We start from the raw sequence: 50,389 nt of genomic DNA on the forward strand, positions 1-50,389 counted from the left end.
AACGAATTTATTTTTAGTGAACCTTTTATGAAGCTTCATTGGGCCTATATTGCAACGAACAAAAATGTAGACACTAAACGAACAGCGATTCTTGATAGAACCGGGTACTTTATACAGAAAGAGTCATTAAAATTAGATTTCAGTGACGCCGTCATGTACCAAGATATAAAAACTCTTGCTAAAGACATGAGTAATGGAAAGATCACCCACGCTTACATTCCACAAAGTATAGCGAATCTATACGTTTACAACGGGTATTCCGACATATTTCACATTGAAGCTCGAGATAATGCAGCTTCATTGTTCAAAAATATAGGTGTGATATTACATCAGGACTCAACGTTTCTTCAAAGCGTCATCAACTCAGCGATTTCTTTAACAACACAAAACGAAATCGATCTTCTAACTCTCAAGCACCACAATATAACAGCACAATACGGCTATAGCGAAGAACGTATTGTTCTTTATACGTTAGCCGTTTCTAGCTTTATTTTCGTTCTAGTGACTTATGGATTAGTCAAAACTAGGCGTCTTTCCATTTCACTAAACAAAGCAAAACAATCAGAACAACGAAGTTACAAACAAATCCAATGGCTAACGACATTACTGGATAGCTTACCAACCTTGATATCGATTCATGATCAAACAAATAAGCTAGTCTTATCCAATAGCGCATTTAACAAACAAAGAGATTTATGTTTAACGGCAGGTAACGATCAAAAATCTTGCTGGCTTAAACAGGCCGAAAGCCAAGCTCAAAACACATTAGCTCTTGGTATCTGGAAAACAATAAAGTGTCACTGTAGTGGACACGAAAAACACTTCAGAGTAATTCGACAACGTGTAATGAATAGCTCAGACGAGAGCTATTACACAGTCACTGTGTTAGATGATTTAACGAGATGGGAAGCTCAACAACGCGAACTAGAAATTTCGAACACAAAAGCCCAAGAAGCTATCAAAGCTCGTGATTTATTCCTAGCGATTGTCAGTCATGAACTACGCACACCAATTGCCGCAATGATCGGATTAATGGAGTTACTAAGTACCAAAATTGAATGCAAAGACAATATGGAACTGTTATCGAATGCCCAGATATCTGCAGAACGATTGAAATTGCTCGTCAGTGATATTCTCGACATTTCAAAGATGGAGGCAAATCAGCTTCATTTAGAATCTAGAAACAGCAATATTTATCAAGAACTGTGCCCTATTTTTAGGACATTTGAAACACACGCAAGATTAAACAACCTCAACTTTAAAGTGGATTGGAAAACAGGCTCAATCAATACAGCTAGCTTAGATTGGCTGAGAGTAACACAGATACTCAACAACCTACTTAACAACGCGATTAAGTTTACAGAAAGCGGCTTTGTTCTCATTAACGTCGATGTAACTGAGCACCAGTTAAGCCTGTCTATAACAGATACTGGTTGTGGTATGTCTGAGCAGCAAATTACTCGTGCATTCCAACCGTTTGCTCAAGGTGACCATAGTATTAGCCGTCGTTATGGAGGTACTGGGCTAGGTATTACCGTTGTTCAGCGTTTGGTCAACATGATGAATGGTGAGTTAAAGATTGAGAGTAAACAAGGGTTAGGAACAAAGATCTCCGTCACTATCCCCGTGGAAGCAAAATCTTCAATACTAAATACACCTCAGGAAATCAGCACCGAAGATCGAGAAATACTAAGGTGGCTCAAAGCTTGGGGAGTACCTCATCAGAGCTCAAAAGACCAAAATACCTTTAATCTCGTTCGATCTAACCAATGGCAAAATCTATACCCAGATCATTTATTGTCAGCCTTAACCACATCCAGAGATCCGTTGACTTACGATACTGGAAATAGATATCAATTCGAAGGCAACGTATTAATAGCCGATGACGACCCAATCAATCGGTTATTGTTTACTAAACAATTAAAGCAGTTCGGACTTAACGCCATCATAGTCAAAGATGGGCAAGAGGCATTGGATATTTTGAAGCAGAGTGATCAAGTAATTGACTTAGTCATCACCGATTGTCACATGCCAAATATGGATGGGTACGAATTAACTGAAATAATCAAATCATCGCCCGAATTATCTCATTACCCTGTGATTGGTTGTACCGCGGAAGATTCCAAACTGGTAGTAGAAAAAGCTGAACGTGTTGGGATGAACCAAGTGATTTATAAACCTTATTCTTTTAATGAGTTGGCAGTCGCCCTAGAGCAGTTGCTCCCAGCAACTTGCATCAAACAACACCCTGACCAGCCATGGGCAAGCAATTACTCTGAAGACGAACAATTACAGATGGCAAGCGTGATCTTCGAATCGTTCACTGCTGATAAATCAATGTTACAAGACGAAAAAGAGAATATAAAAGAAGTCTCCCATCGAATCAAAGGATCCGCGGGGTTACTTGGTTTAACGACACTTTACCGAGCAGCAAAAGACTGTGAAAAGGACCCGAACAACGCTCAAAAATTAAAACAGCTCACCGATGAGCTAAATAAGTCGATTGAATCGGCGTCTATCATATTAAAAAGGCTAAACCTCCAGTGAAAGTATTGATCGTCGAAGACTCATTGCTCCAAGCAACATCGATAAAAATTTTGCTTAAGAGATACGAAATTAGCAACGTTTATACCGCTTCGAATGGCGAAGAAGCGATCAAAATATGTCAGAATCATAACTTTGACCTCGCTTTCTGTGACTTGCAAATGCCACAAATTGATGGCGTATCTTTGCTAGCATCACCACAAGCGATGAGATCGATTAAACGAGTCGTTATATTAAGTGCCATGGCTAGCTCAGCATTAGAGTCGACCCAAAACATGTGTGTATTAATTGGCTATCAACACGTTGAGGTTATTCGTAAGCCAGTTAAAGACTCACATATCCAACGCTTATTATCTTCTCACTCTTTATCCAATACAGTGAATGCGATTCAGAGCTTACCTGTTGTGTTAAACGATAAACAAGTTCAGTTAGCATTCGAAAAGAATTGGTTCGTTAACGCATATCAAAGTCAGCACGACGTAAACAAAACTCAAGCCGTTGGTGTAGAGCTACTTGCGCGCCTCATGCACCCTGAATTGGGTTTACTCACTCCACTCCACTTCATGGAATCTGTTCGACGCCTTAATTTATTGGATAAGCTGTTTTACAACGTTCTGGAACAAGGGCTAAAAGATATCTCAAAGCTGCGCGAGCCATTAGCTTTTTCCATCAACATCGAGCAATCAACGCTTAGGATCGATGTCGCAGACAAGATAATAAACTTATGCAATGAATACAATGTATCCCCTTCATTGCTCACATTAGAGATAACTGAACACGAAACTTTTTTGCTTGATACCAATTGTTATAAGAATATCGCAAAATTGAGCATGTCCGGTATTGGTCTTTCTGTTGATGATTTCGGGACAGGTTACGCCTCATTATCACAACTCTCGAACTTACCTTTTACCGAGTTAAAGGTGGATCGAAGCTTCGTACATAATGTTAGTTCCAACAAAAAGCATCAAGTGCTAACCAAAGCCTGCATTAATCTGGCCGAAAATTTAGGGCTGTCTTGTATTATCGAAGGTGTTGAGAAACAACAGGATTTTGATTATCTATCTTCAATTGGTATGACAAGATACCAAGGCTACTTCACATCGAAGCCAGCAAGTTTTTCCGAATTAATCTCTCAGAATGATTTGAAATAATGAGGTTAAATCAACTGCAAGTCCTTATTGTTGACGATGCACCAATAGTCCTCTCCACCATACGCAATATGTTGATTTATATTGGATTTCATGAAAAAAACATCTTTCTTTCCACCTCACCAAAAGTCGCGATATCGCTAGTCAATGAAACATCATTTGATGTCATCATTTGTGATTACAATTTTGGCGAGGGCATGAATGGTAAGCAATTATTTGAAGAATTAAAACAAACACGAATGTTAAAAGATGATGGTGTTTTTATACTAGTTACTGGGGAAAACTCAGCTTTTTTTATTAGACCAATTATTGAATTGCGCCCAGATAACTACTTACTAAAACCTTTTAATCGTGAGACCTTAAAATTACGTATTACAGCATCGATTCGTAAGAAGAAAACACTAGAAGAAATCTATAATGCTGATCGAGCGCATCTCTATCGAGAAGGCCTTGAGCATTGTGAAGCTCTATCGCATTTTCACCCAGAGTACTTCTCTACAATCGAACAATTCAGAGGCCATTTCCTTTCTAAACTTGAGCTGTTTGATGAAGCAAAAATAGTGTATGAGAGTGCTATGGCAGAAGGGAATTTCGACTGGGCACAAGCAGGCTTAGCGAACAGCCTAGCTAACTTAGGACAACAGACCGAAGCCAATCAAATCATATCAACATTGATCAAAAACGCACCAAGCAATACGTTGTATCGTGATGAAGCAGCTCATGTGAGTTTGCTCAGTAATCGAATACCAGCTGCGATAGCACACTTCAAACTAGCTAGTAAGTTAACGCCTGGAAACTCAGATCGTGAACTAGCAATTGCCAACCTATGTTTATCCGTTAACGATTCTGAAACCGCACTTAAGCACTACCAAAATTACATTCATTTCAATAAGGATACGTTTCGCGACAATGTGCTAATGAAGCTCAATCACGTTAGGTTTCTTTTATATTCAGCTTCCGATGATATTAATAAGCAACAGAAACTCGAACAAGTTAACTTCATTCTGAGTAAAGTCTGGGAAGAGCAAATCCCTGAGATCCACTGCGACCTTGCACTTATCGCTGCACATATTTCGTTTGAAAAAAAAGAGTACAAAAAATCGATTAATCTCTTAACTGATCTACACAACGGTAACCAATTCAGAGAATTTTCGACCATTTATCATCATGCGTGGTTACTCGACAAAATGAGTTGTGAGTGCGAATTCAAAATAGCGGTCCAGCGAAGTAAGATTTTAATCATTAAAACAGAAAGTTCGGCGATCATATCAAGTCAAATGACAATGTTAAATGAACTAAACAGTCAAAATCATCGAAAAATACGATGGCTGAAAGAGCAGAATATTACAATAGAAAAGGCACAATCCAACTATAAAGCTTTATTGACAATATACTTGAATATACAGGAGCGCGCGCCAGTCATAAAAAAGGTGTGCATGAATATTATCAAGCTACTTACTCTTGCTTGGCCAAGTTCAATAGGGTCAAAACAAGTGAACACGATTATTAAAGAGTGTGACGAAGTCATCTTACAGCTTTACACCGCACAAGAATTATATGACATGGATTATCTACGTTTCTACAGTAAAGCCATATCGATGTGTCGCAATGTAGAAACTAATCGATTATAGATGTATCGTAGACTTCCTAAGTTTTCTTTCTACACTTTAGGTTCTAAGACTTCAGGTAAAAAAAAGGCTTTGCCATTACAGCAAAGCCTTTTAACTATTCTAATGAGTTAGATTAATCTAAATTCGATTAACCTAAATTGACATTAACCGATGTGCGTTACGCCGCCCATGTATGGTTGAAGTACTGTTGGGATAGCAATACGGCCATCTGCTTCTTGGTTGTTCTCAAGGATAGCAACCATAGTACGACCAACAGCAAGACCAGAACCGTTTAGTGTGTGTACAAGTTCAGGTTTTTTCTCGCCTTTACGACGGAAACGAGCTTGCATACGACGCGCTTGGAAATCCCACATGTTTGAACAAGAAGAAATCTCACGGTAAGTCTCTTGTGCTGGAACCCATACTTCTAAGTCGTAAGTTTTCGCAGAACCGAAGCCCATGTCACCTGTACATAGAATCACTTTACGGTAAGGAAGCTCTAGAAGTTGAAGTACTTTCTCAGCGTGGCCAGTTAGCTCTTCAAGCGCTGCCATTGAGTCTTCTGGCTTAGTGATTTGTACTAATTCAACTTTATCGAATTGGTGCATACGGATAAGACCACGAGTGTCACGACCGTAAGAACCCGCTTCAGAACGGAAACACGGCGTGTGAGCTGTCATCTTAAGTGGCAGTTCAGCTTCATCAGTGATCGTGTCACGAACCATGTTCGTTACCGGTACTTCCGCAGTAGGGATAAGCGATAAAGTCTTAAGAGGTACGTCACTTACTTGCTCAGTTAGCGGGCTTGTGTGGAACAAGTCTTCGCCGAACTTAGGAAGTTGACCAGTACCGTAAAGGCTATCGTGGTTCACTAGATACGGTACGTACATTTCTGTGTAGCCGTGCTCATCAGTGTGAAGGTCCAGCATGAACTGAGCAATAGCACGGTGTAGACGTGCAAATTTGCCTTTCATCACGATGAAACGAGAACCCGAGATTTTAACTGCGCTAGCAAAATCAAGACCGCCAGACATTTCGCCAAGATCGACGTGATCTTTCACTTCAAAGTCGTAAGTCTTAGGTTGACCCCAACGAGAAACTTCTACGTTATCGTCTTCATCTTTACCATCTGGCACTTCTGCATCAGGTAGGTTAGGAATAGACATTGTGATCGTTTCTAGCTCAGATTGAAGATCAGCCAATGCTACTTTAGCTTGGTCTAGTTCTGCGCCTAAGTTGCCTACTTCTGCAAGGATACGCTCAGCTTCTTCATGGTCGCCTTTTGCTTTCGCTTGACCAATGGACTTCGATCGAGAGTTACGTAACGCTTGTAGCTCTTCAGTTTTCATCTGAAGGGACTTACGTTTTTCTTCAAGTTCACGAATTGTCTCTACATCAAGGGTGAAGCCTCGACGTGCTAATTTTGCCGCTGTTTCATCCAGCTCAGCTCGAAGTAATTTAGAATCCAGCATTGCTAATCCTATGCTTTAGTTATTTGAATATTCAGTAGCTTGCTACTGAATCACTGCTAAACCCCTAAAACTGGTGTTATTTCGACCAATTTATAACGATTTAATTGAAATTTTATGACTAGGTAACGATATCCAAAAAAGACTACTTTTCATAGCGTTTTTGTGGGCTTTTTGCGTCCAAATCCGCCAGATAATCTAGCTTCTCGCCAATTTTGGTCTCTAAGCCTCGTTTTGTTGGGAAATAGTATTGCTTCTCTCCCATTTCAGGAGGCAGATACTTTTCACCAGCGGCGTAGGCTCCTGGTTCGTCATGAGCATAACGGTATTCTTGCCCGTAGCCCATGTCCTTCATCAAAGTTGTCGGTGCATTTCGCAAATGATGCGGCACTTCATATTCAGGAAGATTGTGAGCATCTGTTAACGCTTGCTTCCACGCGGTGTAAACGGCGTTACTCTTTGGTGCACATGCGAGATAAACAACCGCCTGCGCAATCGCACGCTCCCCTTCAGCAGGGCCAATGCGCGTGAAGCAATCCCAAGCCGACATCGCTACCTGCATGGCGCGAGGATCAGCGTTACCGATATCTTCAGAAGCAATCGCCAGCAAGCGTCTAACGATATACAAAGGATCACAACCCGCAGCAATCATTCGTGCTGACCAGTACAAGGCCGCATCAGGGTTTGAGCCACGAATTGACTTATGAACCGCGGAGATTAGGTCGTACCAAATATCACCCTTGTTATCGAAACGAGCGACTTTCTCACCAGCCACTTCAGCCAACAACTGCAAGGTTATCGCTTTCTCGCCTTTATCGTTGTCTTCTGCCATGTCATACAGCAGTTCAAGGTAGTTAAGCGACATACGCGCGTCGCCGTTAACCAGTTCTGCAAGGCGATCTAAAACATTATCAGCAAAATCAACAGGCACATCACCTAACCCACGTTGCTTATCTTCAATCGCTTGGCGAATGACAAGAGAAATATCATCTGTGTTCAGGGACGTCAGTTTGTAGACACGCGCACGTGACAACAAAGCGTTGTTCAGTTCAAAAGATGGGTTTTCTGTCGTCGCACCAATAAAGGTCACGGTGCCATCTTCGATATGAGGCAGAAAAGCATCTTGCTGACTTTTGTTAAAGCGATGGACTTCGTCCACAAACAGGATGGTTCTGCGCCCTGCTTGCTTGTTCTCGCGCGCTTTTTCAATTGCAATACGAATGTCTTTTACGCCCGAGGTTACCGCCGATACGCGTTCCACTTCAGCATTCGCATAGTTTGCTGCAACTTCGGCTAACGTCGTTTTACCGGTGCCCGGAGGCCCCCACAAAATCATCGAGTGGATATGGCCCGCTTCCAACGCTCTGCGAAGTGGTTTACCTGGGCCTAATATATGCTGCTGACCGATGTACTGTTCGACAGTTTCCGGTCTCATACGAGCAGCAAGGGGACGAAAATCTTCGTCCCCCGCAAAATCTAAGCTGTAATTACTCAATTGCAATCTCTTGATTCGTTGATGGCATTAATGCCTATCGACGTACTACCAAACGATCTGCTTGTTTAGATCAGTTTCTTTGGTCGTCGACCTCGACACCTTCCGGTGCCACAAAAGTAAAGCGGTCTGCTGCAGGTTTACCCAAATCAACATTGCTAAAGGTAAACTCACCTTTTTGACCGTCTTGTTCAATCACATTAAAGCCCTGAACAATGCCCTTTTCGGTGATATTAATCTGGAAGTCACCCTGATTAGAATCGACAGCAGTTGGCGTTAGCGTGAATTGGTTACCCGTTTGCGCCACATTATAATTATCCCAATCACTTTCTTGGTTACGTGTAAGCAGGACAAAAGGTGTCTGTGATGTCGCTTGCTCTTGCCAATAAATGCTCACTTGCTCAATGAACGGGCTGTAGTACCACAAGCTTTGGCCATCAGATACCAACAAGTTTTCATCAGGGAACGTGGTCTCCCAGCGGAACAGGCTTGGGCGTGCAATCTCTACCGTGCCCTCACCTTCCATAACAACATCACCATCAGGGCTGGTCACGACTTGTTTAAAGTCAGCGCTGAAGCCTGCGTTTAATGCCAAGCGGCTACTCAACTCTTCTTTCGGAGAAGCAAACACTGAGAAGCTCATAAATAAAAGTGCGAATACTTTTTTCATCAATAATCCTGTTAGAACATAAGTCGGTCATATTTTCGATTTGACCGACTGAATAGTTATGAGTTCCTACCGGAACTAATCTTTTGGTGGCGCTGGTGCTAAGACTTCTCGGTTACCGTTATGACCTGGAGCACTTACGATACCTTGAGCTTCAAGTTGCTCGACAATACGTGCAGCACGGTTGTAGCCAATCTTGAATCGACGCTGTACGCCTGAAACTGAGCCACGACGTGAATGAACAACGTGTTCTACCACTTGATCAAACAGAGGATCGACCTCTTCATCACCTTCCATCTTCTCACCCGGAAGCAAGGTTTCTGGGGTTTGTTCGCCGTTGGTGATCTCATCAATATAGTTTGGCTTACCACGCGCTTTCCAGTTATTCACGACTGCGTGTACATCGTCATCAGATGCAAAGGCACCGTGAACACGAGTTGTATGGCTAGAACCAGGAGGCAAGTAAAGCATATCACCCATGCCCAATAGTGATTCCGCACCACCTTGGTCAAGGATAGTTCGTGAATCCGTTTTAGTTGATACCGTAAAGGCCACACGGGTTGGAATGTTCGCTTTAATAAGACCAGTAATAACATCCACTGATGGACGTTGCGTCGCTAGGATCAAGTGAACACCCGCCGCACGTGCTTTTTGTGCCAAACGTGCAATCAGTTCTTCAACCTTCTTACCAACCACCATGATTAGGTCGGCAAATTCATCAACGATAACCACAATGTAAGGCAGTTTCTCAAGCAATGGCGCTTCTGGGTCCATGCTGTCGCCCGGCTTCCACAGTGGATCGTGAATTGGGTGACCCGCTTCCGCTGCCATCTTAAGCTTATCGTTGTAACCTTTAATGTTACGAACGCCTAATGCTGACATCAGCTTATAACGTCGTTCCATCTCGCCAACACACCAACGAAGGGCGTTCGACGCATCTTTCATGTCGGTTACCACTTCAGACAATAGATGAGGAATACCCTCATAAACCGATAGCTCAAGCATTTTCGGGTCGATCATGATGAAGCGAACATCTTCCGGTGATGCTTTGTAAAGCATACTCAGAATCATTACGTTCACACCTACCGACTTACCAGAACCGGTTGTGCCTGCAACCAGAACGTGAGGCATTTTCGATAGATCAGCAATAACGGCTTCACCAGCGATGTCTTGTCCTAGAACCACTGTCGTTGGCGATTTCGCTTCTTGGAACTGAGGGCTAGCAACCACGTCTGAGAAGAATACCGTTTGGCGACTCATATTCGGCAGTTCTAAGCCAACATAAGGTTTACCCGGAATCACTTCTACGACACGTACTGCCAATGCAGAGAGCGAACGCGCTAAGTCCATAGAAAGGCCAGAAATACGGCTTACTTTCACACCTGGAGCCAGATCAAGTTCGAATCGAGTGATTACTGGACCTGGGAAAATGTCGACAACGTCTGCTTTGATCTTGTAGTCCGCTAGCTTAGATTCAACAAGACGAGCAATTGCCTCTAGCGCATCACGGTCAATAAAGGTTTCACGCTTTTCAGGGTGGAATAACAATTCAAGCGTGGGTAATGGCTCAGCAGGCTTAGGTAAATTAACATCTTGTTGAACCAAGAACGGATTCTGCGCCGCTGCCATATTCGCTTGGGCTTCAGAAACAATGCTTTGGAATGCGGCGACATCTTGATCTTGATCTTGATCTTGATGCGCAGGTTCTTCTTCCGTTACTTCTTCCCAAGGAAGATCAACAGTTGGCTCTAGGTTTTGTGCTGTTGGCTGTTCAGGTTCTGAATGTTCTTCTTGATAAGGGAAAGGTTCAAACTGTTCTTCGATTAATGCTGCGTCAGCTAATTCAGCTTCAGCCTGTTCTGATTCAAGCTCTGAGCCCTGTTGGTAGCTTTGCTCTTCCGTAACATCAAACGGTGAAGGTTGTGCAGAGAAATCGTCTTCCACGGTTGCTTCTGGCTCGCCCATAGGTGAAGCGTATAAAGATTCAGGTTGAACATCTTCAGAACCAAATTCGCCATTTACTTGTGGTGAGCTATCTAATTCTGGTTCAGCACTTCTAAGGTCAGCATGAGCAGGGCCAACTTCTGGTTGTTCGTTCTGCATGTATTGTTGGTAAGCAACCTGAGAATCATGCGCGTCAACCTGATCTTGTTCTGCTAGGTCATCTTCATACATGGCCGCATTTTCTAGCTGCTCTATCGTTGCATTCAACTGTTTAGAGCGCTCAATACCTTCTTCTAGCGGTTCTTCTGGCGCTTGGTAAACAGCTGCTGCAGGGATCGTTTGCTCTGACTCAATTACCGCTTGAGGCTGAACCTGAGGTTCTTCATGAACAGGAGCTTCTTGTTTCGCAGGAGCATCGACAGGCATATGAATATTGTAATGACGCTTCGGCGATGCAGCATTGTCTCGCGCATTTGTCGCCACGTCTGCCGACTCATTGGTCGCAGAAAAACTCATCGCAGGATCTAGCGGATCATGCTCTGTTGATTCTTTGTTGCCTTCTATAGCAGGAACATCGCGGTAAGTTGGCGCTTGATGCTGCTGATGACGTTCTTCGATTAAATCGCGGTCTGCTGATTCTCTTAATTGAGGCTCAAGCAGCTCTTGGTCTTGGCCACGAGCCTTATTAACAGTAGACGTGAAAAATTTGATGGCACATTCACCCAACCATTCCACAATGCTTAGCCAAGAGATACCGGTTAATAGAGTGAAACCAGCACCCCATAAGAAAAGAAGAACCAGCGTACTACCAAGAACATTCAACGTTGGAAGTGCAAGGCTTGTTAAAACGTCACCTACCACGCCACCGGATGAAAAGTACCAGATGTCGTCAAAGTTGATATCCGCTAAACCACAACTCGTAAGAATTAGGATAGTCAGGCCAAGTAAGCGAGTGCCCCACAGCATGAAGTCGATCTGCTCGTCTTCATTACGTTTGCGGAATAAAACCCACGCAGCAACCGTCACTAAGATAGGCAGAGGGTAAGCCAAAGAGCCAAATACGAAGAAAAGCGTATCCGCCAACCAAGCACCTAGGTAGCCACCCGCATTTTGAATGTCACCACCCCACGCCGTTTGCGACCATGATGGGTCTGCAGGACTAAAAGTTAATAACGCAACGGCAAGTAGAATAGAGAAGAGAACACCGAGAATCAGACTGCACTCTTTGAGACGTTGAGAACCACTCAAACGAGGAGACTGAGGCTCTTCACTCGTTTTAATGATTGTTTCTACTTTATTACTGCTCTGCTTGAACATAAACCAACTTAATAATTAAACGGGATAAAAACATCTCGAGCGGCCAAAGCCGCTCGTTTCAATGAAACTACTGTTGATTTAACCATATCAAACAGAAAAACCCAATTCCAGAAAGCAAGAAAGCGGAACAAATGTCCGCTTTCTTTCATTTCACCAATTGTGACTAACGAGTTTTAATCACAAGTTGATTGGTTTGTTTCACTTCTTCCATTACTACGTAAGTTCGAGTGTCGTTTACGCCCGGTAGACGAAGTAACGTATCACCCAGTAGCTTACGGTAAGCACCCATATCAGATACACGTGTTTTTAGAAGATAGTCAAAATCACCCGACACTAAATGACACTCTTGGATGTCATCCAGTTTCTGCACAGCGGTGTTGAATTGTTCGAACACATCTGGCGCACCACGGTTCAACGTAATTTCAACAAACACTAAAAGTGAAGCATCAAGGTACTGTGGGTTCAGCAACGCTGTGTACCCAGTAATGTAACCTTGACGTTCTAAACGACGAACACGTTCAAGACATGGAGTTGGAGAAAGTCCTACTCGTTTTGAGAGTTCAACGTTTGAGATACGACCGTCTTTTTGCAACTCATTAAGAATGTTGCGGTCAATACGATCTAGTTCCTTGGACGGCTTCTTATAATTGTCTGCCATTTTTTATTCCACCTTATTACTTCCTTGCAAAAAAATATACTACAACTTTTTAATATTCAGTATCAAATTTTATCTAAACCTATCTATACTAGATATTAATTCGACAGAATTACCCTACACATAGATAAAACAACCAAAATAAAATGAGGAGTCAGGATGATCATTGGCGTACCTAAGGAAATCAAGAACCACGAATACCGCGTTGGTATGACCCCAGCTAGCGTGAGAGAACTAATCTCACACGGCCACCAAGTTTTTGTAGAAACCAATGCCGGTACTGGTATCGGTTTTTCAGACGATGATTACATCGCTGTAGGCGCATCCATTCTTCCTACTGCTGCTGACGTTTTCGCGAAAGCAGAGATGATTGTAAAGGTTAAAGAACCTCAAGCTGTCGAGCGAGCTATGCTTCGCGAAGGGCAAATATTATTTACCTATTTACACCTTGCACCAGATTTTCCACAAACTGAAGAGCTTATCAAGAGCAAAGCTGTCTGCGTAGCCTATGAGACTGTAACAGATAATATGGGTCGGTTGCCACTATTAGCACCAATGTCTGAAGTAGCTGGTCGTATGTCTATTCAAGCAGGTGCACAAACATTAGAGAAATCTAACGGTGGTTGTGGTCTTCTTCTTGGTGGCGTTCCAGGTGTTGAACCAGCAAAAGTTGTTGTTGTTGGTGGCGGTGTTGTAGGTGCTAACGCAGCACGTATGGCTGTAGGCCTTCGCGCTGATGTTACAATTCTTGACCGTAACGTAGATACACTGCGTCGACTTGATGAAGAATTCCAAGGTCGCGCAAAAGTGGTTTATTCTACTGAAGACGCCATTGAGAAGCATGTTCTAGAAGCAGACCTAGTAATTGGTGCAGTACTAATTCCTGGCGCAGCAGCTCCAAAATTGGTTACAAAAGAGCACATCGCTAAGATGAAGCCAGGTTCAGCAGTTGTTGATGTTGCAATCGACCAAGGCGGTTGTTTCGAGACTTCTCACGCAACCACTCACGCAGACCCAACTTACATTGTTGATGACGTAGTTCACTACTGTGTTGCAAACATGCCTGGCGCTGTTGCTCGTACTTCAACTTACGCACTAAACAATGCAACACTTCCTTACATTGTTAAGCTAGCGAACAAAGGCTACCGCGAAGCACTTCTATCTGATGAAGGCTTCCTAGAAGGTCTAAACGTTATTCACGGTAAAGTAACTTGTAAAGAAGTTGCAGAAAGCTTTGACCTTGAATACGTAGACCCAGCAGAAGCAATCGCAATGTTTAACTAATGATGTAATGACTAACTGAACGCAATAATCTTCTCGTTGAAGCGTTCAGTTAACTCATACACATTAAACAAAAAGCCAGTACGACATTATGTCGCGCTGGCTTTTTTGCATTAATGGATTTAGTTCGTAAAAACACGTAACAGTACGGTTTACCACTAGCGCTCGATTTTAACCCCATGAATCAATAGATTTCTTGGCGTAATACTGCGTTCACAGAACTCTTCAATCGTAGCTTCATAACCTTGCTCTTGCAGATAGATAGCGCGATCTAAAGCCAGCCATATCTCTAATGGTCGTCTAAAGACTTGTTGAACCAAACTCAGCTTTTCCATTTCCCAGAAAAGCGCTTCGCCTTGAATCAAATAAGAGTCAAAATCAATATCTGAGCCCAGCGATAGCTCTTTCACTTCAGATGCCCAACGGCAGAAAGATTCAAAACCCTCAGCTAACTCTGATTTTTTGATGCTCGGTACAGGAATGTATTCGTCAATGTTAAGTTCAGCCTTAAGCAACTGGCTGAAGCCTAGACGATAGCTCATCTCTAGTTGACGATGTCTTTTTACTCTTTCACCACCAGTAACGGTTTCTTGAAGCGGGATTCTCAAGTCGCTCTTACTTAACGTTAATGCTGAGCTTTTCGCGATAGAAGACATCGCTTGATAGTTTTCGTCTCGAATAAGATGATAACAACAAGGAGAAATAGTGACCGCTGGTAGCCCATGTGACACTGACTTTTTAACTAGCTCAACATGAAGATCACCACAAGCATGAAGGGCCACGGCATGTTGGTACGAATTAAACACGTCATCGGCCTTGTCTGAAAACGCATCTCCTTGAACAAAATCCATCGCTAACTTCTGGTCATCCGCAATCTTTTGTCCGCTTTCGCATAACGATTGCTGCCATTCAAAGCTAGTGACTTTTTGATCCGATTGCTGAGATAGGATTCGACCAAGAAAGCCTTTACCAGAACACCACTCGAGCCACTCTTTGCCATGGTGATGGCATAATGCAGCCTCGCCCATTGTGACAATTTGATGTAGCTTTCGGCCAGGAATACCATCAGCAGTACCACGTGGGAGGTCTAAACCAACCAAAGCAGTGTTATCGAACTGGATGTTTTGGGTAGCAGTTTCTAATTCAGGTAGGAAACGAGTCAGTTCCTCAATCAAAAGCTGAGGCTGCTCTTTTAAGGTTTGAATGCTTTCATTATCTAAGCTTTCTAACCAATCAACGAGTGGACGATTGACCTCTTTCCACGGCTGCTGTTGAGTTTGGCATAGGTGAAAAGGCTCTGAACGCCAGTAAATCTGGTGCTCTAGCAAAAATGAATCGAGTATTTTAAATCGTGAATGCATGCTTCCCCCTATGATGCGTGGATTGTAGGGGTAAGAGGTCGAAATGGAAAGGCCCGATAAAGAAAACGAAAACTAAAAGCCCAAAAGAAAAACGGCCTGCAAATACAGGCCGAATAAGAATCAAAATTTACACGATGAGATTAACGAACTGGCAGTTCGATATCTTTAAACATCTCTTCGATCTCTTCGTTCGATTTCAAAGAAATAGCTTGCTCAACCACAGGGCGAGTTAAGTGCGGTGCAAAACGCTCCATGAAATCAAACATGTAAGAACGCAAGAAGGTGCCTTTTCTAAAACCAATGCTGGTTGTGCTCGCACCAAATAGATGGCTCGCATCAATCGCAACCAAATCAGTATCTTGCTCGTGGTCAATAGCCATACTTGCAATTACACCAACACCAATGCCCATACGAACGTAGGTTTTGATTACGTCTGCATCGGTCGCAGTAAACACAACACGCGGTGTTAAACCTACTTTGTTAAACGCGGTATCAAGCTCAGAACGGCCAGTGAAACCAAATACATAAGTCACGAGAGAGTAAGCCGCAAGATCTTCGATCGTGATATTACGCTTCTGTGCCAGGGGATGATCTTTGGTCACGACGATCGAACGGTTCCAGTGGTAACAAGGCAGCATAATCGCATCTTGGTAAAGGTGTAGCGCTTCCGTTGCAATCGCAAAATTCGCTGTACCTTTAGCGACGGCTTCTGACATTTGGCTTGGCGTACCTTGGTGCATGTGAAGCGATACTTTTGGATAGCGCGCCGTGAAACCTTTAATCACATCAGGCAGTGCATAACGAGCTTGAGTATGAGTCGTTGAAATATTCAATGTACCCATCTCTGGATGTGTGTGTTCACCCGCTACCGCTTTAATGCTTTCAACGCGCGCCAAAATCTCTTGAGAGATACGAATGATATCCTCACCCGCTTGGGTAACCTGCGTTAGATGCTTGCCGCTACGCTCAAAAATCTGAATGCCTAGTTCGTCTTCAAGTAATCTAACTTGCTTACTAATGCCAGGCTGAGATGTGTACAAACTCTCTGCTGTAGCTGAAACATTTAGGTTATGGTTTACAACCTCAACAATGTACTTCAGTTGCTGTAACTTCATATCTAACCTCGTAATCCTTTACTCATTTCTGTGCTAACTTATTTGCAAAGAGAGCGTTATAGTCGCGTGTAATATAATTAATAGTTATAACGCTTCGAACACAAAAATGACAGGAAAATTGAGTTTTTCTAGCTTAACAAACAAAAACATCACTAACGCTTTGCAACCCAACCCTCATTCTCATACATTAGTTGGTAAGTTTTGATTGCCGATTTCGCTCAACAAGAGATAATCAGAAATTGCAATTTACGAGTGCCGATACACAATGGAATCGTGTATCCTCTCCAGTTAGCTATAGAAAATAATAAGCAGACTCAAATATATGAATATTGGTTTAATAATCGTCTTAGTAGCCGTTCTTTTGGTGTTAGTTTTAGGCTACAACATCATGCTTCAATATAAAGTTAAGGTAGAAACAGCGAAGAAACAGGAAGCTTCTCGTTATCTAACCATTATTGACGGTACAGAAGAACTGATTGGCAACGCTCATCACATGCCGTTTAGCCAAGATCTTCTTGTATGCTTAAACAATCGAATTCTTGATGCATTAGAAAACATGTATCAACTCGATCCAAAAAATAAGCAGCTTGCCCAACGCATTGAAAGCGTAAAACAACAAATCACTCAGCTAAAAGAGAACTACAAAGGTGGCGAGAGTACCGCTTTCCGCGTACCAAGTAGTGACAAGCAAGCGATCATGATGCTTAAGTTAGTTAAACGCCTGCGTGATACGGTGCGCAACGAGCACAATAAAGGCCGTTTCGAGACTCAAGCTTATGTGGTTGAAAATGCTCGCCTAGAAACAATTCAAATCCGTATTAACATTGAAAATGTTATCAAACGTGCAAACGATTCGATTTCTCGCGGACAACCGGGAACAGCGATTCAGCTATTACGCAAAGGTATTGATGCTTTGGCGACTAAGAACGACTCGTACTCTAATCAAGCCAAAGAAAAGCTTCAACAGATGCTTAACGAGCTTGACCAGAAACGCCAAGACAAAAACGCTCAAGATTTGCAGCAGATGGAATCTAAAGAACGAGAAGACGATATGGATGCCCTCTTCGGTCAGAAGAAGAAATGGTAACAGTCTAACTCAACACTTAAAGGCCGCCTTATTTACATTAAATAGGCGGCCTTTTTTGTAGCTGTTGAATTTCCTTTCTCTGTATAGGGAGATCTCTTGAGCTGTGATAAAATCCCCGCATTATCAACAAACTTTCCCTGACCATGTATCAAGAATTACTCGCTCCAATCCACTCTTTTCTTAAAGCCGAAACGCCAGATTCATGGATAGATGAAGCCAAAAAGCCAGAAAATCTTCACATCATTCTACGCGATCACATGCTGTGTGAACTTAAGGCGGCACAGAGTGCTTTATTCCTTATTCGCAAGTACGCCGTCGATAAAGAAAGCGCGAAGCAACTGAATGAATGGATTTTGCCATACGAGCAATTTGCTTACCGTCGTATCGGAGACTTAGAGTCTCTGCGTGGTAAAAGCAACGTATCCAAGCAAATCACAGCGAAAGAAGGCTGTAATTACGGTGCTGACCTAATCGATAAGATGGTTTTACTGATCAAAGAAGAGCTGCATCACTTCTACCAAGTCATGGAGTTGATGGAGAAGAAAGGCGTGACTTACCAGCCAATCGAGGCGGGTCGTTACGCTAAGGGCTTGATCAAACAAGTTAAGACTTACGAGCCTGATGCTCTGGTTGATAAGCTTATCATCGGTGCGTTTATTGAAGCTCGCTCTTGTGAGCGCTTCGCTAAATTGGCTCCTTTCTTGGAAGAAGACATGGAGAAGTTTTACGTGTCTCTACTTCGTTCAGAAGCTCGCCACTACCAAGATTACCTTGAGCTAGCAGAACAGATCGCAGGGAAAGATATTTCAGAGCGTATTTCGCATTTTGCTCAAGTAGAAGCTGATCTTATCACTTCAGAAGACAGCGACTTCAAATTCCATAGTGGTGCTCCGGTTTAGGCTCCACACAGAACATTCAGTCCAGTTTAGACTAATCCAGACTAAAAAATTAAGGCCAGCAATTTGCTGGCCTTCTTTATTTATATCTCAATCCAAATATAGACTTAAGCAAGCGTACCGTTGATCTCTGCAAGTACAGCAGCAGGGTCTATCGCTTGCGTAATCGGACGACCAATAACAAGGTAGTCTGAACCTGATTCAATCGCTTTAGAAGGCGTCATGATGCGCTTCTGGTCACCAACATCTGCGCCGACAGGACGAATACCTGGAGTAACTAGCTTGAACTCTTGACCAAGTGCACCTTTAAGCAAAGAAGCCTCTTGTGCAGAACATACAACACCGTCTAAGCCAGAGTTTTTCGTTAGAGAAGCCAAGCGCATCACGTGTTGTTGTGGTTCAAGATCCAGACCGATACCCGCTAAGTCAGATTGCTCCATACTGGTGAGTACCGTTACACCGATTAACAGTGGACGATCTTTGCCATAAGGTTCTAAGATTTCGCGAGAAGCCGTCATCATACGCTCACCGCCACTTGCGTGTACGTTCACCATCCAAACACCCAGTTCAGCGGCAGCACGGACTGCTTTTGAACATGTGTTCGGGATGTCGTGGAATTTAAGGTCTAAAAATACTGAGAAACCACGCTTATGTAATTCACGAACAAATTCAGGGCCAAACAGGGTAAACATCTCTTTGCCCACTTTTAGGCGGCAAGATGCTGGGTCAATTCGATCGACAAAGGCTAACGCATCCGCTTGATTATCATAATCCAAGGCTACAATGATTTTTTGGTCGTTCATTTCATCTCCTAACGCAGTTAACTTTCTAAAAATTTCTAATCACCTAAGCAGGTGATAAATAACAGTCATAAAAATGCAGCCCGAAAGCTGCAATTAATAATTTGGTCTTAAAGTGACCACAAATCTATTCACCATCAAGCCCACGAATAGGCTTGATCGTCCCCCACCCTTTACATGAAGGGCAGTGCCAATACAAAGAGTGTGTCGAGAAACCACACTGACGACAACGGTAATGAGGCTTAACCTTAAGCTGTTCACCAACCATAGATTGAAGTGTGGTTAAGCTGTCTTTTGCTCGGCCTTCTTCTGCTTCCGCTAGGTGGTAATCGATTAATCGATAAAAACCTTTCATGGTTGGATTTTTAACAAGCTGCTTTGTCAGTAACTCTTGAGCAGAGCCTACATCTTCATGGTGAGCAACCAATTGCGCCAGCATCAGTTCGGCAGATACACCGGCTTTCTTCTGAATACACGCTTTGAGGAACTCGACCAATTGAGCTTCTTGTCCAAGCTTGTGGTAACACTCAGCAAGGGTTGGCAACACCTCACTGATAAAATCGATATCTTGTTCAAGTACCGATTCAAGACAATCAATTGTCTTTTGGTAATCTTCGTTCGCTAAGTGGAACTTCCCTAGTGCGATACTTGCGCGAACACATTTAGGGTCTTCAGAAAGCGCCTTCTTAAAATGCTGAAGCGCTTTAGAACGATTACCATCGGCTTGTTCTTGCATTGCAAGCTCACACCAGAAATGCGCGACTGTGGCACGCATCTTCATTTTTTTCTTGCCGAGCTTAACTAAGATATTTCCGTAATGGATAGCCTTGTTCCACTCACGGGTCTGCTGATAAATAGCCACCAACTGCTGTAAAGCGCCCTCTTTATGGTCAGGTTCTTCTACAAGTTGTTCAAAGATTTTTTCAGCGCGATCAAGGAAGCCAGAGACCATATAGTCTTTCGCTAATTGTTGCAGTGCGAGGTTTTTCTGATCGAGGGTAAGCCCCGAACGAGAGATGAGATTTTGGTGAATACGAATAGCACGGTCGACTTCGCCTCTTGAGCGGAACAAGTTGCCCAAAGCCAAGTGAGTATCGATGGTTTCATCGTCTACTTGAAGCAGCTCAATGAAATGATCAACCGCTTTGTCAGATTGATCTGACAGTAATAGGTTCAAACCCGTCACGTATTGACGGGAGATCTGGTGTGATTGCTTTTGTTTTTCTTGCTGAGCATTACGATTACCCATATACCAGCCATAAGCGGCTGCGATGGGCAAAAGTAAGAACAGTAACTCTAACATCAAATATAGCCTTTAAGCTTTAGTATCAGCAGCGACCTGCTTTGATTGCTTATTGAGTTGCTTCTTCAAGCGATGAATTTTTAGCTGAGACCGCATGTGCATATTACCAAAGACTAACCAAGCAAGGGCGAAGCCTGAAACGAATACAACACCTAATAAACTTGATAGGTGGAAGTCACCTTGCGCTAGCAGATAGTTGAAATTCACAGTTGTTTGGTTTTGAGAGCCTAAAGCCAGTGCAATTAGGAAAAGTGCGATAACGGCGACTATTTTTATAATTTTCATAGTTCATCACTCATTGGTTGGTTAGCTGTACGATTATGCAGGAAAATTACTAATCAGACCACCATATTATGGTCATAAAAAAGCGGCATACATTATAGTATGCCGCTTTTCTGAATTCCGATAAGTAGGCTACATTCCTGAGTTTACTCGTTCACGCAGCTCTTTACCTGGTTTGAAGTGAGGAACGTATTTACCTTCTAACTCAACCTTGTCACCAGTCTTTGGATTACGTCCAACACGAGGCTCACGATAATGCAGAGAAAAACTGCCAAAACCGCGAATTTCGATTCGATCACCACTTTCTAGTGTTGAAGCCATATGCTCTAAAATGTCTTTTACAGCGTCTTCAATTTCTTTTGCAGAAAGATGCGTTTGCTCAGCGCACAGTCTTTCAATCAATTCAGACTTAGTCATAGTTACCCTCGTTGGTTTTCTTTTTAGAAATTATAGACCTATCGGAAAAATAAGCAAAAAAAAAGGAGCCTTACGGCTCCTTTCTTGGCTAGATAGCTATAATTCTCTTAATGAGAAGCTATTATTCGCCTTTAGCAGCTTTGAATGCGTCTGCCATTGCGTTACCGAACGCGCCTTCTTCAGACTTGTTCAGTGAAGCCATTGCTTCTTGCTCATCAGCTTCATCTTTAGCTTTGATAGATAGGTTGATTACGCGGTTCTTACGGTCTACACCAGTGAACTTCGCTTCAACGCTGTCGCCAACGCTTAGGATTAGAGATGCATCTTCGATACGGTCGCGAGAAACTTCAGAAGCGCGGATGTAACCTTCAACGCCTTCGATTAGCTCGATAGTAGCGCCTTTCGCGTCAACTGCAGTAACAGTACCGTTTACAAGAACACCTTTCTTGTTGTCAGCAACGTATGCGTTGAACGGGTCGTTTTCCATTTGCTTAACGCCAAGAGAAATACGCTCACGCTCTGCATCTACTGCTAGAACAACAGCAGAGATTTCGTCGCCTTTCTTGTATTCACGTACAGCTTCTTCGCCGGCAGCGTTCCAAGAAATGTCAGATAGGTGTACAAGACCGTCGATACCGCCTTCTAGACCGATGAAGATACCAAAGTCAGTGATAGACTTGATCTTACCAGTAACTTTGTCGCCCTTAGCTTGCATTTCTGCAAATGACTGCCATGGGTTAGCTTTACACTGTTTCAGACCTAGAGAGATACGACGACGTTCTTCGTCGATATCAAGAACCATAACCTCAACTTCGTCGCCAACATTAACAACTTTAGAAGGGTGGATGTTCTTGTTAGTCCAATCCATTTCAGAAACGTGTACTAGACCTTCAACGCCTTCTTCGATTTCAACGAAGCAGCCGTAGTCAGTTAGGTTTGTAACACGACCAGAAAGCTTGTGACCTTCTGGGTAACGCTTAGCGATTGCTACCCATGGATCTTCGCCTAGTTGCTTAAGACCTAGTGAAACACGAGTGCGCTCACGATCGAACTTAAGAACTTTAACTAGGATTTCGTCACCAACGTTAACGATCTCTGATGGGTGCTTAACGCGCTTCCAAGCCATATCTGTGATATGTAGAAGACCGTCAACACCGCCAAGGTCAACGAATGCACCGTAGTCAGTAAGGTTCTTAACGATACCTTTAACTTCAGTACCTTCTTGTAGAGTTTCAAGAAGTTCGTCACGCTCAACACTGTTTTCAGATTCGATAACAGCACGACGAGAAACAACAACGTTGTTACGCTTCTGGTCTAGCTTGATTACTTTGAACTCTAGCTCTTTGTTTTCTAGGTGAGCAGTGTCACGGATAGGACGTACGTCTACTAGAGAACCAGGAAGGAAAGCACGGATACCGTTAAGTTCAACAGTGAAACCGCCTTTAACTTTACCGTTGATGATACCAACAACAGTTTCAGCTTCTTCGCAAGCTTTCTCAAGTACGATCCAAGCTTCGTGACGCTTAGCTTTCTCACGAGAAAGTTGAGTTTCACCGAAACCATCTTCAACAGCGTCTAGAGCTACGTCTACTTCAGCACCAACTTCAACTTCAAGTTCGCCAGCAGCGTTCTTGAATTGTTCAGCAGGGATAGCAGATTCAGACTTAAGACCAGCGTCTACAAGAACGAAACCGTTCTCGATAGCTACTACAGTACCTTTAACGATGCTGCCTTGTTGGAATTCAGTTTCAGATAGAAACTCTTCAAAGAGTTGAGCAAAAGATTCAGTCATTATTTAATCTTCAATAATTAAACGTCCATGGGTATCCTACCGCATGGGGTTGATAAATTCGCCGGTCATCATCCTTGCGACCAACGTTCGTACTAGCTCGGCGAAATTACCCAGCCAGTTTCGATTCAATATAGTGTAGTGCTTTTTCTACTACCTGCTCAATATTCATTGAGGTGGAATCAAGCACTAGAGCATCCTCTGCAGGGCGAAGTGGCGCCACTGGGCGATTACGATCTCGGTCGTCTCGCTCTTGGATCTCGCTCAAAAGGTCGTCAAATTTAACATCTAACCCCTTCTGTTGCAACTGTTTAAGGCGGCGACTCGCACGCTCTTCAGCACTTGCATCTAAAAATATTTTCGCTTCAGCTTCAGGAAACACAACCGTTCCCATGTCACGACCATCTGCAACCAAACCAGGCGCAGCGCTGAATGCACGTTGACGACGAAGCAGTGCTTCGCGAACGCGAGGTAAAGCAGCAACTTTTGAAGCCGCCATGCCTGTCTCTTCTTTACGAAGTTCACCAGACACATCTTCACCTTCTAGGATAACCTTAACTAAGTCGCCTTCAGCAATAAACTGCACGTCTAAGTGTGTAGCAAGCGGTACTAAAGCATCCTCTGATTCAGTATCCACACCATGGTGAATTGCCGCTAAAGCCAATACGCGATAGATCGCGCCTGAGTCTAGAAGATGAAAGCCTAGCTTATCTGCTAGCAACATACACAGGGTACCTTTACCTGCACCACTTGGTCCATCAACCGTAATCACTGGGCTTTGAGAAGGCATCTTTTACTCCACGTTTTGTCGTAAGTTTTATTCTGTACTAGCGATTCGCCACTACTTTATAGGCGGCATATTATAGAGAAAAATTGGAACTCGAGCGAGGTAAATCTCAGATAATTCCGTGTTGATGATGCATAAACCAATGCAACTATCCCAATATCCGTTTGCTTAGGTCAATAAGACACACACGCGCTTTTCGATAGCGCACTTTTCGGTAGATAGAAAAAAGCCTCGCAATAGGCAAGGCTCATGATTTTTCATTTTGTAGAGCAAACAAGAATTCGCTCAAAGAAGCTTAACCAATAATAGCTCGAACCGCTTCTAGGTCTTCAGGCGTATCAACACCAGCCGCAGGTGCTTCCGCCGCAACGTCTACGTGGATTTTTTCACCGTACCAAAGTACTCGTAATTGCTCTAGGCACTCAATACGTTCAAGAGTGCTTGGTTCCCAGTTAATGTAGGTATTGATAAAACCCGCTCGGTAAGCATAGATACCAATATGACGAAGCAAAGGAGATTCCGCTGCAGTACCGTTGTTCGCGTAAGCATCGCGATCCCAAGGGATGGTTGCTCGGCTAAAATACAAGGCATAACCGTCTTTATCGGTTACAACTTTAACGGCATTAGGGTTAAACACTTCATCAGCATGAGTGATTTCCACACCTAACGTTGCCATCGGAGCTGTACTGTTAGCAAGATTGTTGGCAACCTGATTAATGATCGAAGGTGGGATAAGTGGCTCATCACCTTGAACATTCACGATAATATGATCATCAGGAATATTCATAACTTCAATCACCTCAGCTAGGCGTTCAGTGCCCGATTCGTGATTCGGTGATGTCATACAAACGGTCGCGCCAAATGCTTTAGCCGCTTTTTCAACTCGAGCGTCGTCGGTAGCGATAATAACGTTATCGGCACCCGCTTTCATTGACTGTTCGTATACCCATTGAATCATCGGCTTTCCACCAATGTCAGCAAGTGGCTTCCCTGGTAAACGGCTCGATTGGTATCTTGCAGGTATAACAACCGTATAAGACATTACTTACCCTCATCCATAGAAACGGTGCGAGCTTCAGGTTCTAAAAGAACAGGAATACCCTCTTTAATTGGGTAAGCAAGGCGATCAATTTTACAAACAAGCTCTTGCTTATCCTTGTCAAAAGTTAGTTTACCTTTACATACAGGGCAAGCAACGATCTCAAGTAGACGGTGATCCATAGTATTCCATAACCTCTTTTATTCTTTTTAAAATTTGCTGTTGCGAATCTTCATCGAACTGCGCAGAAACTGGAAGATACCACCAGTTATCTTGAGCATATTCTTCGCATTTTACAGCGTCTTTTTCTGTCATAATCAGATTCATACCTTTCTTAGCTAAGGCATGAAGTTCATCTTTATCAAAATCTTGATGATCGGCGAAACCCTGTGTGAATACCACATCACCATCAAGATCTTCCAATGTTTTAAAAAAGCGCGGTGGGTGGCCAATACCGGCAAAAGCAACCAGCTTCTGTAATTCAGCCACAGACCTTTTCTGACCAGTCTTTAGGTTAACCGCTTGGCTTGGAAGCAAAGACATCGAGAACTCTCGCCCATGCGCTTTACCGCCATTGTTAACCAAAAAGTCGACTTCATCTAAACGAGATACAGGCTCTCTTAACGGGCCTAAAGGAATTAGGCATTCGCTACCAAAGCGTCTTGCGCCGTCGATAACTGCAAATTCAATGTCGCGTTCAAGCGCGTAATGCTGAAGGCCATCGTCAGTGATAATCACATCAACACCTTTGCTCAGCAATGCTTTCACTGCGTTAGCTCGCACAGGGTCGACTGCGACTGGCGCACCAGTTCGCTTACGAATCAAGCGAGGTTCATCACCCGAATGCTCTGCTGGCGTATTTTCATTCAACACTAACGGATAGCTTGGTGCTTTTGCACCGTAACCACGAGACACAACTCCAGGTTTAAAGCCGTGAGCCTGAAGCATTTCTACTAACCAAATCACAACCGGGGTTTTACCATTTCCACCAGCGGTAATATTGCCCACAACAATAACAGGTAAAGGCGGGCGGTAGGTCTCTTTCTTCCCAGAGAGGTAAGCATCACGACGTTGACCACTAATCAATTTGAACAGCAGACTCAGTGGCCACAATAGCGGCCAGAGAAGATATTTCAACGGGTGATTGTTAAACCAAATCTTTTCGATCACAACAAAACCTAATTTATCCGCTGAACTGAATTCGGTGTAATTGTGCATAAGCACCATCATGCGCGATTAGCTCAGCATGTGCGCCCCTTTCTACAATATGACCATCATCAACCACTAGAATCTCATCAGCTTGCTCGATCGTAGAGAGTCGGTGTGCGATAACTAATACTGTTTTGTCTTTCTGCAGTTCTTCTAGTGCAGATTGAATCGCTCTCTCTGACTCGGTATCCAGTGCAGACGTTGCCTCATCAAGAATCAAAACTGGTGCATCTCTCAATAGCGCTCGTGCAATCGCAATTCGCTGTCTTTGACCACCTGATAGATTACCACCATTCTCGCCAACAACCGTATCAATACCGTTTTCCATGTTTTCGATAAACTCACTCGCATGGGCAAGTTTAGCTGCATGTTCAATCTGTTCGCGGGAATATTCATCGTGTGCGGCGTAAGCGATGTTGTTCGCGACCGTATCATTAAATAGGTGCACATTTTGAGATACAAGAGCAAAGTGCTCCCGCAGGTTTCTCAATTCGTAATCACGAATGTCGTGGCCGTCAAGCTCAATTGAACCTGAGTCTACATCATAAAAACGAGTAAATAGGTTGGCAATGGTACTCTTGCCCGAGCCAGAACGCCCAACAAGCGCAACCGTTTTACCTTTCGGTATATTGAAGCTGACCTTATCAAGTGCTGGTTTCTCTGCTCCTTCATAAGTAAACGTGACATCTTTTACTGCAACTTCACCCGTTACAGATTCAGGCTTCAACGTCCCTTTGTTTTGCTCAGTATCTAGATCCATCAAACCAAATAGAGTTGTACTCGCTGCCATACCGCGTTGGAACTGAGACGTTACACTAGTTAGTGCTTTTAATGGGCGCATTAAGCCGAACATCGCAGAGAAAATAACAGTAAATGTGCCGGGGGTTAACTCAGCTCGAATAGAGTCAAAGCTAGCTAAGATCAACACAGTCACAACGGCAACAGACGCAATCATCTGAATTATTGGGTTAGCGGCTGCTTGTGCTGTTACTAACTTCATACTCTGTTGGCGCATTTGGTTACTAACTTGATCAAAACGTTGCTTCTCTATGTCTTGACCACCATAAGTTAGAACTACTTTATGTCCTTTCAACATTTGCTCTGCAGACGACGCCACATGGCCCATACTTGTCTGCATATTTTTAGAGATCTTTCTGAATCGCTTAGAAACTATGGTAATAGCCCAAGCGACAACGGGTGCGACAGCAAATAGAACTAAAGACAACTGCCAGCTATTCCAGAACATCAGCGTCAACAAGCCAATAATACTTGCACCTTCACGGACAATACTGACTAACGCTTTACTGGTTGCTGCAGACACTTGCTCTGAATCGTAAGTAATTCGAGATAGCAATGCGCCTGTCTGTTCTTTATCGAAGAAAGAAACAGGCATGTGCATGAAATGGCTGAAAATCTTACGACGAATTTCCATCACCACATTGCCAGAGACCCAACTCAAGCAATAGGTTGAAACAAAGCCACTGACGCCACGAACGAACATCATGGCAAAGATAATAAGTGGAAGTGTACGTAAAAAGTCAGATTCAGCATTACCAAAGCCTTCATCAAGTAACGGCTTTAGTAAGGAAATCATATAGGTATCAGAAACGGCATTTATAATAAGCGCAATTACCGCAACACCTAGGCCGGCCTTATATAATCGAATATAAGTCCAAAGTCTTTTAAATGTGACCCAGGTAGTTTCATCTGTTTGTGTTGACATAGAATCGCTTAATTTTCTCACAATAATCTATCTATTCTACTCCCTTACGGAGCATCTGCCTATACCACTGCCCGCCTTGTTGTTCTCTAATCGCATGATATTGCCAACCTTCTTTGCTAAGAGTGATGGTTATTTGTCCGCTTTCTCCAGTATCTAGCCAAGTACTCCCCGCTTCCTGATAACGTTCAATAACAAACTCACTCGGCATTCCCCACTGGTTGCCTTTGGCAAGAGAAGCTATCGCCAGCTGAGGAGACACCGCCTCAATAAACGACTTAATCGATGACGAATCGCTGCCATGATGCGGAACCAACATAACATCACTCCTTAGCTGTTCTCCTTCACGAGCAAGTAACCACTCACTTACCAGTTCAATATCACCAGTGAGCAACATTGAGAAATCAGCACTATGATCTGAGATCTTGACCACACACGAATGTGGGTTATACGCCCTCTTTACTTGCTTAGGCGGCCACAACACCTCAAAAACAACATCTTGCCAGTTCCAAACCTCTCCAATAGTACATGTTTGAATATTAGACGGGGCTTGAGTGATAGATTGGCGTTCTTGAATAATGTTCTGACTGGTTCTTATCCACTTTGGCGTATAGTTCTCAAGTAATGCCGGATAACCACCAGCATGGTCAGAATCGAAATGACTCACAATCACGCCTTCTAATTCATAAATCCCCCGCTGATTCAAAGTAGGAATCAACAAAGACTCAACAACCGAGCCTCCTGGCCACGCATTGCCAAGATCATAAACAACAATCTGATTGTTCTTTTCCAAGACCAAAGACAACCCATGCCCAACATCCAAGATATCAATAGTTAGTTTGTCTTGCTGGGGTTTGCTGAACTCCCACCACAGCACAAACACTGCAGTTACCAATATCGATAATGTTCGCTTGAAATACCGACTAACAAAGCTCAAAAACAAGATAAGGAATACTGATAATGCAATCGTCTGATTATCGACTTGGATCCAAAATCGCTCAGAGAAAGGAAGACTAAATACGAGAGGCTCAAGCGATAAGTCGACTAACTTCCACAGCTGACTGACCAAATCATTGTCTAGCGCTGTTATACCAACCACGCCAGACACTGACTCCGATATTAAGCTTAGAAACATTGCCAGAAACAACAGCGGGATCGTCACCATCGATACCCAAGGCAAAAGGAACAAGTTGTAGAAAACAGAGACTAAACTGACTCCTTTGAAAAACAACATCGAGGAAGGCGCGATAAGGAATGTCAGCATCAGTTGAAGCTTAATAAGTTGGAGTGCGTGGTCGATAAATGTAAAGCTTGAAGCTGAGCGCTGAGTATTACAGGCGATATAGAAAACAGCGCCCAATGCACCAAAGGACAACCAAAAACTGCTCGACAAAGCTGAAAACGGCCAAATCAGCAGAACCACGCACACACTTAAAGTAACATACCGAAGCAAACTGATATTTTGCCCACGCCACAAGAAATAACTCGCGATAACGCACATCACCAAAGCTCTCAAGGTTGGCAGCGTGAACCCAGCAAACCAACTATAGAAATACGCCAAGCCGAGCCCGAATATTGTAGGTAACCAAAGAAATGAAGGGGAAAGTAGCCTGAATATCTTGCCAATCTGATAGCCAATACCAAAGGCAATCCCAATATGCAGCCCCGAGATAGCCATCAAGTGAATCAAGCCACTGCTTTTAAGCAATTCCCACCGCTGAAGCGGAATAAGGTCTCGATATCCAAAACTCAAAGCCATAATGAGGTCTTGATTTGCCAGCAGACTTAACCTTTCAAGGCTGGTTTCAAACCATCGGGCGCGCAAGTTAGTGCTAGAATGAATTCGGTACTTGGTCTCAGCTCTGTAAGTTGCATTGGCAACCACGCCAGCACTAAACAAGTACTTTTCTCGGTCAAAGCCGGCTTCGTTGAGTTTGCCCCATATCGGCTTTATTGAGGCCGATAAATAGACATCATCTCCAAGCGTTAGCTTGAAAGGAGTAAACAAACGCAATTTTATCAATTGAGGAAAGATTAATTTTTCGCCGCCAATTGATCTGACTACTATTACGCTTTCAAAACCGTGGCTATTTTCACTAAAAAGGCTAACAACCGACGCATTTATGGTAGTATTCTGCCCTGATTGGAATAAGCGACTCGTTTGTATTTCAATCGCATTCCCTAGGCAGATAACTAGTATCAATGCTGTTACTGGACCTCTTGCACTCCGGAAAACGCTATACTTTGTTGATGCTAGCAGTAACAACAGCATCAATGGTGCCCAAACCCAATGTGGCATCACAGGCCAGAAGCTGGCAGACACAACTGTCGCAGCAAATGAAATCAAGAACCAAGTGTTAAACAAGAGAGTAGCTTCCTCCTATGCCAAGAAAGTTTATCAAACGATTTATGCCTGACCATGATCTAATCAAGCGTCAGAAAGCATTGAAAGTTTTTGGCAATGTTTTGTACAACCCCAACTTATGGTGCCTTAATCGTCGCTCTGCGGCTGGCGCGTTTGCTGTTGGGTTATTCATGGCGTTTGTCCCTCTACCAAGTCAAATGATTATGTCTGCAGGCCTTGCTGTCGCATGTGGCGTTAACCTGCCTTTAGCTGTCGCACTTGTTTGGATCAGTAACCCGGTTACCATGCCTGTTCTCTTCTACTTTGCTTATAAAGTCGGGGCGTTTGTTATGCATGTGCCACCGCAAGCCTTCCATTTCGAATTGTCTTGGGACTTCATCTTGGCGCAAATGAGCACTATAGGGCCTCCGTTCTTATTGGGTTGTCTGATTTGTGGCGTGGTTTCAGCAATGATTGGCTACTTTGGTATTCGCGGTTTATGGCGCTACTCAGTAGTAAGAAGTTGGAAGAAGCGACAAGCAAGGCACTGAACGCCATTTCTTGTTATTCAATCTAACCTTGTATGCGCTTCACTTAAAACGTACACAAGTTAAAATCGGATGAGCTACTTACCTCTGCAAGATTGGCATGTAACGAAAGTCGTAAAGAACACGAATTGAATTCAATAAAAAAGGATCCCACTGGGATCCTTTTTTGTATCGACTGAAAACTGACGGCCTGTTATTTAGGCGAATGCTATTTAGAACTCAGCACTGAGGCTGGATTCAACTTCGCCGCGCGTGATGCTGGGTACCATGTCGCCAGTAAACTCAGCACAATCGCAGTGCCGGAAACCACAACAACATCCGTCATATCAAGTTGTGATGGCAAGAAGTCGACAAAATAGATATCACCGGACAAGAACTGGTGATCGACCAACTTTTCAAGTCCTTTGATTAGTGTCGTGAGATTAAGAGCGACTAGCACACCTATTGCACTGCCCACTAAACTGCCTAACACGCCTGAGAATACGCCCTGCCAAACAAAGATGCGCTTCACAAGGCCGTCTGATGCACCCATGGTTCTTAAAATCGCGATCTCTGATGCTCTGTCTTTTACTGCCATCATTAGCGTCGAGACAATATTGAAACAAGCCACACCAATAACCAGTACCATCACCAGATACATGATGGTACGAACGAGTTGGATATCTCGATACAAGAAACCAAACTTCTGCTGCCAGCTTCGTAGATACACATACACATCAAGCTGATTGCCCACTTCACGCACAATAGAGTTCGCGTTCAGCACATCGGTCACTTTTAAAGAGACTCCAGTTACCGCCTCACCTAAGTTGGCGTAGACCTGAGCATCACCAATCGGAATCAGAGCCAAGCTGTGGTCAATCTGGCCATTAAGCGTCAGCAAGCCAACCACTTTCACTCGAACACGCTTTGGCGCCTGAACCTTCACAGAACCGTTTACCGCTGGAATCATCAAAGTCAGATAATCACCGACTTTCGCACCCAGCACATTCGCTACACCAGAACCTAAGATGATTTGTTGTTGCCCTGCTTTAAACTCACTCCAAGCTTGCTTATCGATAAAACTCGACAGGCTCGATACTTGTTGCTCAAGTTGTGGGTCAACGCCGCGAACTTCAATTGCTTTGAGTTCTTTGCCCTTTTCAGCAAGCGCTGTAATTTTTACATAAGGCGCAGCAGCAACGACTTTATCGTGCTTAACCGACTCCTCAATCACGTGCTCCCAACGAGTCACAGGCTCATTCACGCCTTCAAATTCACCATGAGGAATGACAGAAAGTACTCGTGATTGAAGCTCTCGCTCAAAGCCATTCATCGCAGATAAGCCGATAATGATCACCGCGACACCAACCGCAATACCAATGGTCGAAGACAATGAGATGAACGACACCATCTTGTCTCGTTGTTTCGCACGGCTAAATCGGCCGCCTATCAATAGAGATAAAGAGGAAAACACTTAGCTCTCCTCTTTTTCTACGTTGACCAGTAAACCATCTTGCATGTGAAGTTGGCGATCCATCTTACCGGCAAGTTCACCATCGTGAGTCACGACCAAAAAGGCAGTATCGTATTCACGGTTCAGTTCACGCATTAAGTCGTAAATAGACAGTGCGGTGTTATGGTCAAGGTTACCGGTTGGTTCATCCGCCAACACTAGCGCAGGCTTATTCACCAATGCACGAGCAATCGCCACACGTTGCCTCTCGCCACCAGAAAGCTCTGAAGGTCGGTGGTCCACGCGGTGACTCAATCCAACTTTGTCCAACAAACGTTGTGCTTCTTGCTTTGCTTTAGCGGGCTTTTTGCCGCCAATCAATAACGGCATCGCCACGTTTTCTAAAGCTGAAAAGTCAGATAGAAGATGATGGAACTGATACACAAAGCCAAGATGCTGGTTGCGAAGCTTCGCCTGCTTATTCGAACTCAAAGATGCTAAATCTTGACCAAGAAAACTCACACTGCCCGCAGAAGCATCGTCTAATGCGCCTAAGATATGCAGTAAGGTACTTTTGCCCGAGCCAGAGGTACCGATGATTGCTACTAGCTCACCCTTTTCGATGTCAAAGCTGACTCCCTTGAGCACCTCAGTATCTAACGAGCCTTCACGGTACGTTTTACGGATATCATTACATTGAAGAAAATTACTCATAACGAAGGGCCTCAGCAGGTTTCACAGACGATGCACGATAAGAAGGGAATACAGTGGCAATCAGGCTAAGTGCAATAGCCAGAACCACAACAACAGCGATTTGAATTGGGTTAATCAAAATTGGTAACTGTCCACCAAAGGAGAATAGAGCAACGCCCATCGCCTCTAAAATAGTATTAAGGTTCATCGCTAGAGCAACGCCTAACACACCACCAGAGAGCGCACCAATCACGCCACTACTTGCGCCTTGAACCATGAAGATCCCCATGACTTGACCATCAGTCATGCCTTGGGTCTTAAGAATCGCGACTTCAGACTGCTTCTCCATCACCACCATGATAAGTGCTGAGATAATATTGAAAGCAGCAACACCGATGATAAGCCCAAGCATTAAACCCATCATGTTTTTTTCCATACGAACGGCTTGGAATAGCTCACCTCGTTGGTCTCGCCAGTCGCTCCACAACCAACCTTCCGGTAATGGCTGAGTTGATAACTCTGCGACTTCAAACGGGTCTTCAAAAAATAGTCGCCAGCCTGAAATAGTGTCTGATTTATAACGCATCAAACGCCCAGCGTCTTGGATGTCTGTCACCATCAGTTGAGCGTCGATATCAGAACCTGTATTGAAAATACCGGCAACGGTGAAATTTCGTTGGCTTGGAATACGACCTAATGGGGTGTATTGGCTAGCGCTGGTCACCATCAAGCGAACTTTGTCACCCATAGATACCTTCAAATTTCTCGCCAAAGTATGACCGAGGAACAACTGATATTGACCCGCTTTAAGTGAAGACAATCTGCCCGCAATCAAGTGGTTCTGAAGAGGGTCATCTGAATTGGGTTCAATGCCAATTAACAAACCCGCAGATAATTGAGCCGGACTCTGAATCACTGCCTCACTGCGGACAATCGGTTCAACGTGACCATTAAGCGAGATTTGCTCTGCAAAATTAGGCGCTTGGGCAAAAAGAGAAGTGGTGCCACCTTGCTCATAAACCACCGCTTGAGGAAGAACTCCAAGAATTCGGTCTTTTAACTGCGCTTCGAATCCATTCATTACCGATAAAACAGTAACCAAAGACAGCACACCAATGGTGATACCTGCCGTCGACATATAAGAAACAAAACGGCTAAAGCGATCACCTGAACGGCCTTTCAAATAGCGTAGGCCAACAAACAACGAAATAGGATGAAACATACTTTGAACCATCTAAAGGGGATGCGGGTTAATGTAACGGGTATTGCTGTTACTGTGTAGGGGTTAATTGAAAATATAGAGTGAATTAACTCAATTAGTTAGGCTTGAAAAACAGAACCTTGTCAAATAGCCAAATTTCAAACAACTATTTGAGACTTTCAATTAACTGACCTTGATTACTGCGGCCACATAGCGATAATCAATAGATCACTTCAAGGAACTAACGCATGACAGAACAAGAGTTTTTCACCGTTCACCATAGCCTTACCGCTAATATTGAACCAATGGACAGCGGCTTCACTTTACCTTCTCAAATTCAATTCGAATCTGAGATCCCAGCACCATTTGTGGTGGCAAGTGAATTTAGCCAATTGGATCTGTTAGCTGACAGCGCTCGAGCGGAACTGAAAAACAGCGACTTGAAGAATGTCACCAGTTTATTGGATGCACAAAACTCAAAATTAAACCTCTTGTTGAGCTTTATGTTATCGCAGCAAGATGATGAGAAATTTCGCACTCACACCTATTCATTTGGTGCGAGTCAGTTTTCCTGCTTTTCAAAAGCAGACATCGAACCGGGTCGCTTAGTAAAAGCCAAACTTTTTCTAGAGCACCCAGCTGCAGCCATTTATTGCTACGCAGAAGTATTTGCTAGCGAGGCGAAAGACTCAGGTTTCGAAATCAAATTTAAATACGCTCATCTTCGCGATACCGACCAAGACCTGCTAATTAAAGCGGCACTTTATCAACAACAGAAACTCTTGCGTCAACGCTCTCTAGACCGAGATAACAAGTAAATTAACATGACCAAAAAATCCATATTTACACTACCTAAACTTAAAGGTGCCGGTGACAAAAAGCACATCGGTAACCTAGTCGGTTCGTCTCTCGCTCTTGCCATTGCCAAACTCGCAGAGCAACACAACAGCCATACCGTCTTGGCTGTACCCGACCCACAAGTGGCGCTTAAGCTTCAATCTGAAATTGAACAGTTTACGGCACATGAAGTCGCATTATTCCCTGACTGGGAAACGCTGCCATACGATAGCTTCTCGCCGCACCAAGAGATCATCTCAGATCGTATCGCACGCCTTTACGCACTGCCAACACTAAAAGATGGCATCACGATCGTTCCGATCAGCACGTTATTGCAACGCCAGTCACCGCGAGACTTTTTGCTACAACACACGTTAATGGTGAAAACGGGCGATCTCTACTCGCTTGAGAAACTGCGCCTACAGCTTGAAAAGTCAGGCTATCGCTACGTTGATCAAGTGTTTGGCCCAGGTGAATACGCAAGTCGTGGTTCGATTCTCGACCTGTTCCCGATGGGCAGCAAAGACCCGTATCGTATCGATTTCTTCGATGATGAGATCGATACCATTCGTACCTTCGATCCTGAAAACCAACGTTCTATTGAAGACATCTCTGAGATCCGCCTGCTGCCTGCTCACGAATTCCCAACCTCGGAAACGGCAATTGAAGATTTCCGTATTCGTTGGCGCCAACAGTTTGATGCCCGCCGCGAACCAGAATCGGTTTATATGCAGGTATCTAAAGGCACATGGCCTGCTGGTATTGAGTATTGGCAACCACTGTTCTTCGATCACACAGAAACCTTGTTTGATTACGTTGCCGATGAAGCGCAACTGCTGATTCTAGGTGATGTCGAGACTGCAGTAGACTCATTCCTAACGGACGTTGCTCATCGATACGAACAGCGCGGTGTTGACCCATTACGGCCACTTCTCACGCCTGAACAACTGTGGCTGAAGAAAGACGAGCTGTTCGCACACTTCAAACAGAAGCCACAAGTCAATCTGAGCTTAGATTCAATTGAAGAGAAAGCTGGACGTACCAACCTTCCGGTTGTGTCTCTTCCTGATCTAAGTGTTCAGCATCAGAATAAAGAGCCACTCGCAAACCTAAGAAAGTTCACTGAAGCCTTCGAAGGCAAAGTCGTCTTTTCAGTTGAGTCAGAAGGTCGTCGTGAGGCTCTGAGTGAATTACTTCGAGGTATCAAAGTTCGTCCAAGCGAAGTTGAAAACCTCGATGCGGCGATTAAAGGTAAACATAAGTTCAGCCTGATCCTAGGGTCAGCGGAACATGGCTTTATCCACGAAGAGCAAAACATCTCCCTTATCTGTGAAAGCGACCTGTTGGGTGATCGCGTTGTTCAGCGCCGTAAGAAAGACAAGAAAAGCGTTAACAGCGATACTGTCATTCGTCACTTAGCCGAACTTAAACCGGGTCAACCTGTTGTGCACATTGACCACGGTATTGGTCGCTACATCGGCTTGCAAACACTCGAAGCCGGTGGCATGAAAACAGAATACGTAACGCTGGAGTATCAAAACGATGCCAAGCTCTACGTGCCAGTTGCTTCTTTGAACTTAATCGGGCGTTACTCGGGTGGCGCTGAAGATTCTGCACCGCTACATAAACTCGGTGGCGAAGCGTGGCAAAAAGCGCGTAAACGCGCCGCGGAGAAAGTCCGTGATGTTGCAGCAGAACTACTTGATGTTTACGCTAAGCGTGAGCTAAAACCTGGCTACAAGTTTGTACTCGACCGCGGCCAATACGCGACTTTCAAATCTGGCTTCCCGTTTGAAGAAACCGATGACCAAGCGATGGCCATCAATGCTGTTATGTCTGATATGTGCCAAGCCAAAGCCATGGACCGTTTGGTGTGTGGTGATGTTGGCTTTGGTAAAACCGAAGTCGCGATGCGTGCAGCATTCGTTTGTACCGACAACAGCAAACAAGTAGCGGTTTTAGTTCCTACTACTCTACTTGCTCAGCAACACTTCGAAAACTTCCGTGACCGTTTCGCCAACTTGCCGATTCGTGTTGAGGTTCTATCCCGATTCAAATCAGCTAAAGAGCAAAAACTAATCATGCAAGATGTCGCCGACGGTAAAGTGGATATCCTAGTCGGGACTCACAAGCTGCTTTCGAGCGATATTAAGTTTAAAGACCTAGGCCTGCTGGTTGTCGATGAAGAACACAGATTTGGTGTACGTCAGAAAGAGAAAGTGAAAGCGATGCGTGCGGATGTCGATATTCTAACGCTTACTGCGACACCGATCCCGCGAACGCTGAACATGGCAATGAGTGGCATGCGTGACCTTTCGATCATCGCTACACCACCCGCACGACGCTTGGCAATTAAAACCTTCGTTCGCGAGAGTGATGATGCCATCGTCAGAGAAGCGGTGCTGCGTGAAATCATGCGTGGTGGCCAGGTTTACTTCCTACACAACCAAGTCGACACGATTGAGAAAACAGCAGAGTCATTGCAAAAGCTGATTCCAGAGGCGCGCGTGACTGTAGCTCATGGCCAGATGCGAGAGCGCGAACTGGAACGCATCATGAATGACTTCTACCACCAGCGCTTCAACTTACTGGTGTGTACAACCATCATTGAAACCGGTATCGACGTACCAACGGCAAATACCATCTTGATGGACAGAGCCGATAACCTTGGTTTAGCACAGCTGCACCAATTACGTGGTCGTGTAGGTCGTTCGCACCACCAAGCTTATGCTTACTTGTTAACGCCACACCCTAAAGCAATGACCAAAGATGCGATCAAGCGATTGGATGCGATAGCTTCGCTCGAAGACTTGGGCGCAGGCTTTACCCTAGCAACTCACGATTTAGAGATTCGTGGTGCGGGTGAGCTGTTGGGTGATGAACAGAGTGGTCAAATCCAGTCGGTTGGTTTCACCTTGTACATGGAGATGCTTGAACAAGCGGTTGAAGCGTTGAAAGAAGGTCGAGAGCCTTCGCTTGATGATCTATTGCGTGAACAAACTGAAATTGAGATGCGTCTGCCTGCACTATTGCCAGACGACTATATTCCAGACATCAACACGCGTTTATCAACATACAAACGTATTGCGAGTGTGAGTGACACCGACGAATTGGCAGAGTTGAAAGTCGAGCTGATTGATCGCTTCGGCCTTCTGCCTGATGCAACCAAGAACTTGTTATCAGTTTCTGAGCTAAAATTAGCCGCAGCGTCTATCAAAGCGAAGAAAATTGAAGCCCACGATAAGGGTGGATTCTTAGAATTCTACCCGGATGCTGACATAAACCCGACCTACCTTGTTAAACTGTTGCAATCTCAACCGCAAAAGTTTTCAATGGAAGGACCAACAAAGTTCAAGTTTACGATACCATTGGTCGACAGACGGAAGCGAATTCAATTTGTTAGTGATTTATTGGGCGAATTCAGACAAAACTTGCTGCCTTCAGCATAAGACCCAATCCACTTGCACATATAAATTATCCAGCCGGTAGTTCGGCTGGAAGACGGAGTAAAAATGAAAAGACTGATCCCACTGCTACTATTGTTCGTCTCACTGCCAAGTTTGGCGCAGAGACAATTTGATATAGAAGTGATCATTTTTAAGCGCGCTGTTGATGCAGAGAAGGTGAACGAATCTTGGCCAAATACACAGCCTAAGATTTCACTTGAACGCGTTGGTTCATTTCAAGATACCCAATACCGAGCAAAGAAAGGCGTTCAAATGCTACCTTACTCGGAATACAAGTTAACGCCTCAGAAAGACAAGCTACGTAAACACGCTGGCTTTGAAGTTCTGATGCATACCGCTTGGCGTCAAGGCGACCAAGGTAAGAGCTCGGCACCTGTTTTCCATATTCAAGCAGGTAAAGATTTCTCTAAACAGTTTAATGCTGATGGCTCTGAAAAAGGCGCAATCACTGCAGGCAGCGCTGATGGGTTCCAAGAAGAAACCATTGATAAGCCACTCTACGAATTAGACGGCAAGCTGCAAATCTACGTTCAGCACTACCTATACGCTGAAACGACATTAGATTTAAAAGCGCCAAGCGTTCGTGAAGTGACTCTACAAGAGCAACAAATTGAGCTAGATTCACCAGTAAGTGGCGCAGAAAGCAACGTCCAGGTGGGCAATCTAACTGAAATTTCTCCGACGGTTGAAGTCCAAGAGTTCCTTAAGAGCTACCGCATGGACCAAAAACGTCGTATGCGCAGTACAGAAACTCATTACCTTGACCACCCACTTCTTGGAATGGTGATTCAAGTTAGACGTGTAGCGCAGTAAATTACTTGCCGATTCGGCTATAATTATATAAATAATTCAATCCGCCCTCCTAGTGAGGGCGTTTTATTAAGTGCTATCTATCTTTATTCTGTACTGACTCTCTTTGCTCAGTACTTACACGTTACTTGGTACGCTCTATGAGCCCTGAATTTCAGATCAACACACAAAATCTTAGCCTTAAAATCATTGAGGCCTCAGATGCTCAAGAATTTTCTCAGCTGGTTAAGTCCTCCCCTAGCTTGCTGCCATGGGTCGACTGGTGTCATAAAGAGTTTTCTATCGTCGAGGCCGAGAAATTTATTCTGGCAACTCGCCTGAACTGGGTGAAAGCCGATGCGTTTGGCTTTGGCATCTTTGAACGAAAAAGCGATAAGTTAGTCGGTATGGTTGCCATTAATGAGCTTTACCACACCTTTAATATGGCGAGTTTAGGTTATTGGGTCGGTGATGACTTTCAAAGGAGAGGGATCGCCAAAGAAGCGATGTTCGCCCTATTTGAATTTTGTTTCGCGCAACTCAAGTTAACGCGTTTGGAGATTGTCTGCGATACCGAGAACCTACCCAGCCAAAAGTTGATCGAGAAGTGTGGCGCTGAGCGAGAAACCATTGCCCAGAATCGATTTCTGTTTAACGGTAAGCCGAAAGATGGCGTGGTTTATTCTGTGCTACCTCCAACGTCTTAACAGCAGAAATGAGTTCAACACCTGCGATAATCCATAATCGACACGATCAAAAAAGAGCTCCGAAGAGCTCTTTTTTATTATCAGCGTAATGCTCTGAGAAGGCTTACCTGATTAGTGAAGCTTTAGGTTTGGACGAAGTACACGGTTAATACGACCAACCAGCATCATCAGTGATGTTTTGATTAAGCCGTGAAGCGCCATCTGGTGCATGCGGTACAAAGAGATGTAAACCACACGAGCAATACGACCTTCGACCATCATCGAGCCTTTCGTCAGGTTACCCATCAAACTACCTACCGTAGAGAAACGGCTAAGTGAAACTAGCGAGCCTTTGTCTTTGTAGATGTAGTCTTTCAGGTCACGACCGTTCAACTTAGCAATGATGTTGCTGAATGCACAGCTTGCCATTTGGTGAGCCGCTTGTGCACGTGGCGGAACGAATGAACCGTCTGCTTGTGTACATTGCGCCAAGTCACCGATTGCAAAGATGTTGTCATCCAGTGTTGTTTGCAGCGTGTTCTTCACAACCAACTGGTTGATACGGTTGGTTTCAAGACCACCGATATCTTTCATGAAATCTGGTGCTTTGATACCTGCTGCCCATACCATGATTTGAGCTGGGATCTTGTCACCATCTTTGGTTGTTAGGCCGTCAGAATCCGCCTGAGTCACCATCGTATTCGTACGAACGTTCACACCAAGCTTGGTTAGCTCAGAGTGTGCTGCACTTGAAATACGAGGAGGTAGAGCTGGAAGAATACGCTCACCCGCTTCAACTAGGTTTACGTTCAGCTTGCTTGAATCTAGGTCGCCGAAGCCGTAAGTACGAAGTTCTTTAACGGCGTTGTGTAGCTCTGCAGAAAGCTCTACACCAGTTGCACCAGCACCAACAATCGCGATGTCTACCGTGCCTTGACCGTTCTTAGCGTGAAGCTTTAAGAACTGATTGTTCATTTCTGTACGGAAACGGTGTGCTTGCTCTGGGCTATCAAGGAAAATACAGTTGTCACGAACGCCTGGAGTGTTGAAGTCGTTTGACGTTGAGCCTAGCGCCATCACTAGAATATCGTATTCAAGTTCACGGCTTGGCATCAGCAGTTCACCGTGCTCGTCTGTAAGCTCGCTTAGTGCAATCACTTTACGCTCACGATCGATGTCGTTCAGGCTGCCCATTTGGAAATCGAAGTAATGGTTTTTTGCGTGTGCGCGGTAGCTTAACGCATCAACACCCTCGTCCAATGAACCCGTTGCTACTTCATGAAGTAATGGTTTCCATAGGTGGCTTGCTTTACGGTCTACCAGAGTAATCTGGGCACGCTTTTTACGACCTAAAGTGCGGCCTAGCTTAGTTGCTAGTTCTAGACCACCAGCTCCACCGCCTACTACGATAATTTTTGTCACAATGACAATCCTCTACAAAATGAATAAATGGGGTTCGGCTCGATTACTCCAACCGATAAATTCTATGTATCTACTAGGCCTTGAATGCGAAGGCTGTACAAATTGGATTACCGCGAAAAAGAATAACGACAGCTCACCGAGTAGTTAGAGGGGTTACAAGCAACAAACATTGGCTTGCCGCTTTGCTCACTTGGATAAAAAAGGTGACTACCTGAGAGGTAGAGCACAAATAATGGGCAAGTTTTATCACTCGCTCTCAATTTTTCTTGATATTTATCAAAATATTTTGCTTGGGAACATTATATATAGCAAAAAGATGACCGCAACAAAAATCCTTACCCACAATGAGGATTCGCGGCGAATTAGTTAACGTTTGCGCAAACTTATCTTTAAATGCTCAAACTCTTCAAAAAAATAACTACAACCATTTGATTAATGTTCGGCTCTTGGGTTCAGATGTAAAAAAAGCAGCACTCAATTGAATGCTGCTTTTATAAAATAACTGGAATAATTAAGCGTTTTTAAACGCTTTCATTGTCTGCAAGTGCTGAGAGATTTTTTTGAACTTATGACTCTCTTTTTCGTCCCAGATGACATCATAATAATCTTCTAACGCGGCAGCTGTTTTGGTATTGTCGTGAATCTCATCTTCACGAGAAAGCACCACTAAACAGCGACCTTTGTTCTTCATACGATATTGAGCAACACACTTAGTCGCGATGTCTTCGTACTCTTCTGGACGGTCAATTCGACCTACCATGTTGTTCTCAGGGTGCAGATTCGGGTTGAACACCACCTGCTTAATACCACATAAGAAACCAATACGTTCAGACCAAAAACCACCTAAGCCTACACCACAAATGATCGGATGCGGGTCATCGGATTGCTCTATCACTTTATGCACTTCTTTTAGCAAATGTTGCATGTCGTGTTTTGGATGCAAAGTACTGTAGTTGATGAAACGAACGTCATCATCAATGAATTGCAACTGCAGTATTTTTTCGTGATTGCCCGGGCTAGTTGAGTCGAAGCCATGTAGATAAATAATCATTAGTACCTCCTTGTTGAATATTGGTACGTTTTAATTAATCTAACATGAAAAATAAGGTTTTAAAGGGAACACGAACGAAATTATATTTTTCACTTCCTAAACGTGATCCTAGCTACATAAAGTGTGACTCAGCGCCTCTGCTTCACGCAGATAACTTTCATCGCCCCAGAGCTGATGAGCAAGCAAATACCACAGCATCGCCATCATTTGGCTTCTTGGTAACCATGCTTCTACCCCATCAAGCCAAGGTTGGGCATCATGGATGCCTCGCAGCTGACAGTACTTGTTAACGGCTTCAGCAACTGGTAATCCTGCAACAGCAATGGTCAACGTAAGATCAAGTCTAGGGTCAGCTAATGCTGCATATTCCCAATCAATAATCTTAATCCCATCGCTATTTCTCACTAAGTTATAACCACCTAAATCAAAATGGCACAAAGACAGGTCAACATTTGGGATACTTGGAGCCACGCGCCACTCTTGATAAATCTTGGTGCAGGTTTCAGTCTTATGAATCGAATCAAGTTGCAGCCAGTAATGATCGACTCGCGCTGTGAAACTGAACGGTTGGAGCGGCAATCGCGCGGTGTTAACCAAATGCACCGAGATCAGAGTCTTCAACAAATCATCAAGCTCTAAGCCTTCGTAAAGCGTCTTACCCGCAATCCATTCAACCAATAAGCCTTGCTCATTGACCACTATTGGACTTGGTCCAATACCTAGACGCTCAATTGCGGAAAGCACTTGATACTCTTCATGACGAGAGATAAAGAAGGCTTTGGTGATGGGAGTGATTGGACGCCAAACATACGCAGTGCCATCGGCTAACACCAACTTCCAACATCGATTAGTCAACCCGCCGGTCAGCGTTTGAGCTCTAACAGGTGGCTCAGAAAAGTAACCATCAAGCGAACTCAAACTGGTATCAAGAAGCTTAGCCTCAGACCAAGAAAAAATTGCCATATTTACTCCCTATAAACGTCTTCATTTCCCTACAAAAAAGACACTGACCAAAAGCCAGTGTCTCTTCATAAACAGCACATCATGCACTGCATTGGCGTGTGACCAAGCTATGTGTGGCCAAGCTATGCGCTGCCAAGACTAGACGCGGTCAAAACTGGCTGCGTTTAGTTGGCAAGTAAGCGAAATTAAAGGCCTAGTAGGCTCTTAGATTGTTGCTTACGGATTTCAGTCTCGTCAGCCCATTCAATCAAGCCAGACTCAAGATCCATTAGACGCATCGTCATTTTGTAGTAAACGTCTTCGTCGCTACCGTCTTTCTTAACGATGCTTGATAGGTTGCCGTACAGCATGTATTGAGCACCGACCATTTTACCGAATTGAATTGCTGAGCTTTGGTTTACAAGCTCATCATTATTTTGGAAGTTCAATTGGTCACGAACAGACTCTACACGGTCCATATCAACGAAACGGAACTTACCAGAGTTCAGCATCTTAGTACTGATAGTGTCAGTGATTGACTCAGTATCGATGTGCTCACTTGTTTTGTTCTTGATTCGCTCTACAAACACGATTGGACGCTGTTCACGAGTAATGTAAGACACAGAACCAGACGCCATCATGCTATCGACCATTTCACCCGCAATCGTTTGAAGGTCAGTTGAACCGAAATCGATTGTCGTGGTTTCTACTGCTTGTGCATCACCGTAGCTTACCTTGTTTGAACAACCGCCTAAAATAACCGCTAAACCTAGTAGCGCAATGACACTCTTTTTCATTTTGTTTCCTCAACTTATCACTGAGCGGGGTTACCCACACTCTTAAATTCTTGTATTTACGAATCATGAGACCCGTTTAATCTAACTTACTGCTCTCGGAACTGGACTCTGAACTGAGTCGCTTTCGGGTTTACCGACACTTCCGACAACGAAATACTTTCAAAACCACGAACAATCGCTTGCTTCCAAGGACCTTGTTTAAGGTTGACCTCAAGCCCGGCATCGTCGTACCAGTAAAAACGATAAAGAATATGTTGATCGCCTTTATAGTTACTGTTTAAACGAACGATTCCTCGCGTATGACCGTCGACCAGATCGGTGCGAATATCTTCAACCTGTAAACGGCTGCCCAATACCTTGTCACCAAAGAAAACGTTCTGAGTCAGACTATCGACCCTTACGCCAGCTGTATTATCAGCACAACCAGCCAGAGCCATAACCGCTGCTAAGCTCACTAACCACTTTTTCATTACAGCCTCCCTAGCTGTTTATGCCACATTGTTGCATTGTTTCCTTGTCGAGAAATCCACACCAAGGTGGTCTGCCCTCCTCGAATATCAAAGTCGTACGTTTTAGCGCCCGCTTCCAACGTATATTGACCGCTGTTTGCTACAAACGTGCTGCTCTTAATCTCTGCAGGTAATGATTGCCAACTACGAGTGTCTGGTTGCTCTGTCAGTGTGTTCCACACGTTGAACAGAATATTACCGACATCATCGCCTTTGGTTGCCTCTTTACGAATGCGATCTTTCGCGACTACACGTAGCGCTTGGCGAATAACAATGCTCGTCATACGTTCAGATAGATCGTTCTGCGCCATCGCGTTTACATCAGTGATCAAATGTTCTTGTAGCGGCTGTCCGCTGATTCGCAAGGCAGAAAAGCGCTCTACGTTTTGACTTGGGTAATATGGCAGCGCAAGAGAGTATATTGCCCCCTGATCGCGACTGTCATAAACAGGTAAATCCAGTCGCCAACTGTCCATAGCTTGTACAGCGCTCTGCTCTTGAAGAACAATCACTCGCCCTTCACCTGCACTAAGTTTAGAAGATTGCTTATAGCGTTTTTCTAACGTCGCTAAATCTTGTCGCATCCCTAAACGAGCGGCTGTTGCCATGGTTCTATCGATGATTTCTTGGTTCTCTGGCATCACAGCCAAAGCACGACGATAGTCAACGTAGGCGCTGTTTAAGTCATTTGACGCTTCATAAAGCAGACCAGACAAGAACATCAGATACGCATTCTGTACTGACTGTAGCTTTTTACCCGCATCAGGGTAATTAGCAAGGATGCTACCCACATTGGCAGACAAGCCTTGCTTCTTCGCATCGCTGGCTGCTTTGTCTAATTCTGCTTCGCGTTGCTTCTTCGCTTGTTCTTGAACTTGGTTGGCGCGACGCATTTCGATCACCGCACCTTCTAAGTCGTTTTTCTTAAGGTAATTTAAACCGAGATATAGATGAAGAAAGCCCAACTCATAATCGGCTGGCACATACTCGGTAATATTGTCATTCACAGCCAACGCACCCACACTGGTTGCACTGTCTGAGATTGAGATCACGGCTTTGCGTTGCTGCTCAGTAACCGCCTGATCAGCCACTTCAAACGAAGCCTTACTCTCAGGGTATTTTTGATCCAGCAGATTAATTCTGCCTCTTTCAAAGTTATCAAGGATGTCGCCTGCCGCGTAATCTGGTAGCTCTTGCTGAGCCTCTGAATAATCTCCAGATTTAACGGCTTGGTAGATCGCTTTGTTCTGTGCGCTGTAATGGCTGAACAGGCTTCCTGCAGACATACTCGCACAACCTACGGTCAACGCCGATAACAGGGCAATGGAAGCGAATCTAAACTGTTGCTTCACTTATCGTCTCCGTGCATGTTTAAAATGCCTACTTTATTAGGGTCTGCTGACCTTTAATGGTCTCATTATCAAAACGAAACGTGTTGTAAAAAGGATCTCAAGCCAGTTGAAATCCTACTGATATAGCCTCTGCCTAAGCGATGCCGACATTCAGACAACAGATAGAACTTAAAGTTGGCATACAAACTACAAATTTTCCAACTAACTACTTGTGTTAACCCACTAATGAGCGCGTTTAAACTAGCTCATTAGCTTTCATTAACTCGTTAGCTTTTCATTAGCTCATTAATAGGGGGCCAAGTGGACGACCACCAACCAAGTGCATGTGAATATGATAAACCTCTTGGCCACCGTGAGAGTTACAGTTCACGATAAGACGATAGCCATCTTCTGCGATGCCTTCTTCTTTTGCTAACTTACGAGCAACAGTAAACATGCGCCCCATCATCGCTTCATCTTCGACTTCAACATCGTTGGTTGTCGGAATCAGCTTGTTTGGGATGATTAGGATATGGCTTGGCGCACGAGGGTTAATATCGCGGAATGCGGTTACTAAATCGTCTTGGTATAGTAGATCTGCTGGGATTTCTTTGTTGATGATCTTAGTAAAAATGGTTTCTTCAGCCATGTTTCTCTCCGATAAAACATTTATTTTTTAATGCTTTGAGTATGCGCTATGCCGCATAAAACCACAATAAATCTGCTTTAAAGCATAATAAAAAACACCGTTCAAATCAAAGAAAACGAGCCTTAGCTCTCAAGAATGGCATGTTGGTTATAACTGAGCGTTATTTTTGACGTATGCGTCATAAAACGCGTAAGCCGAGCTCAATAGAATGCTGACAATTTTGTTAGTTTTACTTTGACCTGACATTAGGTCTGCATTTTTATTTAGGGAGAAAGCCATGAAGGGATCTGTGATCAAGCGTATGTACGCTGGTTTCGCACTGATCATCATCATGTTCGCAGTCACGATAACCATCATGATGAACAGCATGAATCAGATACACAGCAATTTTGAGAGTGTCTCAGAAACCTCATTGCCACTTGTTGCGCTTTCAAATCAAACAAGTGTTCAATTGCTTTCTGCTGATAAGTCATTCAAAGATTTCTTAACCACACAAAACGCTGAACGCATGTCTGCAATGCGTACAGAATTTGCTGCATCACAAAACTCGTTTTCAGAAGTTCTCGGTAGTTTAGAAGCGGCAAGCCAAAACAATGCTTCACTTATTGAACGTATCGCGCAATTAAGAGCAATGGAAGAACGCTACTTCGCCGAAGCTGACGAAGCGATGAACAACTACGTTGCGATGTTCGAAGCGCAAGAACAAGTGCAAAAAGCCTCTCGTGACTTCCAACGTTTACATTCAGAATTAACCGTTGGCATGAAAGAGTACGTCGCCGACCAAAAAAGCATCTCTGTAAAAGTGATGGCAAAGAGCTACTTCATTAAACTGCAAGACGCAGAGGTCATCACCTCTGATGCACTAGCTAGCTCTGATGTTGCCTTCGTTCAGAAAGCCGTTAACCAAAATAAAAAGGCCGTTACTCACCTTAACTATGCTTATCGCGGTCTATCAACACAACTACCAGCACTTAAAAATGTCTTCGATGAGTCGGTTCAGAAGTTCACCAAAGACGTTGGTCAGAAAGGTGGCGTACTAGACAAACACAACAACTACCTACAAGCCAAGCAAGCGCTGTACGTGAACATCGCCAACCTAGCTGTAGAAGTTGACCAAGCAATGGCTGTTTTGGACTCGTTCAACGTAACTGCTGAAGAGCAACTCAACTCATCACTAGCAGACGCAAGCAGCATCTACGACAAAGGCCTATTCAACGCGATTGCAATTGGCATTGTTGTAACCGTGTTCGCAGCTGCAATTGGTTACCACATTGCACATAGCGTACGAGAGCCATTAACTCGCATCCTCGGTACGTTAGAAGGTCTAACCGAAGGCGATATGACTCAGCGTATCGATATTCGCTACGACAACGAATTCAGCCGCGTGAGCCGTCACATCAACACCTTGGCTGACAACCTACACAACATCCTTGTGAAGCTGAATGACGCTTCAGATGACTTAACTAAGACTGCAAGCGTCAACCAGAAGACGTCATCTGAAACGCAGGCTCAACTGAACAGTCAACGCGAACAAACCGCTACCGTTGCGACCGCAATGACAGAGATGTCTCATTCTGTACAAGAAGTGGCGAACAGCGCGCAAAGCTCACTCACCATGGTTCAACAAGTAGAATCGGCTTCTGAATCTGGTCGTCAGATAATGAACACCAACATCAGCACCATTAATCAGCTTGAGGTTCGCCTGACTGAATCGGTGGGAGCTGTAGGCGAACTGCAACAGATGAGTAGCCAGATTGGTTCAATCCTTGACGTTATTCGTGGCATTGCTGAACAGACCAACCTACTTGCACTTAATGCGGCAATCGAAGCAGCGCGTGCAGGTGAACAAGGTCGTGGTTTTGCAGTCGTTGCTGATGAAGTACGAGTGCTAGCACAGAAGACCACTCAATCAACCTCTGAAATCGAGACTATGATCAGCAATCTGCAATCAAGCTCGAAAACGGCAAGTAACGTAATTGAAAGCTGTATGAGCGATATGGACATGTCGGTTCAACAAGCTTCAAGTGCAAACAGTGCGATGGAAGAGATCCAAGCCTTGATTCTAGAGATCAGCCACATGAGTACACACATCTCTCAAGCAGCCGCTGAGCAGAGTGAAACGTCTGGTGATATTGCACGCAACATCGAAGACATCAACCACATCGCAGATAAGAGTTACCAAGCGATGTCTTCAATTGCGGAGGCAAGCCAAAACCTAACAATTTTGGCGAATCAGCAAGGTGATTTAGTACATCAATTCAAACTATAGATAAATGAAGAATCGATAGATATTTAGTGAGATTGTTGAGACTTCTTACCCAATAGTGGTGACTAATTGAGCTAGGGCAACTTTTATCAAGGGTTGCCCTTGTTTTTTATGAGCTTTGTCATTATATGATTATTAAGGCTTGCTGCTTCCCGTTTTTTCTTTCACCTTTATGAGCGAGCCGCTATTAAGGAATTTATATGGCTGTTCATGTTGGCATTATCGATCAAGACCCCATTCGCTTGCTCACCCCATTACTTGATAACCGAACGGTCAGCACTCACATCGTGTTTATCGGTGACAAAAATCAAGTCAGTATGTACAAACGTTTAGACAGCGTTTTGCACAAGCGCGACATTACGAGTGAGTTTTTCGAAATTCCGACCATCGTAAATACATCTGTCATTAAAGAATCTATCCAAACCCTTGCCGAAGACCTCAAAGCACGCGGTCAAGAAGTGAAGCTCAACGCAAGTTGTGGCCTCCGTCACCGCCTACTTTCTGTGTACGAAGTATTCCGTACTTACCACTGGCCAATCTTCGTGGTTGAACCAAATAGCGACAAGCTTTGCTGGTTGTACCCTAATGGTAAAGAAGACGCACAAGTTCAAGACCGCATCACTATCGACGACTACCTAACTGTGTTCGGTGCTCGCGGTGAATTCAGCGATGTTCAGCTGTCTCCGCAACTGGATCAGAAACTTTATGAACTGGGTGAACGTTGGGCAAGTAACGCACTCGAACTAGGCCCTGGCCTTGCGACATTGAACTACCTAGCAACGACCTGCCGTAAAGAACAAAAACTTGATGTAGGCCTATCTGAGAAGCAACAAGGCTATCGCGAGCTCAACATGCTGTTGAGCGATTTGGTTGAAGCTAAAATTGCGACTTACGACAATGGTATTTTGACCTTTGCCAACGAAGACGCGCGCCGCTTCTCAAACGGTGAATGGCTTGAAACATTGGTTCACAGCACAGTTAAGCAGATCCAAGATGACATGCCGACCATTCAAGACCGTTCTTTGAATGTTCAGGTATACCGTCAACTGGGTGAACGTGAGGTTCGTAACGAGCTTGATGTTGCCTCTGTGGTGAACAATAAGCTGCACATCATCGAATGTAAGACCAAAGGCATGCGTGATGATGGTGATGACACCTTGTACAAACTGGAATCGCTTAGAGACCTGCTAGGTGGCCTACAAGCACGTGCAATGTTAGTGAGCTTCCGCCCTCTTCGCCATAACGACATCACACGAGCTGAAGATCTTGGCCTTGCATTGATTGGCCCTGACGAATTGAAAGATCTTAAAACACACCTAACGGCATGGTTTACAGCTGCGGGTGGCAGTGAAGATCTAGAGTACTAAAAACCAATAAGCTCATGAGAGCTCAATGCTCTTAAGCAGATTGTTAAAAAGGCGAATGACGATTAAATCACTCGCCTTTTTTGTTGTCTGTTTTCTCTATTGATTACTTTCAGACGGCACAAAAAA

The 50,389-nt window shown here is 44.1% G+C and carries 41 protein-coding genes; 13 read left to right on the forward strand and 28 right to left on the reverse strand.

The genetic code is table 11. From position 1 onward, the window contains the following. The 3 genes from AB4623_RS03120 to AB4623_RS03130 form a co-directional block, all read left to right on the forward strand. Positions 1 to 2,547: ATP-binding protein (locus AB4623_RS03120; RefSeq protein ID WP_372145743.1), on the forward strand; the 2,547-nt coding region annotated here is incomplete at its 5' end. Beyond that, positions 2,544 to 3,695 carry an EAL domain-containing protein gene (locus AB4623_RS03125; RefSeq protein WP_102429161.1) on the forward strand — a complete coding sequence of 384 codons (1,152 nt, stop codon included), beginning with the start codon at positions 2,544 to 2,546 and terminating at the stop codon, positions 3,693 to 3,695. The genes AB4623_RS03120 and AB4623_RS03125, both read left to right, overlap by 4 nt. Continuing rightward, positions 3,695 to 5,323: a response regulator gene (locus tag AB4623_RS03130; protein WP_102429160.1), complete on the forward strand. Its 1,629-nt coding sequence runs from the start codon at positions 3,695 to 3,697 to the stop codon at positions 5,321 to 5,323. Before AB4623_RS03125 ends, AB4623_RS03130 begins: the two co-directional genes overlap by 1 nt. 143 nt (positions 5,324 to 5,466) lie before the next feature. On the opposite strand, the gene serS is transcribed toward AB4623_RS03130, so the two are convergent. From serS to lrp, 5 genes are all read right to left on the reverse strand, one after another. Continuing rightward, positions 5,467 to 6,774, reverse strand: a complete 1,308-nt coding sequence (gene serS / locus AB4623_RS03135; RefSeq protein ID WP_017107656.1) for a serine--tRNA ligase — start codon at positions 6,772 to 6,774, stop codon at positions 5,467 to 5,469. Positions 6,775 to 6,916: 142 nt separating this feature from the next. Beyond that, positions 6,917 to 8,272 (reverse strand): replication-associated recombination protein A, encoded by a 1,356-nt coding sequence (locus AB4623_RS03140; protein WP_017060249.1) that lies wholly within the window; start codon positions 8,270 to 8,272, stop codon positions 6,917 to 6,919. 64 nt (positions 8,273 to 8,336) lie between these two features. After that, positions 8,337 to 8,933, reverse strand: coding sequence for an outer membrane lipoprotein chaperone LolA (gene lolA / locus AB4623_RS03145; RefSeq protein ID WP_017060248.1), 597 nt, complete (start codon positions 8,931 to 8,933; stop codon positions 8,337 to 8,339). A 75-nt stretch (positions 8,934 to 9,008) separates the two neighbouring features. Beyond that, positions 9,009 to 12,191: a DNA translocase FtsK 4TM domain-containing protein gene (locus tag AB4623_RS03150; RefSeq protein WP_372106192.1), complete on the reverse strand. Its 3,183-nt coding sequence runs from the start codon at positions 12,189 to 12,191 to the stop codon at positions 9,009 to 9,011. Positions 12,192 to 12,354: 163 nt separating this feature from the next. Next, on the reverse strand, positions 12,355 to 12,849 hold the full coding sequence (gene lrp, locus AB4623_RS03155; protein WP_004734558.1) for a leucine-responsive transcriptional regulator Lrp: 495 nt from the start codon (positions 12,847 to 12,849) through the stop codon (positions 12,355 to 12,357). Between the two features lie 156 nt (positions 12,850 to 13,005). Between lrp and ald the strand changes: the two genes are divergently transcribed. Further along, complete coding sequence (ald, locus tag AB4623_RS03160; protein ID WP_017060246.1) at positions 13,006 to 14,130, forward strand: alanine dehydrogenase; 1,125 nt, start codon at positions 13,006 to 13,008, stop codon at positions 14,128 to 14,130. A 155-nt stretch (positions 14,131 to 14,285) separates the two neighbouring features. On the opposite strand, the gene AB4623_RS03165 is transcribed toward ald, so the two are convergent. Further along, complete coding sequence (locus AB4623_RS03165) at positions 14,286 to 15,488, reverse strand: methyltransferase (protein WP_372051735.1); 1,203 nt, start codon at positions 15,486 to 15,488, stop codon at positions 14,286 to 14,288. Positions 15,489 to 15,628: 140 nt separating this feature from the next. After that, a complete protein-coding gene (gene cysB / locus AB4623_RS03170; protein ID WP_017060244.1) occupies positions 15,629 to 16,603 on the reverse strand; it encodes an HTH-type transcriptional regulator CysB in 975 nt (324 codons plus the stop codon). 322 nt (positions 16,604 to 16,925) lie between these two features. Here cysB and AB4623_RS03175 point away from each other — a divergent pair, with 322 nt between their 5' ends. Both AB4623_RS03175 and miaE read left to right on the forward strand, forming a co-directional pair. After that, positions 16,926 to 17,690 (forward strand): hypothetical protein, encoded by a 765-nt coding sequence (locus AB4623_RS03175; protein ID WP_017060243.1) that lies wholly within the window; start codon positions 16,926 to 16,928, stop codon positions 17,688 to 17,690. A gap of 143 nt (positions 17,691 to 17,833) precedes the next feature. Then, positions 17,834 to 18,589 carry a tRNA isopentenyl-2-thiomethyl-A-37 hydroxylase MiaE gene (gene miaE / locus AB4623_RS03180; protein WP_017060242.1) on the forward strand — a complete coding sequence of 252 codons (756 nt, stop codon included), beginning with the start codon at positions 17,834 to 17,836 and terminating at the stop codon, positions 18,587 to 18,589. Between the two features lie 104 nt (positions 18,590 to 18,693). On the opposite strand, the gene pyrF is transcribed toward miaE, so the two are convergent. The 11 genes from pyrF to AB4623_RS03235 form a co-directional block, all read right to left on the reverse strand. Continuing rightward, positions 18,694 to 19,389: an orotidine-5'-phosphate decarboxylase gene (gene pyrF, locus AB4623_RS03185; RefSeq protein WP_017060241.1), complete on the reverse strand. Its 696-nt coding sequence runs from the start codon at positions 19,387 to 19,389 to the stop codon at positions 18,694 to 18,696. A 124-nt stretch (positions 19,390 to 19,513) separates the two neighbouring features. Further along, positions 19,514 to 20,689 (reverse strand): lipopolysaccharide assembly protein LapB, encoded by a 1,176-nt coding sequence (gene lapB / locus AB4623_RS03190; RefSeq protein ID WP_017066773.1) that lies wholly within the window; start codon positions 20,687 to 20,689, stop codon positions 19,514 to 19,516. 12 nt (positions 20,690 to 20,701) lie between these two features. Continuing rightward, the gene (locus AB4623_RS03195) at positions 20,702 to 20,974 is read right to left on the reverse strand and encodes a LapA family protein (protein ID WP_017066774.1); all 273 of its coding nucleotides are present in this window, start codon (positions 20,972 to 20,974) and stop codon (positions 20,702 to 20,704) included. Between the two features lie 129 nt (positions 20,975 to 21,103). Beyond that, positions 21,104 to 21,388, reverse strand: coding sequence for an integration host factor subunit beta (ihfB, locus tag AB4623_RS03200; protein ID WP_017060238.1), 285 nt, complete (start codon positions 21,386 to 21,388; stop codon positions 21,104 to 21,106). 121 nt (positions 21,389 to 21,509) lie between these two features. Continuing rightward, on the reverse strand, positions 21,510 to 23,180 hold the full coding sequence (rpsA, locus tag AB4623_RS03205; RefSeq protein ID WP_010439921.1) for a 30S ribosomal protein S1: 1,671 nt from the start codon (positions 23,178 to 23,180) through the stop codon (positions 21,510 to 21,512). Between the two features lie 106 nt (positions 23,181 to 23,286). Further along, a complete protein-coding gene (cmk, locus tag AB4623_RS03210) occupies positions 23,287 to 23,967 on the reverse strand; it encodes a (d)CMP kinase (protein ID WP_017060237.1) in 681 nt (226 codons plus the stop codon). Between the two features lie 292 nt (positions 23,968 to 24,259). Further along, a complete protein-coding gene (kdsB, locus tag AB4623_RS03215; protein WP_017060236.1) occupies positions 24,260 to 25,006 on the reverse strand; it encodes a 3-deoxy-manno-octulosonate cytidylyltransferase in 747 nt (248 codons plus the stop codon). Further along, positions 25,006 to 25,185: a Trm112 family protein gene (locus tag AB4623_RS03220; RefSeq protein WP_004736429.1), complete on the reverse strand. Its 180-nt coding sequence runs from the start codon at positions 25,183 to 25,185 to the stop codon at positions 25,006 to 25,008. The genes kdsB and AB4623_RS03220 overlap by 1 nt, the downstream gene beginning before the upstream one ends. Further along, complete coding sequence (gene lpxK, locus AB4623_RS03225) at positions 25,166 to 26,173, reverse strand: tetraacyldisaccharide 4'-kinase (protein ID WP_029235494.1); 1,008 nt, start codon at positions 26,171 to 26,173, stop codon at positions 25,166 to 25,168. The genes AB4623_RS03220 and lpxK overlap by 20 nt, the downstream gene beginning before the upstream one ends. 13 nt (positions 26,174 to 26,186) lie before the next feature. Next, the gene (gene msbA / locus AB4623_RS03230; protein WP_248640654.1) at positions 26,187 to 27,935 is read right to left on the reverse strand and encodes a lipid A ABC transporter ATP-binding protein/permease MsbA; all 1,749 of its coding nucleotides are present in this window, start codon (positions 27,933 to 27,935) and stop codon (positions 26,187 to 26,189) included. A 31-nt stretch (positions 27,936 to 27,966) separates the two neighbouring features. Further along, on the reverse strand, positions 27,967 to 30,297 hold the full coding sequence (locus tag AB4623_RS03235) for a DNA internalization-related competence protein ComEC/Rec2 (RefSeq protein WP_372099813.1): 2,331 nt from the start codon (positions 30,295 to 30,297) through the stop codon (positions 27,967 to 27,969). Positions 30,298 to 30,314: 17 nt separating this feature from the next. On the opposite strand from AB4623_RS03235, the gene AB4623_RS03240 reads away from it, so the two are divergent. Next, positions 30,315 to 30,827: a DUF2062 domain-containing protein gene (locus tag AB4623_RS03240; RefSeq protein WP_017060232.1), complete on the forward strand. Its 513-nt coding sequence runs from the start codon at positions 30,315 to 30,317 to the stop codon at positions 30,825 to 30,827. 205 nt (positions 30,828 to 31,032) lie between these two features. Here AB4623_RS03240 and lolE read toward each other — a convergent pair whose 3' ends face one another. Genes lolE through lolC form a run of 3 tightly spaced genes read right to left on the reverse strand, consistent with a single transcriptional unit; the run spans position 31,033 to position 34,171 of the window. Next, a complete protein-coding gene (lolE, locus tag AB4623_RS03245; protein WP_017060231.1) occupies positions 31,033 to 32,277 on the reverse strand; it encodes a lipoprotein-releasing ABC transporter permease subunit LolE in 1,245 nt (414 codons plus the stop codon). Continuing rightward, positions 32,278 to 32,970, reverse strand: coding sequence for a lipoprotein-releasing ABC transporter ATP-binding protein LolD (lolD, locus tag AB4623_RS03250; protein ID WP_372145745.1), 693 nt, complete (start codon positions 32,968 to 32,970; stop codon positions 32,278 to 32,280). Beyond that, positions 32,963 to 34,171, reverse strand: a complete 1,209-nt coding sequence (gene lolC / locus AB4623_RS03255; RefSeq protein WP_372145747.1) for a lipoprotein-releasing ABC transporter permease subunit LolC — start codon at positions 34,169 to 34,171, stop codon at positions 32,963 to 32,965. The genes lolD and lolC overlap by 8 nt, the downstream gene beginning before the upstream one ends. Positions 34,172 to 34,398: 227 nt before the next feature. Between lolC and AB4623_RS03260 the strand changes: the two genes are divergently transcribed. The 4 genes from AB4623_RS03260 (at position 34,399) to AB4623_RS03275 (ending at position 39,950) form a co-directional block, all read left to right on the forward strand. Next, positions 34,399 to 34,968 (forward strand): hypothetical protein, encoded by a 570-nt coding sequence (locus AB4623_RS03260; protein WP_017065300.1) that lies wholly within the window; start codon positions 34,399 to 34,401, stop codon positions 34,966 to 34,968. Positions 34,969 to 34,974: 6 nt separating this feature from the next. Beyond that, on the forward strand, positions 34,975 to 38,436 hold the full coding sequence (gene mfd, locus AB4623_RS03265) for a transcription-repair coupling factor (RefSeq protein WP_372145748.1): 3,462 nt from the start codon (positions 34,975 to 34,977) through the stop codon (positions 38,434 to 38,436). 63 nt (positions 38,437 to 38,499) lie between these two features. Further along, a complete protein-coding gene (locus tag AB4623_RS03270) occupies positions 38,500 to 39,267 on the forward strand; it encodes a peptidoglycan binding protein CsiV (protein ID WP_017065298.1) in 768 nt (255 codons plus the stop codon). Positions 39,268 to 39,404: 137 nt separating this feature from the next. Next, positions 39,405 to 39,950, forward strand: a complete 546-nt coding sequence (locus tag AB4623_RS03275; protein ID WP_017060225.1) for a GNAT family N-acetyltransferase — start codon at positions 39,405 to 39,407, stop codon at positions 39,948 to 39,950. 111 nt (positions 39,951 to 40,061) lie between these two features. Here the strand turns inward: AB4623_RS03275 and AB4623_RS03280 are convergent, their stop codons facing one another. The 7 genes from AB4623_RS03280 to hinT all read right to left on the reverse strand — a co-directional run bounded on the left by AB4623_RS03280 (position 40,062) and on the right by hinT (position 46,630). Beyond that, a complete protein-coding gene (locus AB4623_RS03280; protein ID WP_009847154.1) occupies positions 40,062 to 41,351 on the reverse strand; it encodes an NAD(P)/FAD-dependent oxidoreductase in 1,290 nt (429 codons plus the stop codon). A gap of 511 nt (positions 41,352 to 41,862) precedes the next feature. Continuing rightward, positions 41,863 to 42,402: an alpha/beta hydrolase YcfP gene (gene ycfP, locus AB4623_RS03285; RefSeq protein ID WP_017093527.1), complete on the reverse strand. Its 540-nt coding sequence runs from the start codon at positions 42,400 to 42,402 to the stop codon at positions 41,863 to 41,865. A gap of 108 nt (positions 42,403 to 42,510) precedes the next feature. After that, complete coding sequence (locus tag AB4623_RS03290) at positions 42,511 to 43,365, reverse strand: phosphotransferase (protein ID WP_372145749.1); 855 nt, start codon at positions 43,363 to 43,365, stop codon at positions 42,511 to 42,513. Between the two features lie 185 nt (positions 43,366 to 43,550). Next, positions 43,551 to 44,141 (reverse strand): penicillin-binding protein activator LpoB, encoded by a 591-nt coding sequence (lpoB, locus tag AB4623_RS03295; RefSeq protein WP_017107631.1) that lies wholly within the window; start codon positions 44,139 to 44,141, stop codon positions 43,551 to 43,553. Between the two features lie 86 nt (positions 44,142 to 44,227). Next, entirely contained in the window at positions 44,228 to 44,611 is a 384-nt protein-coding gene (locus AB4623_RS03300) for a YcfL family protein (protein WP_017060222.1), read from the reverse strand. Further along, positions 44,611 to 46,002: a COG3014 family protein gene (locus AB4623_RS03305; RefSeq protein ID WP_371720824.1), complete on the reverse strand. Its 1,392-nt coding sequence runs from the start codon at positions 46,000 to 46,002 to the stop codon at positions 44,611 to 44,613. Before AB4623_RS03305 ends, AB4623_RS03300 begins: the two co-directional genes overlap by 1 nt. A gap of 277 nt (positions 46,003 to 46,279) precedes the next feature. Then, positions 46,280 to 46,630: a purine nucleoside phosphoramidase gene (gene hinT / locus AB4623_RS03310; protein ID WP_017065295.1), complete on the reverse strand. Its 351-nt coding sequence runs from the start codon at positions 46,628 to 46,630 to the stop codon at positions 46,280 to 46,282. A 277-nt stretch (positions 46,631 to 46,907) separates the two neighbouring features. Here hinT and AB4623_RS03315 point away from each other — a divergent pair, with 277 nt between their 5' ends. Together AB4623_RS03315 and AB4623_RS03320 are read left to right on the forward strand one after the other, a co-directional pair. Next, on the forward strand, positions 46,908 to 48,899 hold the full coding sequence (locus tag AB4623_RS03315; protein WP_048609363.1) for a methyl-accepting chemotaxis protein: 1,992 nt from the start codon (positions 46,908 to 46,910) through the stop codon (positions 48,897 to 48,899). A gap of 197 nt (positions 48,900 to 49,096) precedes the next feature. Continuing rightward, positions 49,097 to 50,263 (forward strand): DUF1887 family protein, encoded by a 1,167-nt coding sequence (locus AB4623_RS03320; protein ID WP_017065293.1) that lies wholly within the window; start codon positions 49,097 to 49,099, stop codon positions 50,261 to 50,263. Positions 50,264 to 50,389 lie beyond the last annotated feature (126 nt).

This window comes from Vibrio sp. 10N.222.52.C12 (assembly GCF_041474215.1).
In the GTDB taxonomy this organism is placed as follows: domain Bacteria; phylum Pseudomonadota; class Gammaproteobacteria; order Enterobacterales; family Vibrionaceae; genus Vibrio; species Vibrio crassostreae_C.

Excerpts from the sequence above, each read along its gene's own strand:
- lolC (WP_372145747.1), bottom strand. The coding sequence starts at position 34,171 with ATGTTTCATCCTATTTCGTTGTTTGTTGGCCTACGCTATTTGAAAGGC.
- lpoB (WP_017107631.1), bottom strand. The coding sequence starts at position 44,141 with ATGAAAAAGAGTGTCATTGCGCTACTAGGTTTAGCGGTTATTTTAGGC.
- cmk (WP_017060237.1), bottom strand. The coding sequence starts at position 23,967 with ATGCCTTCTCAAAGCCCAGTGATTACGGTTGATGGACCAAGTGGTGCA.
- mfd (WP_372145748.1), top strand. The coding sequence starts at position 34,975 with ATGACCAAAAAATCCATATTTACACTACCTAAACTTAAAGGTGCCGGT.
- AB4623_RS03275 (WP_017060225.1), top strand. The coding sequence starts at position 39,405 with ATGAGCCCTGAATTTCAGATCAACACACAAAATCTTAGCCTTAAAATC.
- kdsB (WP_017060236.1), bottom strand. The coding sequence starts at position 25,006 with ATGTCTTATACGGTTGTTATACCTGCAAGATACCAATCGAGCCGTTTA.
- lolD (WP_372145745.1), bottom strand. The coding sequence starts at position 32,970 with ATGAGTAATTTTCTTCAATGTAATGATATCCGTAAAACGTACCGTGAA.
- AB4623_RS03150 (WP_372106192.1), bottom strand. The coding sequence starts at position 12,191 with ATGTTCAAGCAGAGCAGTAATAAAGTAGAAACAATCATTAAAACGAGT.
- AB4623_RS03290 (WP_372145749.1), bottom strand. The coding sequence starts at position 43,365 with ATGGCAATTTTTTCTTGGTCTGAGGCTAAGCTTCTTGATACCAGTTTG.
- AB4623_RS03240 (WP_017060232.1), top strand. The coding sequence starts at position 30,315 with ATGCCAAGAAAGTTTATCAAACGATTTATGCCTGACCATGATCTAATC.
- AB4623_RS03195 (WP_017066774.1), bottom strand. The coding sequence starts at position 20,974 with ATGAAAATTATAAAAATAGTCGCCGTTATCGCACTTTTCCTAATTGCA.
- hinT (WP_017065295.1), bottom strand. The coding sequence starts at position 46,630 with ATGGCTGAAGAAACCATTTTTACTAAGATCATCAACAAAGAAATCCCA.
- serS (WP_017107656.1), bottom strand. The coding sequence starts at position 6,774 with ATGCTGGATTCTAAATTACTTCGAGCTGAGCTGGATGAAACAGCGGCA.
- lolA (WP_017060248.1), bottom strand. The coding sequence starts at position 8,933 with ATGAAAAAAGTATTCGCACTTTTATTTATGAGCTTCTCAGTGTTTGCT.
- rpsA (WP_010439921.1), bottom strand. The coding sequence starts at position 23,180 with ATGACTGAATCTTTTGCTCAACTCTTTGAAGAGTTTCTATCTGAAACT.
- AB4623_RS03315 (WP_048609363.1), top strand. The coding sequence starts at position 46,908 with ATGAAGGGATCTGTGATCAAGCGTATGTACGCTGGTTTCGCACTGATC.
- AB4623_RS03260 (WP_017065300.1), top strand. The coding sequence starts at position 34,399 with ATGACAGAACAAGAGTTTTTCACCGTTCACCATAGCCTTACCGCTAAT.
- lrp (WP_004734558.1), bottom strand. The coding sequence starts at position 12,849 with ATGGCAGACAATTATAAGAAGCCGTCCAAGGAACTAGATCGTATTGAC.
- msbA (WP_248640654.1), bottom strand. The coding sequence starts at position 27,935 with ATGTCAACACAAACAGATGAAACTACCTGGGTCACATTTAAAAGACTT.
- ald (WP_017060246.1), top strand. The coding sequence starts at position 13,006 with ATGATCATTGGCGTACCTAAGGAAATCAAGAACCACGAATACCGCGTT.
- AB4623_RS03300 (WP_017060222.1), bottom strand. The coding sequence starts at position 44,611 with ATGAAAAAGTGGTTAGTGAGCTTAGCAGCGGTTATGGCTCTGGCTGGT.
- AB4623_RS03175 (WP_017060243.1), top strand. The coding sequence starts at position 16,926 with ATGAATATTGGTTTAATAATCGTCTTAGTAGCCGTTCTTTTGGTGTTA.
- AB4623_RS03165 (WP_372051735.1), bottom strand. The coding sequence starts at position 15,488 with ATGCATTCACGATTTAAAATACTCGATTCATTTTTGCTAGAGCACCAG.
- AB4623_RS03130 (WP_102429160.1), top strand. The coding sequence starts at position 3,695 with ATGAGGTTAAATCAACTGCAAGTCCTTATTGTTGACGATGCACCAATA.
- AB4623_RS03220 (WP_004736429.1), bottom strand. The coding sequence starts at position 25,185 with ATGGATCACCGTCTACTTGAGATCGTTGCTTGCCCTGTATGTAAAGGT.
- pyrF (WP_017060241.1), bottom strand. The coding sequence starts at position 19,389 with ATGAACGACCAAAAAATCATTGTAGCCTTGGATTATGATAATCAAGCG.
- lapB (WP_017066773.1), bottom strand. The coding sequence starts at position 20,689 with ATGTTAGAGTTACTGTTCTTACTTTTGCCCATCGCAGCCGCTTATGGC.
- AB4623_RS03270 (WP_017065298.1), top strand. The coding sequence starts at position 38,500 with ATGAAAAGACTGATCCCACTGCTACTATTGTTCGTCTCACTGCCAAGT.
- ycfP (WP_017093527.1), bottom strand. The coding sequence starts at position 42,402 with ATGATTATTTATCTACATGGCTTCGACTCAACTAGCCCGGGCAATCAC.
- cysB (WP_017060244.1), bottom strand. The coding sequence starts at position 16,603 with ATGAAGTTACAGCAACTGAAGTACATTGTTGAGGTTGTAAACCATAAC.
- ihfB (WP_017060238.1), bottom strand. The coding sequence starts at position 21,388 with ATGACTAAGTCTGAATTGATTGAAAGACTGTGCGCTGAGCAAACGCAT.
- AB4623_RS03320 (WP_017065293.1), top strand. The coding sequence starts at position 49,097 with ATGGCTGTTCATGTTGGCATTATCGATCAAGACCCCATTCGCTTGCTC.
- miaE (WP_017060242.1), top strand. The coding sequence starts at position 17,834 with ATGTATCAAGAATTACTCGCTCCAATCCACTCTTTTCTTAAAGCCGAA.